This window comes from Paenarthrobacter sp. PH39-S1 (genome assembly GCF_030063245.1).
Lineage (GTDB): Bacteria > Actinomycetota > Actinomycetes > Actinomycetales > Micrococcaceae > Arthrobacter_M.
The window spans coordinates 1-57671 of sequence record NZ_JASISR010000013.1; the positions used below are offsets into that span (position 1 = coordinate 1).

46 protein-coding genes, 1 other RNA gene and 1 pseudogene (1 of these 48 running past the window's edge) are annotated in these 57671 nt (G+C 63.1%); 17 read left to right on the plus strand and 31 right to left on the minus strand.

Going from position 1 to position 57671, the window contains the following annotated elements; translation table 11 throughout:
* Positions 1 to 342: 342 nt before the first annotated feature.
* A pseudogene (locus QMG52_RS09885) lies at positions 343 to 593 on the plus strand (LLM class flavin-dependent oxidoreductase); the annotation flags it as partial.
* Positions 594 to 632: 39 nt separating this feature from the next.
* Here the strand turns inward: QMG52_RS09885 and QMG52_RS09890 are convergent.
* Complete coding sequence (locus tag QMG52_RS09890) at positions 633 to 758, minus strand: hypothetical protein (RefSeq protein WP_283560242.1); 126 nt, start codon at positions 756 to 758, stop codon at positions 633 to 635.
* Between the two features lie 265 nt (positions 759 to 1023).
* Here QMG52_RS09890 and QMG52_RS09895 point away from each other — a divergent pair, with 265 nt between their 5' ends.
* Complete coding sequence (locus QMG52_RS09895; protein WP_283560243.1) at positions 1024 to 1728, plus strand: hypothetical protein; 705 nt, start codon at positions 1024 to 1026, stop codon at positions 1726 to 1728.
* A gap of 18 nt (positions 1729 to 1746) precedes the next feature.
* Here the strand turns inward: QMG52_RS09895 and QMG52_RS09900 are convergent, their stop codons facing one another.
* Together QMG52_RS09900 and QMG52_RS09905 are read right to left on the minus strand one after the other, a co-directional pair.
* Positions 1747 to 2280 carry a hypothetical protein gene (locus QMG52_RS09900; RefSeq protein ID WP_283560244.1) on the minus strand — a complete coding sequence of 178 codons (534 nt, stop codon included), beginning with the start codon at positions 2278 to 2280 and terminating at the stop codon, positions 1747 to 1749.
* Between the two features lie 30 nt (positions 2281 to 2310).
* The gene (locus QMG52_RS09905) at positions 2311 to 2979 is read right to left on the minus strand and encodes a Mu transposase domain-containing protein (RefSeq protein WP_283560245.1); all 669 of its coding nucleotides are present in this window, start codon (positions 2977 to 2979) and stop codon (positions 2311 to 2313) included.
* Between the two features lie 9 nt (positions 2980 to 2988).
* On the opposite strand from QMG52_RS09905, the gene QMG52_RS09910 reads away from it, so the two are divergent.
* Positions 2989 to 3939 (plus strand): ROK family protein, encoded by a 951-nt coding sequence (locus tag QMG52_RS09910; RefSeq protein ID WP_283560246.1) that lies wholly within the window; start codon positions 2989 to 2991, stop codon positions 3937 to 3939.
* Between the two features lie 760 nt (positions 3940 to 4699).
* Here QMG52_RS09910 and ssrA read toward each other — a convergent pair.
* From ssrA to ftsE, 7 genes are all read right to left on the minus strand, one after another.
* Positions 4700 to 5066: a transfer-messenger RNA gene (gene ssrA / locus QMG52_RS09915) on the minus strand.
* A gap of 192 nt (positions 5067 to 5258) precedes the next feature.
* Positions 5259 to 6590: a glycoside hydrolase family 3 N-terminal domain-containing protein gene (locus QMG52_RS09920; protein ID WP_283560247.1), complete on the minus strand. Its 1332-nt coding sequence runs from the start codon at positions 6588 to 6590 to the stop codon at positions 5259 to 5261.
* A 189-nt stretch (positions 6591 to 6779) separates the two neighbouring features.
* Positions 6780 to 7661, minus strand: coding sequence for a cytochrome c oxidase assembly protein (locus QMG52_RS09925; RefSeq protein ID WP_283560248.1), 882 nt, complete (start codon positions 7659 to 7661; stop codon positions 6780 to 6782).
* Entirely contained in the window at positions 7662 to 8132 is a 471-nt protein-coding gene (gene smpB / locus QMG52_RS09930; protein WP_283560249.1) for an SsrA-binding protein SmpB, read from the minus strand. It lies immediately after the preceding gene.
* Positions 8133 to 8232: 100 nt separating this feature from the next.
* Positions 8233 to 9603 (minus strand): M23 family metallopeptidase, encoded by a 1371-nt coding sequence (locus QMG52_RS09935; protein WP_502920494.1) that lies wholly within the window; start codon positions 9601 to 9603, stop codon positions 8233 to 8235.
* A gap of 28 nt (positions 9604 to 9631) precedes the next feature.
* Positions 9632 to 10546: a permease-like cell division protein FtsX gene (ftsX, locus tag QMG52_RS09940; RefSeq protein ID WP_283560250.1), complete on the minus strand. Its 915-nt coding sequence runs from the start codon at positions 10544 to 10546 to the stop codon at positions 9632 to 9634.
* Entirely contained in the window at positions 10543 to 11286 is a 744-nt protein-coding gene (gene ftsE / locus QMG52_RS09945) for a cell division ATP-binding protein FtsE (protein WP_283560251.1), read from the minus strand. The genes ftsX and ftsE overlap by 4 nt, the downstream gene beginning before the upstream one ends.
* Positions 11287 to 11546: 260 nt before the next feature.
* Here ftsE and QMG52_RS09950 point away from each other — a divergent pair, with 260 nt between their 5' ends.
* The gene (locus QMG52_RS09950; protein ID WP_283560252.1) at positions 11547 to 12638 is read left to right on the plus strand and encodes a carboxylate-amine ligase; all 1092 of its coding nucleotides are present in this window, start codon (positions 11547 to 11549) and stop codon (positions 12636 to 12638) included.
* 133 nt (positions 12639 to 12771) lie between these two features.
* On the opposite strand, the gene prfB is transcribed toward QMG52_RS09950, so the two are convergent.
* From prfB to QMG52_RS09995, 9 genes are all read right to left on the minus strand, one after another.
* Entirely contained in the window at positions 12772 to 13890 is a 1119-nt protein-coding gene (gene prfB / locus QMG52_RS09955) for a peptide chain release factor 2 (protein WP_283560254.1), read from the minus strand.
* Positions 13891 to 13965: 75 nt separating this feature from the next.
* Positions 13966 to 14376: a pilus assembly protein TadG-related protein gene (locus QMG52_RS09960; RefSeq protein ID WP_283560255.1), complete on the minus strand. Its 411-nt coding sequence runs from the start codon at positions 14374 to 14376 to the stop codon at positions 13966 to 13968.
* 104 nt (positions 14377 to 14480) lie between these two features.
* A complete protein-coding gene (locus QMG52_RS09965) occupies positions 14481 to 14873 on the minus strand; it encodes a hypothetical protein (RefSeq protein WP_283560256.1) in 393 nt (130 codons plus the stop codon).
* Positions 14874 to 15009: 136 nt separating this feature from the next.
* The gene (locus QMG52_RS09970; RefSeq protein WP_283560339.1) at positions 15010 to 15411 is read right to left on the minus strand and encodes a TadE family protein; all 402 of its coding nucleotides are present in this window, start codon (positions 15409 to 15411) and stop codon (positions 15010 to 15012) included.
* 115 nt (positions 15412 to 15526) lie between these two features.
* Positions 15527 to 15724: a hypothetical protein gene (locus QMG52_RS09975; RefSeq protein WP_502920495.1), complete on the minus strand. Its 198-nt coding sequence runs from the start codon at positions 15722 to 15724 to the stop codon at positions 15527 to 15529.
* A gap of 140 nt (positions 15725 to 15864) precedes the next feature.
* Entirely contained in the window at positions 15865 to 16806 is a 942-nt protein-coding gene (locus tag QMG52_RS09980) for a type II secretion system F family protein (RefSeq protein ID WP_283560259.1), read from the minus strand.
* Positions 16803 to 17657 carry a type II secretion system F family protein gene (locus QMG52_RS09985; protein ID WP_283560260.1) on the minus strand — a complete coding sequence of 285 codons (855 nt, stop codon included), beginning with the start codon at positions 17655 to 17657 and terminating at the stop codon, positions 16803 to 16805. Before QMG52_RS09985 ends, QMG52_RS09980 begins: the two co-directional genes overlap by 4 nt.
* On the minus strand, positions 17657 to 18880 hold the full coding sequence (locus QMG52_RS09990; RefSeq protein ID WP_283560261.1) for a TadA family conjugal transfer-associated ATPase: 1224 nt from the start codon (positions 18878 to 18880) through the stop codon (positions 17657 to 17659). Before QMG52_RS09990 ends, QMG52_RS09985 begins: the two co-directional genes overlap by 1 nt.
* Positions 18881 to 19046: 166 nt before the next feature.
* The gene (locus tag QMG52_RS09995; RefSeq protein WP_349361689.1) at positions 19047 to 22085 is read right to left on the minus strand and encodes a M12 family metallo-peptidase; all 3039 of its coding nucleotides are present in this window, start codon (positions 22083 to 22085) and stop codon (positions 19047 to 19049) included.
* 356 nt (positions 22086 to 22441) lie between these two features.
* Between QMG52_RS09995 and QMG52_RS10000 the strand changes: the two genes are divergently transcribed.
* Positions 22442 to 23455, plus strand: a complete 1014-nt coding sequence (locus QMG52_RS10000) for a substrate-binding domain-containing protein (RefSeq protein WP_283560340.1) — start codon at positions 22442 to 22444, stop codon at positions 23453 to 23455.
* A gap of 63 nt (positions 23456 to 23518) precedes the next feature.
* A complete protein-coding gene (locus QMG52_RS10005; protein WP_283560263.1) occupies positions 23519 to 25156 on the plus strand; it encodes a DUF2142 domain-containing protein in 1638 nt (545 codons plus the stop codon).
* A gap of 32 nt (positions 25157 to 25188) precedes the next feature.
* Here QMG52_RS10005 and QMG52_RS10010 read toward each other — a convergent pair whose 3' ends face one another.
* Entirely contained in the window at positions 25189 to 26598 is a 1410-nt protein-coding gene (locus QMG52_RS10010) for a sugar nucleotide-binding protein (protein WP_283560264.1), read from the minus strand.
* 2 nt (positions 26599 to 26600) lie between these two features.
* Complete coding sequence (gene rfbB / locus QMG52_RS10015; RefSeq protein WP_283560265.1) at positions 26601 to 27599, minus strand: dTDP-glucose 4,6-dehydratase; 999 nt, start codon at positions 27597 to 27599, stop codon at positions 26601 to 26603.
* Positions 27600 to 28157: 558 nt separating this feature from the next.
* On the opposite strand from rfbB, the gene QMG52_RS10020 reads away from it, so the two are divergent.
* The gene (locus QMG52_RS10020; RefSeq protein ID WP_283560266.1) at positions 28158 to 29648 is read left to right on the plus strand and encodes a GH25 family lysozyme; all 1491 of its coding nucleotides are present in this window, start codon (positions 28158 to 28160) and stop codon (positions 29646 to 29648) included.
* Between the two features lie 22 nt (positions 29649 to 29670).
* Here QMG52_RS10020 and QMG52_RS10025 read toward each other — a convergent pair whose 3' ends face one another.
* Positions 29671 to 30447, minus strand: coding sequence for a glycosyltransferase (locus QMG52_RS10025; protein ID WP_283560267.1), 777 nt, complete (start codon positions 30445 to 30447; stop codon positions 29671 to 29673).
* A 162-nt stretch (positions 30448 to 30609) separates the two neighbouring features.
* Between QMG52_RS10025 and QMG52_RS10030 the strand changes: the two genes are divergently transcribed.
* From QMG52_RS10030 to QMG52_RS10060, 7 genes are all read left to right on the plus strand, one after another.
* On the plus strand, positions 30610 to 31842 hold the full coding sequence (locus tag QMG52_RS10030; RefSeq protein WP_283560268.1) for a polysaccharide biosynthesis protein: 1233 nt from the start codon (positions 30610 to 30612) through the stop codon (positions 31840 to 31842).
* Positions 31832 to 32770 (plus strand): glycosyltransferase, encoded by a 939-nt coding sequence (locus tag QMG52_RS10035; protein ID WP_283560269.1) that lies wholly within the window; start codon positions 31832 to 31834, stop codon positions 32768 to 32770. Before QMG52_RS10030 ends, QMG52_RS10035 begins: the two co-directional genes overlap by 11 nt.
* Before the next feature lie 78 nt (positions 32771 to 32848).
* Entirely contained in the window at positions 32849 to 33598 is a 750-nt protein-coding gene (locus QMG52_RS10040) for a glycosyltransferase family 2 protein (protein WP_283560341.1), read from the plus strand.
* 3 nt (positions 33599 to 33601) lie between these two features.
* Positions 33602 to 34009, plus strand: a complete 408-nt coding sequence (locus tag QMG52_RS10045; protein WP_283560270.1) for a DUF2304 domain-containing protein — start codon at positions 33602 to 33604, stop codon at positions 34007 to 34009.
* On the plus strand, positions 34010 to 34897 hold the full coding sequence (locus tag QMG52_RS10050) for a glycosyltransferase family 2 protein (protein WP_283560271.1): 888 nt from the start codon (positions 34010 to 34012) through the stop codon (positions 34895 to 34897).
* A gap of 22 nt (positions 34898 to 34919) precedes the next feature.
* The gene (locus QMG52_RS10055) at positions 34920 to 36014 is read left to right on the plus strand and encodes an NAD-dependent epimerase/dehydratase family protein (protein WP_283560272.1); all 1095 of its coding nucleotides are present in this window, start codon (positions 34920 to 34922) and stop codon (positions 36012 to 36014) included.
* Between the two features lie 21 nt (positions 36015 to 36035).
* The gene (locus QMG52_RS10060) at positions 36036 to 36938 is read left to right on the plus strand and encodes a glycosyltransferase (RefSeq protein ID WP_283560273.1); all 903 of its coding nucleotides are present in this window, start codon (positions 36036 to 36038) and stop codon (positions 36936 to 36938) included.
* Positions 36939 to 37855: 917 nt separating this feature from the next.
* Here the strand turns inward: QMG52_RS10060 and QMG52_RS10065 are convergent.
* Positions 37856 to 38938, minus strand: coding sequence for an acyltransferase family protein (locus tag QMG52_RS10065; RefSeq protein ID WP_283560274.1), 1083 nt, complete (start codon positions 38936 to 38938; stop codon positions 37856 to 37858).
* A 110-nt stretch (positions 38939 to 39048) separates the two neighbouring features.
* On the opposite strand from QMG52_RS10065, the gene rfbA reads away from it, so the two are divergent.
* Positions 39049 to 39912: a glucose-1-phosphate thymidylyltransferase RfbA gene (rfbA, locus tag QMG52_RS10070; protein WP_283560275.1), complete on the plus strand. Its 864-nt coding sequence runs from the start codon at positions 39049 to 39051 to the stop codon at positions 39910 to 39912.
* Between the two features lie 80 nt (positions 39913 to 39992).
* On the opposite strand, the gene QMG52_RS10075 is transcribed toward rfbA, so the two are convergent.
* From QMG52_RS10075 to glf, 5 genes are read right to left on the minus strand one after another with little or no spacing between them, the layout of a single operon-like run.
* The gene (locus tag QMG52_RS10075; protein ID WP_349361690.1) at positions 39993 to 41972 is read right to left on the minus strand and encodes a DUF6541 family protein; all 1980 of its coding nucleotides are present in this window, start codon (positions 41970 to 41972) and stop codon (positions 39993 to 39995) included.
* 54 nt (positions 41973 to 42026) lie between these two features.
* Complete coding sequence (locus QMG52_RS10080) at positions 42027 to 42767, minus strand: ABC transporter ATP-binding protein (protein WP_283560342.1); 741 nt, start codon at positions 42765 to 42767, stop codon at positions 42027 to 42029.
* 20 nt (positions 42768 to 42787) lie between these two features.
* Positions 42788 to 43663, minus strand: a complete 876-nt coding sequence (locus tag QMG52_RS10085) for an ABC transporter permease (protein ID WP_283560277.1) — start codon at positions 43661 to 43663, stop codon at positions 42788 to 42790.
* Positions 43660 to 45699 (minus strand): glycosyltransferase, encoded by a 2040-nt coding sequence (locus tag QMG52_RS10090; protein ID WP_283560278.1) that lies wholly within the window; start codon positions 45697 to 45699, stop codon positions 43660 to 43662. The genes QMG52_RS10085 and QMG52_RS10090 overlap by 4 nt, the downstream gene beginning before the upstream one ends.
* Positions 45696 to 46880 carry a UDP-galactopyranose mutase gene (gene glf, locus QMG52_RS10095; RefSeq protein ID WP_283560279.1) on the minus strand — a complete coding sequence of 395 codons (1185 nt, stop codon included), beginning with the start codon at positions 46878 to 46880 and terminating at the stop codon, positions 45696 to 45698. The genes QMG52_RS10090 and glf overlap by 4 nt, the downstream gene beginning before the upstream one ends.
* 275 nt (positions 46881 to 47155) lie before the next feature.
* Here glf and QMG52_RS10100 point away from each other — a divergent pair, with 275 nt between their 5' ends.
* Positions 47156 to 51655 (plus strand): FtsK/SpoIIIE domain-containing protein, encoded by a 4500-nt coding sequence (locus QMG52_RS10100; RefSeq protein WP_283560280.1) that lies wholly within the window; start codon positions 47156 to 47158, stop codon positions 51653 to 51655.
* Positions 51656 to 51747: 92 nt separating this feature from the next.
* Here the strand turns inward: QMG52_RS10100 and QMG52_RS10105 are convergent, their stop codons facing one another.
* The gene (locus QMG52_RS10105) at positions 51748 to 52218 is read right to left on the minus strand and encodes a hypothetical protein (protein WP_283560281.1); all 471 of its coding nucleotides are present in this window, start codon (positions 52216 to 52218) and stop codon (positions 51748 to 51750) included.
* A 266-nt stretch (positions 52219 to 52484) separates the two neighbouring features.
* On the opposite strand from QMG52_RS10105, the gene QMG52_RS10110 reads away from it, so the two are divergent.
* Positions 52485 to 52733, plus strand: coding sequence for a WhiB family transcriptional regulator (locus tag QMG52_RS10110; RefSeq protein ID WP_214427045.1), 249 nt, complete (start codon positions 52485 to 52487; stop codon positions 52731 to 52733).
* Positions 52734 to 52807: 74 nt separating this feature from the next.
* Here QMG52_RS10110 and QMG52_RS10115 read toward each other — a convergent pair whose 3' ends face one another.
* Positions 52808 to 54286 carry a sensor histidine kinase gene (locus tag QMG52_RS10115; RefSeq protein ID WP_283560282.1) on the minus strand — a complete coding sequence of 493 codons (1479 nt, stop codon included), beginning with the start codon at positions 54284 to 54286 and terminating at the stop codon, positions 52808 to 52810.
* A gap of 45 nt (positions 54287 to 54331) precedes the next feature.
* Positions 54332 to 57671, minus strand: the 3' portion of a protein-coding gene (locus QMG52_RS10120) for an NAD-glutamate dehydrogenase (protein WP_283560283.1). The gene runs 1526 nt beyond the window's last position; 3340 of the gene's 4866 nt are visible here — the last part of the coding sequence; its start codon lies beyond the right edge, outside the window — the gene reads right to left on this strand; it ends in the stop codon at positions 54332 to 54334.

Below are 57671 nucleotides of genomic sequence, written 5' to 3' on the forward strand. Positions count from 1 at the left end.
CGAAATCTTCAACCTCACCAAGCTGGCCCCGAAGAAAAGTTAGGTCATACACTTCCAAGCCCCAAAAAGAGCCTCTGACCTGCACAAACACAAGTTTCGAACCAATTAGCTAGGAAACTCCCGCTAGCTTCGCTGGTCCTGATGCTGGTCAAGACCAGCACCCGGCTGCCGCGGCGCCAGCTCGTCTAAGAGAGTGCCGCGGTCGGGAGTGTGAAACCCGCCAGGGAGGCGACGGACAGGCCGGATCTCCAACCGTGGCGAACGCGGTTCGTGCCGCGACAGGGGGTGCCAGGCCCAAGCTCGCGGGGAATAGGAGCCCTCGCCATCATGCTGGCTTCTGGTGTGAAGAACATCGGATTCCTGTCCTTCGGCCGTTGGACCGACCACCCGGAGTCCGGCACCCGCAACGCGTCGGACGCGCTTTTGCAGGCGATCGACCTAGCTGTCGCAGCCGAGGAGCTGGGGGGCGGACGGCGCCTACTTCCGCCGTCCACCACTTCGCGCAGCAACATGCCTCACCGTTCCCTTTGCTCGCGGCGATCGGGGCGCGGACCAGCCGTATCGAGATCGGTACCGGCGTGATCGACATGCGGTAAAAGAATACCGGGTTGTAACGCTTGCCGTCGGAAGACTTAATTCCCATAGCTCATTGACGCAGCGTACAACCTCTTACGCGAGACGCTGAAGGCAATATCGAGCATCGCCCGGATCTGGACCACCGAGCCGTCGAGTTCTTGGGCCACCTGATCAACGGTCAAGAACCGCTACGTCTCCCTTCATCGGCCACGCTTTCATCGTAGAGGAGACGGCCGTCCAAAAGTACGCCCACGTATACGACGCCCGTGGCGGGACCCCACCTATGCGTGCATTAGATTCTCCATATGACCTCATTTACCGATGCCGAGGCAGTGACGGACGAAAAAGAGAACCTTGCTGCCCAGCGCATCATGCAGGCCTTCGGCACCTTGAGCCTCGTGGGAAGAGACCCTGAGCAAATACGCAACAGTGCACGCAGGGTCACCAATGGCGAAAGACAATGCCAAGGCTCCAAACTACCCCGTGTCACAGTTCGCCTATTCCCAGCTCGTCGTTGCCTTCGGATGCCTCCGAAGCCTGCGGCAGATGCTGGTAGTAGATGAGGATGACAACAGCGCCAACATTACGTCGGGGCCTTATGGGCCGTACGCCTTGGTTCGCAACGCCTTGGATTCAACCGCGTGCGCGCTATGGCTGCTCAATCCGGCGAACTCCAAACTTCGGGTCAATCGCCGCGTCATCGCCCAAATGGGAGAGAACCACAACGCATACCAGTTCCGGATGGAAATGGCATTCCCCGCCCATCAGTGGATCAGGAACTACACGAAGATGATGCAAGAAGTCGCTGACTTGGCAGGTATTGGCTCCGTAGACGTCAAAAAGCTCAAAATACCGCAGACAACAGCGATGCTGAAGGACCTGGAGCGTCTCCACGAGGATCCCGACATCTCCTGGCTTGGCGCGTGGCAGCTATCCAGCGGTCACGCCCACGGGAAGCAATGGGCGACCTTGATGAGTAATGAACTTACCGAAGTTGCGAGAACAGCTACCGACCTGGGGGCAGCCTACGGAGTCACTGTCAGCTACGGAAGCCTGGCCTTAGTCTTGGCGGCAACGGTCGAAATGATGAAGGTCGCCTGCGAACGCTATACCCACCTGGCCACAGCTCAGGGGGATGTGAAAGGAGCCTAGACGTGCCGTAGGGGTCAGTTATTGTGACACACCATTGATCAGAACTTCCGTCCCGCGGTTAGCCGAATCTTTGTGCTCCCGAAGTGAGCCAGATTCAAGAACACGGCGCCAGGCCGTAATGGCGTACTGGACTGCGTCCTTCCAGTAGTCGTAGGCCAGAGCATAGGGGAAATCCTCGTCCCGTCCATGGACCAACTTGCTTCGCTTGTTGTACATCGTCTTTGCCCTCTTGAAAAGCTTGATCACCGTATAGCTGATCGGGCGCTGCACCTCCTGTGTGCAGAGGGCGCGGCAGGCCTGTTCCAGCAGGCTGCGGTTGTTGCCCTTGCCCAGGCCCAGGATGTTCATGCACGCCCGGTACCCCTGGGCCTCGATCTTCAACCGGTCCAGCAGCCGGGTCGATGCTTCAACCGTGTAAGGTCCGACCTTCGCCGCCTGCCTCAGAAAATAGGCTCGGGTCCACAACAATGACGTGTCCTCGTATCCGGCGGGTGCATGGGCCGGATCGGTGACAAAGCTGTTGCGCCGCGTGCCGCGTCGGTGGGTTGCCACGATGACCCCGTCGGCAAGGATCGTGACCTGCTAACCGACGATCCGCACGTCCAGGACCTGCCCGGCGTGCTGGTGGGGCACGGAATACTTGGCCGTGTCGACCTGCACGTGCCAATCCCGGGAGACCTTCGCCTTCCGCCACTCCACCTGCTGCCACCTATGCTCCGGCAGGTCCATCAACTCCGCACGTTCTGCCTCCCGGAACCAGGCCCGGCGGGACCGGGCCTCGCCACGGAATGGCGTCCGGTCATTGATCATCTCCACCTGTTCCGCGACAGCCTCGTTCAACTCATCCAGGCTCGCGAAGCGCCGGTCGGCAAGGTAATGGATGACCCAATTCGTCACGACCTTCACCCCCGCCTCCACGTTCCCCTTCTCTTGAGGGCTGGCCGCTCTGGTCGGGGCGGCCGCGCACTGGTAATGCTCCAGGAACGCGGCATAGGACTGGTTGACGTCCCGGGTTTTCTCGTACCGGCTGATCTGGTTCGATGCCGTCGAAGCGTTATCGGGCACGATCACCTGGCACACGCCATTAAAGTACTCAAACGCGGTTCGCGGCGCAGTAACACTCAAGGCGGGTGGCGGCACCTCGCTGGCGTCGCTGTCCACCGGCGCGGTCGCCGCACAGCTGGTCGCCGTCCAACTGGCCCGGGTAAACCAGGTGGTCCCGGGCGCATTCGCCTTCGGGAGCAAGGTCACAACAGCACTGTGAACACCGCATACCCAGGCGCCGCATCGGCCGTGGCGGTGGGCGTCGATCTGGGCGGAACGGGCAGCCGGTTCGTGGTCCTGGACGATTCCCGCCGCGTCCTCGCGCACGTTACGGTGCCCACGCCCATCCGGACCAGTCCCGCGGACGCCGTCAGCTTCATCGAAGACCATGTCAACAGTGTCGCCGACGGCGCCACTGTCCGCTCAATTGGCATCGGCGCCAGCGGCCCGGTAGATGCCACGGGAGTCATCCGGAATCAGGACACCCTCCCGGCGTTCATGGGTCTCGATCTGGTGGCCGGTTTGACCAAGGCCTACTCAATCCCGGTGTCGATCGACAACGACGCCGTAACAGCGGCCATCTGCGAGGCCAGCATCGGCGCAGCCCGCGACTACCCCAGCCTGCTCATGATCACGCTGGGGACCGGAGTAGGAGTCAGCGCCCTCGTTCACGGCGAACCGGTGCGGGGCGCCGACGGTGTCCACCCGGAGGCCGGCCACCTGAGCGTGGCCGGCGGAAGCACGCCGTGCTACTGCGGCCGGGCGTCATGTTGGGAACAGGTCGCCTCACGTACGGCGCTCCAAAAGGCAGCGGGCCGACTCCTCTCGCAACCCTCCGGCGGCCCGGCTGACATCCAGATAGCATCCGACCGGTCCGTTGCTGGCGACGAACCGGCAAGAGAACTCTTCAACGCCTACGGCCGCCGCATCGCCGACGGGTTGGCAGACCTGCTTACTGTCTACCGATCGGCCGCCGTCGTACTCGGTGGAAGCGGTGCGTCCTACTACCGCGCCTACGGCCATTCATTGGAGGCCCGGCTGGGCGAGCTGAAGACATATGCCTCAGTTCCACCCATATTTATCTCACAGGCCGGAGACCTCGGCGGGGCCATAGGCGCCGCGCTTCTTGGCCTCCGCCGCGCCAGTCCAATTGCGTACCAAGAGTAGGCCTCAAGTGTCCGGTAGCAGAGTACGGGTGTTGCTCGCCACGAGCATGAGACCGTGGTAGCAACTTGTTTGCCACCCATATGGGACGACCTCAGTAGTCAGTCAGTGGACCAGCCAGCGCGCTTTGCCGGGAACTCCCACTTCAGCCTGTTGGAACATCTCCTCGCCGTTCGTCGACGCGGAGGTCAAGGGGATGCGATTCAGGGAGGCCCCGGTGCTTGAATGCACTCCGGGCCTGGTGGTGGGAAGGCACCGGACTTCGCACCCGCGGGCGAACGGACCGGGCTGGGCCAAGTCCGTCTGTCGGTACTTCCAGGCCACCGGGGCTGCCGGGGCAGACCGGGCCGCCGAAGTAGAGCGGTCACCGATGTACGAGTCGAGCGGGATGTCCCGCGGTCCGCCCCCGTGCAAGGGGCGATCGCGACGCAGACGCAAACGTTTTGGAGATGTTCGGCATGCCCGACGCTGCGGCTTCCGCCTCAAGGTCACCGGCGTCGCCGGCAAGCGAACCAGAGCCCTGACCGGCCCAGGCCGGAGTACCGGCCGACAGTCATGTGGCGGCCGCCCGACACAACCATGTAAGTGGCGTAAGGAAAACCGAGCAAAGGCAACTGCAGCAGGGGAGGGACACCTACCGCAACCAGCAACCGGGCCCACAGCGACCCTACAGCGAGGGAGAGTTCCTGGTAGCAACAACCCAAAAGTGATGACAAAGTCAACAGGCCAGAGACCCAAAAGGGCCTCTGACCTGCGATAATACCTGTGGAGATGGGGGGAATTGAACCCCCGTCCGATGTTGTGTTGTCAGGTCTTCTCCGGGCGCAGTTTGCGTCGGTTTTTCTCAGCCCCAGCTATCCTGCAAACGAGTAGCTGCCAGGCTCAGTTACATAAGTGTCCCCTATGCCCCTGTAACAAAGGCGTAGAGCAGTGGCCCTCTAAATGACGCCAGGATCCGGGGCGAGAGCAGACCCGGTCTGACGGACTGTCTTACTGCTTAGGCAGCAAGAGCGAAGTCAGTGCGCGATGTTTTGGCACTTATTGGTTTACAGAGAGCGTTTACGAGATAACCCTGTATCCTCGGCCCGCTTCACCTGTCGCGACGAACACCGTCGAAACCAGTCATCCCCATGTTGTGTTATCAAACCCCGATGGTGCTTGCGGCACCAGCGGATTACTCAGTATAACGCACATGGCGCGGCCATGTATTCCCGGCCCGGCCGGCTCTGGCCCCGGGCTCGTTCCCCGGCCCGGGCCCCGGGCCGCCATTGATTCTGCCCCTCGATCCGGCCATACCAGCCGTGCCCGGTGCGCCCGGCAGGTCAGCGCGGGAGAAGGCCGCTCTCCGCTTTGACCTCCAGGACCTTAAGCGCGGCGGCGTCCACCATTGCAGCGAAGGCCGGATCCGCGGTCTGCCGGTCCAGCATGCCGTGGTAGAGCTGCGGCAGGATCGTCTGGTTCGTGCACAGTGCCATAGTGCCGCCGGCTGCGATGAAACCGGCGCCCCGGTCTCTGGGCGCCACCGGGGAGAGCTGCACGGCGTCGCAGATGTCGTCGGAGACGATGATGCCGCTGAAGCCGAGGTCGCCACGGACCATGCCGTCCATGATGACGGAGGAGAACGGGGCCATCCGCGCCGGGTCGATGGCCGGGTAGTCGGCGTTGGAGATCATCATCCAGCGCACGCCGGCCCGCACGGCGTCCCGGAACGGCGCGATGAACGGATCGTTCCGGACGGTGGTGCCGTCCACGACGCCGCTGCTGGTGTCCGTATTCGCTGTCACCCGGCCCAGGCCCGGGAAATGTTTGGCGACGGCGGCCACCCCGCCGTCGGCCATGCCGTTGGCGAAGGCGGTTCCGTGGGCTGAAACCGCTTCGGGGGTGAAACCGTATTGGCGTCCGAAGTGCCCGATCGGTGCATTGGCGGGGGCAAAGCCGGCGCTGGGGACGGTGTCGAGCACGGGGGCAAAATTAACGTTGATACCGGCGCCGGCCAGCTGACTGCCCCAGAGCCGGGCATCCGCGCGCAGCTGTACGGGATCAAGGGCGCCCTGGTCAATCGCGGCCGGCATCGCGGAGAAGCCCGGGCCGTTCATGATCTGCACCATGCCGCCCTCCTGGTCGGTGGCGATGAACTGACTGACCCCAGCGGTGCTCTGGGCCGAAACCTGGGCCTTCAGCGACGCCACCACGCCGGCGACGGCGGCGGTTCCGTCGTAGCCGCGGCCCTTCAGGAAGACGTTGCCCACATGGTAACTGGTCAGAGCGGTCAGCGCGGCCGCGTCCGGGCCGGTCACGGGCGAGCTCACCATGAGCACCTGCCCGACCTTCTGCTCGGGCGTCATGGTTGCCAGTCGCTGCTGTGCGGCGGCGAGCTGGGCTGAAACGGGGGCCGACGACGGCGGCTGGCCGGGCGCCGTCGTGCCCGCTACCGGAGCGGTGCCTGCGGCCGGGACAGAAGCGGGCGGCACCGCCGTCCGGCTCCCGGAAACCGTGGCCGACGGCGAAGCGGACGGTGCGCCTGAGCCGCCGGCCCCCGGCCGCCCCGGTCCAGAGGCACCCAGCGACATGACGCTGATGGACAACACGACGGCCAAGAGGACCACGACACCGGTCGCCAGGGCGGCCCACCTGCGGCGACTAATGCGTTTCACGGCGGTGCAGTCTTATTCTGTGTGGTTTCAAATCCGTGCAGTCTCATTCCGTGCAGTCTCATTCCGTGCAGTCTCATTCCGTGCAGTTTCATTCCGTGCAGTTTCATGGCGTGAAGTTTCATTGCGTGTGGTTTTCAGTCCGTGCGCCCCTCATGCCTCCCGCCCAGCCTACGGCCGACCGCTGCGGAGCTAGCCGCGCTGGCGCAGGTGCGCCTCGTTGAGCGCGTCCATTTCGTCGTCGCTCATCTCATCGAGTTCCTTGCGTTCCCCTTTGTCCGTCCGGGAGAAGCGGACAAAGAGCAGGATGATGATCGGCAGGTCCGCGGCCTCGCAGATGAACCAGAGCCAGTCCCCGGCCAGCTGCTGGTCCCGCAGTGGGTTGGGGAACCACGCCGGCCGGGCGCCGGTCACATCGGCGGCCCCATCCAGCACTGCACTGTTCAACCGGAGCAGAATGCCGGGGATGGCGTCCGCCAGCAGCTCGATGAAGGCAAACACAAACTGCAGCATCAGCAGCGACGTGCTGGTCCGGGTGCCGGCCTCGGTGATCGGGAGCACCAGCAGCAGCCCCAACAGCGGTATGCCCACGCTCAGCATCCCCTCCGCCAGCGGGCTGAGTCTGGCAACTCCGGCCAGCGGCGTGAGCATCGCGGAGAACAGCAGCAGACCCACCAGTGGGGCAATGACTGCGTTACCGAAGAACTTCATCGGCCACCGGCCCAGCACGCTCAGCCGTCGGCGGAGGCTGGGATTGGCGATGGCCGCCTGAGTCAGTCCGAGCGGCAGACCCAGCGAGAGCAGGATCGGAACGACGAAAAGCAACAGTGCCAGCCGGACCGAGAAGGCCCAGCGCAAGTCGGACGAGTAGGTGCCCAGGAATCCGAAGGAAATCCAGGCGAAGCTGCCCAGACCCAGCAGATAAAAGCTGAGCACCCGCCATAACGGCCATCGGATGCCGGCGGCCCGGGCACGTACCAGGCCGGTGCCATACAACAGTGCGGCCGCCAGTACGAGCGCCAGCGCCCAGGGATCCAGCGCCCAGGTTCCGAAAAACTGCTCCAGTGCCGGCATCTAGCTGCGGTTCTTCTCCCGCATGGCGCGCAGGGCTTCGCGGTTGTCCTGCTTTTCGCGCAGCGTCTGGCGCTTGTCGTAGTCTTTCTTACCCTTGGCGATCGCGATTTCCACCTTAGCCCGGCCGTCCAGGAAGTACAGCTGCAGCGGGACGATGGTGAAACCGGATTCACGTGTCTTGTGCGTGATTTTCTCCAGCTCCTCACGGTGCAGCAGCAGCTTCCGGCGGCGGCGGGCCGAGTGGTTGGTCCAGCTGCCGTTGAGGTATTCCGGGATGTACACGGATTCCAACCAGAGCTCGTCGTTGTAGAGGGTGGCAAAGCCGTCCACCAGGGAGGCACGGCCCTCGCGCAGGGACTTGACCTCGGTGCCCATCAGCACCAGTCCGGCCTCGTAGGTATCCATCACGTGGTAGTCGTGCTGGGCCTTGCGGTTGGTGGCCACCACCTTGCGGCCACTTTCTTTAGGCACGGCATTACTCCTCGGGTGTCCTGATTGATTTTACGGTCGGGCGCTGGACCGGCAAGGTCCAGTGGTGAACCAGTCTACGCCAGCGGACCGCGGCGTTCCTCTAGCGGCCCAGAATGGTCATCGGGTCCACCGGCGAGCCATTGAGCCAGGTTTCGAAGTGCGCGTGGCAGCCGGTGGAGTTGCCGGTGCTGCCGGAGTACGCGACCAGCTGGCCGGCCTCCACGTGCTGTCCCACCGAGACCAGCACGGAGCTGTTGTGGTAGTAGACCGTCATCAGCGCGTTGCCTTGCACCACGCCGTGGCTGATCCACAGCACGTTCCCGCCGCCGGTGACCACATTTGTCTGTCCCGCCAGGACAACGTTACCGGCGGCGGGCGCGTAGATCGGGGTTCCGCACGGTGCACCGAAGTCGATGCCGCTGTGCAGATAGGAGCCGGTGCCGTTAAAGTCCATGGTGCCGGCTGGAACGGCACGCCAGCCGTACCCGGAGGTAATGGGAATGTTGGCGGCAAAGGGATGTGCCAGTCCGAAGGCCGAGGGATTCCCCGGCGGCGGGGCCACGTACCCGGTATTGCCCTGCGCCCTTGCCGCCGCTGCAGCTGCCGCCGCGGCGGCTTCGCGTTCCTTGCGCTGACGCTCGGAGATCTGGGCCGCCACGTCATCCTGCTGCGCTTTGACGGCGGCCATCTGGGCCTGGATCTGAGGCTTCTTGGCGGTCAGCTCGGCATCCAGCGCAGCGGCATCGGTGATCAGTTTATCCACCGCCGCCTTTTTGGCCGCGGCGTCGGCCATGGCGGTCTTTTCGGCTGCCAGCGCCGCATCCGCCTTACCCTTGAGATCCTTGATTTCCGCTTCCACGGCCACCAGCCGTGCCTGCGAATTCACGTTCGTGGCGTTCTGCTGGGAGAGCTTGTCCAACACCGAATTCTGGCTCCGCATTGCCTGGTCCGCCAGGTCCATGCCGTCCGCCAGGTTTCCGTTGGCGCTGGAGCCGAAGAAAAGGCTCAGGTTCGGGGGAACTCCCCCGGATTTGTAGGACTGGGCCGCGATCTGCCCGATCAGCTTCTTAGTGTCAATCAATTTCTGCTTATCTGACTGGATCTGCGAACTGATCTTATCCTTGTTCTGCTGCGCAAGATCCACGCGGGCCGCCAGCGCCTCCACCTCTGAAGTGGCAATGCTGACCCGGGCCTGGGCATCCGAAAGCGCGGCCTGCGCACCGGGCAACTGGCCGCGGTACAACGTGAGGTTGGCAGCGGCAGTGGCGATGCCGGCGTCGAGAAACTCCAAGGATGATTCCACCTCGTTCGCCTGATTCTGCAGCGCCTGGGCCTGGTCATCGAGGTTATCTGCCTGGGCTGGTACGGCTCCGAGCAGTCCGGCAGCCAGCACTGCCGCCACCGCGGCCCCGACGGCACGGCGGCGCAGCATGCCGTGGCCGGAGCGCTCCTGCCGGGACAACTGGCGCATGGAAATTTTCTCCTCGATGATCAACAGGCTAAACCTTCAGATACTTACGCAGGGTCAATAGCGAGGATACCCCGGCCAGCAGGATCCCCAGCACTATCAGCCCCGGCGTCAGGATCAGCACCTGGTTGGCGGAGATAAATGCCGTGTCCTTGTACTGGTCCGCCAGATAGTCCTGAATAAAGAACTTGGCCACCGCCCAGACTGTCCCGGATGCCAGCACGGCACCGATCACGGCCGCGACCACTCCTTCCATCACAAAGGGCAGCTGGATCACTGCCTTCGAGGCCCCGACCAGCCGCATGATCCCGGTTTCCCGGCGTCGGCTGAAGGCGGACAGCTTAATGGTGGTGGCGATCAGCAGGATGGCACAGACAATCATCAGCCCGGCGATGCCCACCGCCACCAGGGAGGCTATGTTCATCACGGAGAAGAGCCGCTCCAACAGCTGCCGCTGGTCAATCACCGTCTCCACCCCGGGCGTCGCCGAGAAGGTCTCATTGATGATCTCGTACTTCTCCGGATTGACCATGTTGATCCGGAACGATGCCGGCAGCTGATCCGCGGTGACCGAATCAACGATCGGCGAATTCGCGAACTGCTCCTTGAAGTGGTTCAGCGCGTCCGGCTGTGACTCGTAGGCCCAGCTGGTCACGTACGGTTTCACGGCGGCGGAATCCAGCAGGGTTTCGATGTTCTTTTTCTGCTCGTCCGTGGCCGGTCCGGAGGCGCAAGTCGGGGAGGTCGAGGTGTCAACGCAGAGAAAGACGGCAACCTGGACCTTGTCGTACCAGTAGCCCTTCATCTGGTTGATCTGCATCTGCAGCATGCCGGCCGTACCGACAAACGTCAGTGACACAAAGGTCACCAGAATGACGGAAACGACCATGGAAACATTCCGGCGAAGACCTCCGCCGATTTCGCTGAGGATGAAAGCAAGTCTCACTCCGGGGCCTCCGCGGACGGTTCACGGTCGGACCCTGCGGCTTGGACCACGGGAATCATCGACGTGTACAAGGCCTTGGCCTCGTCGCGGAGAACCACGCCGTTGCGCAGTTCGATGACCCGCTTGCGCATCGAGTTGACGATGTCGTCGTCGTGCGTTGCCATCACTACGGTGGTGCCGTTCTGATTGATTTTGTCCAGCACCTTCATGATGCCCAGCGAGGTGGTGGGGTCCAGGTTTCCGGTGGGTTCGTCAGCCAGCAGGATGGCGGGCTTATTGACGACGGCGCGCGCGATTGCCACGCGCTGCTGCTCGCCTCCAGAGAGCTCGTGCGGGAGCCTGTTCTCTTTGCCCTCAAGCCCGACGGTCTTGAGCACCTCGGGCACGGTCTCGCGGATGATGTCACGGCTTTTGCCGATCACCTGCATGGCAAAGGCCACATTGGCGAAGACCGTCTTATTGGGCAGCAACCGGAAGTCCTGGAACACGACGCCGATGCCGCGGCGCAGCTTGGGCACGCGCCAGCTGGAAATATTTGCCACGTTCTGCCCAGCGACATACACGGCGCCGCGGGTGGCATGGTCTTCCTTCAGCACCAGGCGCAGGAACGTGGATTTGCCGGAGCCAGAGGCACCGACAAGGAAGGCGAACTCCCCGCGGTCAATTTCCAGGGAGACCGAGTCCAAGGCCGGACGGGTCTTCTGGTCATAAATCTTGGTGACGTTATCGAAACGAATCATGGCTCTTCTGGACCCAGTCAGCGCGAATTCTGACAGGCCGGTGCTGGGGTATTGGCTTGGGGAAGAAACCACCGGCTTATCGACTATAGACACTCGCCCGCGCCGATCCCGTGCAGCCCGAGGGGCGTGTCGTCCTGGACGAGACCTGTGTGTAACATTTCGGTGCCTCCGATAGGCTCGTGACGTTGTCACGGCCCTACCGCCCGAACGGCCGTTGCCAGGGCCGCCATTGTCCGGCCCTGCACTGGAGAGGAGCAGCCATGGTCACCTTCGGGATCGAGGAAGAGTACCTGCTGGTGGATTCCACCACGGGTCTGCCGAAGTTCAGCAGCGCGACGGTCAGTGGTTTCCTGCAGGCGTCGCGGCAAGTGGACGACGACGATATTCAGCCGGAACTGCTGACCTGCCAGCTGGAAACATCCACTCCCCCGTGCACCACGGCCGACGAAGCACTCCAGTCACTGCTGGCATTCCGCGGCCAGCTGGCCAAGGCGGCGTACAAATCCCTGGCCCGCGCCGCGGGCACGGGAACCGCACCCCGCATGGCGGAGGCCCCGCCAGAGGTCACGGATAAGCGTCGCTACCACCAGATGCGGGACAGCGCCCGTGCCATCGTTGCGGATCAGTACATCAACGGACTGCATGTCCACATCCAGATCCCTGACAAGGACGCCGGTGTGATGGCCCTGAACCGGATCCGGCCCTGGCTGCCCGCCATTGTGGCGCTCAGCGCTAACTCGCCGTTCTGGCGGGACCGGGACAGCGGCTTCGAAAGCTGGCGCACCGTGAGCTACAGGCGCTGGCCGGTTCAGGGGCTGCCTCCGGTCTTCAAGAACGGCGCCGATTACGAAGCGCGGGTCCAGCACCTGGTGGACACGGGAGTCATCCTAGACAGGGGTGTGATCACGTGGGTGGCCCGGTTGTCGGAGAACTATCCCACCCTGGAGGTGCGCGCCTGCGATGCCCAGCTTGAGGCACACGATTCCGTGCTCTTGGCGGTATTGCTCCGGGCATTGGTGACAGCCGCGCTGAGTGACTCGTGGCAGAACGCCGAGGAATTCACCCCGGAAATCCTCGACGCTTCGCTGTGGCAGGCGGCCCGGCATGGCCTCCGCGGGCAGCTTGTCCACCCGGAAACCGGGCACTTGGCACCCGCGCCCGAGGTGCTCACCACCTTGGTCAAGACGGTGGAGGCGGCCCTGCACGCAACGGACGATTCCGGCTTCGTCGCCGACGGGCTGGCGCGTATCGCGGAGCACGGCACGGGCTCCGCGCGTCAGCGCCGGGCCCGTGAGCACGGCGGCCTTCCGGCCCTGCTGGATCTGTACGCCGGCTCGCTCACCGCACGCTGAGGCGCCACCGCTCACCACGCGCTGCAGTGTGCTCACCTCAGGAATCGGTGACGCTACGGACGGGGAGCCGTGGCATTCGGTCGGAAGCGGTGACACTTCGGGCGGGAGCCGTGGCGTTCGGCCAACGGCGCCGCTACTGCGCCTCGGCATTGCGGTTATCCGCACGCCAGCGGATGCCGGCGTCAATAAAGTCGTCAATCTCGCCGTCAAGCACAGCCGAGGTATTGCCCACCTCGTACTCGGTTCGCAGATCCTTGACCATCTGATACGGATTGAGCACGTAGGAACGCATTTGATCGCCCCAAGATGCCTTCACGTCGCCGGCCAGCAGCTTTTTTTCGGCGTCCTCCTCGGCCTTCTTGAGCAGCAGCAAGCGCGACTGCAGCACCCGCAGCGCCGCCGCCCGGTTCTGCAGCTGCGATTTCTCGTTCTGCATGGAAACCACAGTGCCCGTCGGGATATGGGTCAGGCGCACTGCGGAATCCGTGGTGTTCACGGACTGCCCGCCGGGGCCCGAGGAGCGGAACACATCCACCCGGATTTCATTATCTGGTATATCGATGCTGTCCGTCTGTTCGATCAGCGGAATGACTTCCACGGCCGCGAATGACGTCTGCCGGCGGCCCTGGTTATCAAAGGGACTGATGCGCACCAGCCGGTGCGTGCCCGCCTCCACGCTCAGCGTGCCGAAAGCGTACGGGGCCTTCACTTCAAACGTGGCGGATTTCAGTCCAGCTTCCTCCGCATAGGAGGTGTCCATCACCGTTGTCGGATAACCGTGGCGCTCGGCCCAGCGCAGGTACATCCGCAGCAGCATTTCGGCAAAATCCGCCGCGTCCACGCCGCCCGCGCCGGAACGGATTGTCACCACGGCTTCGCGCTCGTCGTATTCGCCAGCCAGCAGCGTGACTACCTCCAGCTCCTGCAGCGCCTTCCGCAGCACGGGCAAGTCCTTCGCCGCCTCGGCCAGCGTGTCGGCGTCGTTCTCTTCCTGCGCGAGCTGGACCAGGACCTCCAGATCATCGATCCGGGCCTGCAACGACTCAAGCTTTTCCAGCTTGGACTGCGCGTGCGAGAGCCGTGAGGTGATCTTCTGCGCCGCCGCGGGGTCATCCCACAGGTTCGGCGTCCCGGCCTGGTCGCTCAGATCTTCGATGGATTCCTTGAGCGCGTCCACTTCGGACACCTGCTCTATGGAGAGGTAGGTGGCGCGGAGCGCACGGATTTCTGCAGCAAAATCGATTTCAGCCATGATCCTCAAGCCTACGGCATCACCGGAAATGACTTGCCGGACCAGCGTGCAGGACAGGGATGCCGGGACCGGGCATCAACGGGTCAACTGCGAGCGCGCCGTGCTCGTGGCGGTAACGGCGATTCCGTCCGGAATCAGGAAATTGATAAAAAGCGGATGGACGACGGCGGCCAACGTCACGCGGGCGGTCCGCCCGTCCGCGGTCCCGGTTCCGCCGCCGAGGGTCAGCCCGGAAATGTGCCTGTAGCTGCTGTTCCGGTTCAGGTAGGCGGAAGCCGCCGCCCGCACACCGTCGCCGGACAAAATGGTGACCGGGGCCCCGGAGTTTCCAGCCACCCCGGAGAGGGTGAAGCTGTCCGCCGCGGCCACGGCTGCTCCGTCTGCTGCGGACAGGAGCTTCTTATGTCCGAGGTACACGCTCGAAACAGCCGCCACCACGGTGACCAGCAGCAGGGCCAGGACTACGTAACCGATGATCATCACCATCAGCTCGCCGCTCTCGGCATCGCCGTTGGGACGGCGCGGGTGCGGCTGGCTGCAGATACTTCGAACCCGCGCGCGAACGCCGATACTCCCATGCTGGCCCTCCGTCACCGGAATCGGCCGACAATCTGACTCGCGGCCGCATCCACCGTCGCTGCCGTCAAGGCTCCGCCTGGCAGCGACGGGACAAGCGGCAGCGGGACGGCAAGCGTGACCGTCGCCGTGACAAGCGCTCCCGGGCTGAGGCAGCCCGCGGGCTCACAACTGATGTCCAACCGCGCTCTGCCGTCACTGAAGCCATGGTCCGCCATAGCCAGCAGGACCGCTTCCTCCGCAGCCGCCCGCGCGGATGCCGGATCGGGTGCGGAAACATACACCTTGGCGGCCTGATCCGCAGCACCGGTGACGGCATAAGCGCCACCTTGCATCTGTCCCACGGTAATCACCAGATACACCACGGGAATCATCAGAAGTACAGCTAGGAAAACAAACTCCACCACAGCGTTCCCCTGCTCTGAGACTCCGGGAGTCCGGTCGTCGATCCGTTCATCTTCGGCGCCCCGGACTCCGGTCTTTTGGTTTCCTGCCCCTCGGCATCCTGCCAACCGCTGTCGCAGGAACGTCCTCCCCATCGTATTACGGCTGGAGCGCGGCATGCCCGGACACCTCCAGTGCCGATCCCGGTCCGATCAGCCCAAGCACGGGCAGCGGGCTCCGCACGGTCACTTTGAGTGTGCGGATGCCGAGATACATCTCTTCCGTAACCGTAACCTCCTTGGCATAGTCCGGGCTCAGAGCTGCCGAGATCAGCTGCTCCGTGCGTGTCTTCGCGTCCGCCGCTCCCCGATCGGCGAGCGTTCCGTATCTCGCTCCAGAGGCGGCCGCATCCACCGCAGTATTGCGGACGTGCAGCACCAGGGCCAACTGGACAACGGCCAGAAAGAGCACCGTCAGAAGTGCCCCGACCAAAACAAAATCCACCACGGCGGATCCCGATTCGGCGTCCGAGCCTGGTCGGGGCGTGCCGCCGCAGCACATCCCGGCTGTGCCTTCCGGCACGGACATTCTACTTCTCGCTTCGGACCCGGACACGGTTCCCGCTTCCGGCACGGACACGGTTCTCCATCGCCGTGTCATCGCCTTCATTTCGGTATCATCCGCCCTTGTTGACCTGGCTGATGGCCTGGTTGAAGAGCCCTTCCAGAGCGGGACCGGCAATGGCCAACAATCCGGCCACCAGCACCGCGGACATCAATGTGATCATGACCCAGCCGGGTACATCGCCGCGGTCACCGGGGTCGTGGCCGCCGTCGTCGTCCACGGTGCCGGACGACGACGGCGCGCCAGAGATGCGGGCCGAACCGCGCCGCGTCAAAAGCGTCGCGAGTGTACAGAACGCGACGAGCCATACCAACGGCGCCGGTTTCAGGTGTTTCATCGGATTACCCCCTTGCGAGTTGTCAGTCATTTTCGTACCTGTCTGTCCCTGCATTAGAAACCGAGCCGGAGCAGCGCAAGCCCCGGGAAAACCGCGAAAATAATGGTCAATGGAAGCACTCCGAAGACAAGCGGCACCATCATGGCGATCTCTTTCCGACCCGCGGACTCCATCAGTTCCCGCTTCGCCGTATCACGGACGTCCTGGGCCTGGGCACGGAGCACGTCAGCCAGCGGGGTACCGCGTTCGATGGCCACGATGACGCCGTCCACAAAGCGCACCAGGGGCACCAGCCGGCTGCGCTGGGACAGTCCCGTTAGGGCCTGTCCCAGCGGGATCCCGCTGCGCGTCTGTGCCAGTACCTGGCCGAACTCGCCGGCCAGCTCACCTCGGGAGGACCGGCAGACCCTTTCAAGTGCGCCGGTGGCACTTTCTCCGGCGCTGACAGCGAGCGCCATCAGCTCGGCCAGACTCGGGAATTCGGCGATGATGCGTCGTTCGCGGCGCTTGATCCGGACTGACAGCAGGTAGTCCTTGATAACAAACGCGGCGGCCGGCAGAGCTACGGCGCTAAGGAGGGCCAACGGCAGATTAAGCCGTCCCCCCGCCGCGGACAGCAGCGCAGCCACTACGGCCAGGATGAATCCTGCCGCCGCCCAGATGAGCTGGCCTGCACGAAAATCGAGTGCGGTGTGGCGTTGACCGGCTTGCTGCAACCGTGCCGTCAGGGCCGCCGTGCCGATATTGAAACGGCCCAGCCAACGCACGGCATCGACCGTCATCGCGCGAAGAATGCGCTCGAGTGGACCGAAAAGCACCTCCGGCCCGTCGGCGTCGTGCAGCAGCCGGGATTGCCGCACTACGGAACGCAGCTGTGGTTCGATGCGCTGCGCAAAGCTGGGCTGGCGCATGAAAGGCAGCCTGACCAGGACCAGCCAGAGGCCGGCCCCAAGGACCAGTCCGGAAACCACCGCAAGGGAAATGGCAGTTGTCATCGGAGGACCCGCTCGTCCGCGGGCAGGGTGCCGATTCCAAGCATTACGCGATAGCAGATGACTGAGACGAAAAGGCCGCCCGTCAGGACCAGCCAACCGGCGGCGGAGTTATAGGCCGAGACCGCCTCGGGACGGGTTGCCAGAAGCATCAGAACCAGCCACGGCGCCGCAACAGCGAGCCGTGCCGCATTCACCGTCCACGATTGCCGGGCCTCCAGCTCGCTTCGGGTCCGGGCGTTGTCCCGCAGGAATTCGGCGAGCGTGCCCAACAATCGGCCGAGGTCCGTGCCCCCTACCTCGCGGGTGAGGCGCAGGGCTTCAACGATCCGGTCCGCAACGGGATCCGCCAGCCTGTCCTTGAGTATCGTCAGCGAATGGTCGAACCGGCCGCCGGCCCGGTAGTCGGAGCCGAAATCGATGAAGAAATGACGCAGCTCCTCCGGCCCCTTGTCCCCCAGCTGAATCAGTGCCTCGGGCAGGGACAGACCGGCTCGGATGGCTGAACGCAAATGGTCCACCACATCGGGCCACAGCTGCCGGAGCACGGCCGTCCGCCGTCGTGCTCTCCAACGTACGGCCGCGAGCGGGAGATAACCGCCAAAGAGGCCGAAGCACAGCGCAATTGGCAATGAGCGCGTCAGCAGGTAAAACACCAGCACCGCCAGAAGTCCCAGACAAACGCAGCTGAAAAGCAGCCCGGTGGAACTGACCCTTTCGACACCCGCGCGCAGCAGCAGTTCATGGATGCGGTCCACCCGCTCCCGACGCCCGGTACGCCGGGGCACCTGCCAGCAGGACCACCAGATCAGGAACAAGCCCAGTCCGGCGAGCAGACCAACGGCCGCGGACATCAGCCGGCCTCCAGCAGCGCCGCGACATCGTACCCGGCGGCGGCGAACTTTTCCGGCGAAGGCATGGAGGCGGCCACGGCCTGGAGCCCGGCGCTGGTCGTGGCGAAGACGGTGCCTGATTCGATGACGCCGTTTTCCACCCGCCGGCCCAGGAAGAGGATTTCCGAGACCTGCCGGCGGCCGTTGGGCAGCCGGACGCAGTGGACCACCAGGTCGATGCAGGAAGCCACCGTCGGCACCACGAAGGAGGCACTAATGTTGGCTCCCGCCAACAACGGGAGGGTACAAAGCTTCGTCACCGCGTCATGCGCGGAATTCGCATGGATGCTGCACATCCCGGGCAGGCCGCTGTTCAGAGCAATCAGCATGTCCAGGCTCTCCGCTTCGCGAACTTCACCCACGATGAGCCGGTCGGGCCGCATCCGCAGCGCCTCCTTGACGAGGCGCCGCAGCGGAATCTCACCGAGCCCTTCCAGATTTGGTTGTCGGCATTGCAGACCCACCACATCGCGAAGCGGAAGCTGAAGTTCAAAGATTTCCTCCACCGTCACGACTCGTTCGCGCGATCCGATGCTGGCACCCAGGCAATTGAGCATGGTGGTCTTACCGGCCTGGGTTGCACCGGACACCAGAATGTTCAACCCGCTGCTCACCGCAGCACCCAGAAACCGGGCCGCCTGCGGACTCAGCGAACCGAGCCGCACCAAATGGTCGAGCCTGCTGGCCTTGACGATGAACTTACGGATATTCACCGCCCAATGCACCCTCGTCACATCAGGGATCACCACGTGTAGCCTGGAGCCGTCCGGCAATGCGGCATCGACGAACGGTGAGCTCAGATCCAGACGCCGACCGGAGCTTTTGAGCATCCGTTCCACCAGGTCCCGGATCTGCTGGTCAGTGAGGGTCAGCGAGGTTAACTCGGACTCGCCGTTCCGGGCCACGTAGATTTCCGTCGGCGCGTTGATCCAGATTTCCTCGATCGAGTCATCGTCCAGAAAGGGCTGCAAGGCGCCGAATCCTGCTACTGCATCAAAAACTATCTGCCGTGCGGAGTCCGTCTTCCCCAGCGGAGGGACAGCACCCAGCAGGGAACGCTCGTCATAGTCATTGACTGCCGCATCCACGAGACGACGGACCTCGGCCACCTGCCGCAGCGGGTCCAGCCCGCGGCGACGGATCAGTTCCCTCACCTCGTCCTCGACCACGCTGACAGCATCCATGATTTACCCGGCGTTCCCTCCAACGAACCGGGCCCCTGTTCGGGGCTCTGGCTGTGAGCCTAGGGCAGATCAGGGGCCCGGTCTAGGCGTTCCGCCGTCCTTGTGGATAAACGCCCGGTTACCCCGGTTCCGGAGTTTGCGGGGCGCCCCTAAGGCAAAGAAGAGCCTACGTCCGTTTATACGTGACGGATTTACACCCCAGTTCGGGGTTTCCCAAGCTGAATGGTGAAATGCCGATCCCGTAGGTACACACTTTGTATGTACCTTCCTTGGTCACGTTCACGCTGGTGCTGTAACCGTGGTTCCCTGGCATTCCCATGATCTGGTTCACATCCGGTCTGCTTCCGTTGGCGACAAATGGGTAACCGATCCGGGTTCCATCCGGATAGCTGAGGTAGGTGTGGACCGCAATACTCGCGGCAGGCATGTCTCGATCCGCGGTCCATCCGTTTGCGCTAATCGTCGCCCCCTTAGCCGTTTGGCTAACTGACACCGAATCGAGGTATCCGACCGTCAGGGCGGCAACTCCGGAGTTCACGGTTTTACAGTCCAGCAGGCTATTACCCGTCGACAGCGGTGCAACAGCGAGGCCATACACACATACGCGATTGTCGCCGGCCGCGGAGACCGGGACTACGGCCTTGAAACCGTGCTTACCGGCAACACCAAACACCTGATTAACGCCCGGATACGCCTGATTCGCGGTAAAGGGGTAACTTTTTGTCGCACCGTCGGGGGACGTGACGTAAACATGCACCGGGATCGACGACGACGGCGCCCCGCCGTCATAGGACCAACCACTAACCGCAATCGACGCCGCGCCGACCGATTTCGTTACGATGGCCGAGTCCACATAACCAACAGGTGCGGGCGTGCCAGCGGCGAGCACATTCCGACAATCAAGCAGACTGTTACCGTAGGAAAACGCTGAGACCGCCAGACCATAGGTGCAAACACGATAGGATCCGGCCGCCGAGATCGGCACCACGGCTTTAAAACCATGGCTGCCGGCAACACCGAACACTTTATTCACCCCCGGGTACGCTTGGTTAGCCGTAAACGGGTAGCTTTTTGTCGCACCGTCAGGGGATGTCACGTAAATATGGACCGGGATCGACGCCGACGGTGTCCCGCCGTCGTAGGACCACCCACTAACCGCAAGCGATGCGCCGCTGCCCGTGTTCGTCACAACGGCGGAATCCACATAACCTGCGGGTGCGGGCGCCCCCTCGGCGAGCACATTCCGGCAATCAAGCAGACTGTTACCGTAGGAAAACGCTGAGACCGCCAGACCGTAGGTGCAAACACGATAGGATCCGGCCGCCGAGATCGGAACCACGGCTTTAAAACCGTGGTTGCCGGCAACACCGAACACTTTATTCACCCCCGGATACGCTTGGTTAGCTGTGAATGGGTAGCTTTTTGTCGCACCGTCAGGGGAAGTTACGTAAACATGGACCGGGATCGAGGCCGACGGTGTCCCGCCGTCGTAGGACCACCCACTGACCGCAATCGAAGCTCCGCTGCCCGTTCGGGCGACGACAGCTGAGTCAACATACCCAACCGGCGATGGCGAACCATCAGCGAGCAATGTCTTACACCCCAATTGAGGATTGGCATTCTTGCCGATCGCGTAAACGCAGACCTCGTACTGGCCCGGCTGGGAAATCACCGTCGTTGCTTCGTAGCCGTGATTGGCACCGAACCCCATGACCTGAGCCACATCCGGGCGGGCAACGCCAGCGACGGTGGCGAAGCTCGTTTTTGTGCCATCGGGCGCCGTAACGTACACGTGGGCAGGTATGGCGGCCTTCGTGTCAGCCATGTCAATTGCCCAGCCGCGAACCTTCAACGAAACCTTGCTACCCGTTTTGGCCACAGTGACGCTGTCAATTACACCTTGTGGCATGGGCGGGCTGGCAATTATCCTTACCTGCGCCGACGTGCTGGAAATTGAATCCACGGACACCTTCGTTCCAGCATGGGTGGTGAAGGTGCTGCCGGCCTGCCAGGTGAGGTTCGGGTTGTAATACCCCGCGAACGGGCGCGTATTCGGCGGGAGAATCAGCGAGCTGGCCACGGTGGCGCCGCCGCGCTGTACTACTTTGACGCCCCGGTTGCCGTTGACCGCGAGCTTTGTGTCGTAACCGACAGGGAGGCGAAGTTCCAGGTAATAGACCTCACCGCTCTTCGGATCGGTGAATTTGACCGCCCGGTTTGCATCCGTGCCGGCCCAGGCTTTCAGAGTGTAACTCTTGGTCCCGGCTGCCACACCGGCATCAAGAATCTCGTCCCCCCGGCCAAAGCTGCCATAGTCCCAGAGGCTGGAGCTGATGGTGGGAAGATCCGGCTGGGCAAATCCCATCAGATCCATCGCGTCAGCGTATTCGCGGATGCTGCAGCTCGTATCGGCAAACCCGCCGGAGCCGTTCGATGCGACGTCGGAAGCGCCGCTGCCGCACTGCAGACTGTCCGCGTGCATGAGCCCGAGGACATGCCCGAACTCGTGAGCCATGACGTTATTGGAATACTGACCTGGCATCGGCATCAGAATCCGGCCTGTCAGGTTGCTCGCGCTCCCGCTCCAACCGGCGCCCAGTGCACCTCCCGAAAGATTCGCCGTCGGGATGAAGACCACTAAGGCGGTATTGGACTGCGTAACCCAATTGAGCTCCCGCGTCACAGTGTCCATGATCTGCCCGTACGACTGGCCCGATGTAGCAGCTGAAGAGAAGCCGGTCACTGTGTTCGCAACGGACATGGACAGCCTATTGTTGGACATCGTTTTCCAGTATGCGCTGGCGGCGTTGACGGCGTCGGTTGCTGCGTTAACCGGGATCGAAGCTGCCTGCGTCGATGTTTGGTCCGCGAGCTTGACTGTAACGAGCTTGACCTTGATGTCACCGGTTCGGGAGAGTTGGGATTCGCCCTGAACAGCATCGAGCGGAAGGGCATCAGGGCCCTCGGACCCCGGAATGCCCTTGGCGACCTTGGAAGGCGGGGTTTCGAAGGTGTGCTCTGATCTGGGGGTTCCCTCCACCTTTTCCACGGGAACGGTCCCCGGAGTGGGGGGTGTCGCCGCATCGGCAGAGGCGGCTGAGGGAGCCAGAAGGAGGGTCGCCGAGACGGTCAGGGCAATAAGGAGCCCACCGGCTTGTCGGATCGCATGCATTTGTCGTTCTTTCTGAAGGGCAGGGCAGGGCATTGAGACATGTCGGACCTCCCCCGTGATGCTGGGATGGGTGCACGGGTTCCTGAAACCTGAAACCGGTAGAGTCTGGATCGAATAGTACAGTCAAATTGGTCAAAGTGCTGTCACGAAGCAATGCTCTGCAGGAGCAGAATGTACTTGTCATTGACAGGAGACCTGCGCCATAAGAATTCGCGCCGGAATCATCACCCTCCGGCCCGGCATGTGCGGTCAATGGCCGCACGCCGGATAGTGTGTTTGTAGTGGCCCGTCCTCGTGGGGTTCACGATGGGGAGAAATGAAGGGATCCTACTTTGAATCGTCGCACGACAGGACGATGGCACGCGCTGCTTGTTGCCTGCAGCATCGCTATGCTCACGGCCTGCTCGGCGACGGCGGAGCCCGGGTCAGTGCGAGGCGCCCTCACAGCTGTCGGCGCTGGAACCGGACAACGGGCGATGGATGGATGGCGGGACGGTTGGGTCAAGGAAAACAAACGAGTGTCCCTTGCGTTTTCCCCCGACGGCGCTGACGTTGGGAAGAAGGCGCTATTCTCCGGCACTGCATATTTTGCCGTCACGGATGCGCCCCTGACCACCGGGGACATCTCGGACTCTAAGGCGTTTTGCGGACCGCAGGGAGCCTTTGCCGTCCCGACGGCGATCATCCCCATCGCGGTCGCCTACAATCTCGGGAACGTGAAGGACTTGCACCTGGACGCGGAGTCCCTGGCCGGGATTTTCAGCGGAGACATTACGAATTGGCGGGATGCCCGGATTGTGGCGCAGAATCCGCACATCTCAATTCCGGACCGCAAAATCGTTCCCATTCATGCCGACGAGCCGTCCGCACTGACAGCGGCCTTTACTGCTTATCTGAACAAGAACGATGCGGGCGACTTGTCCCGCTCTCCCGGTGACACCCTCCCCGATGATACTGCCGGCCGTCGGGTAGACAAGCTTTCTGACCTGCCGCAGGCCCTCGACGACACGGCCGGATCCATTGGCTTCACAGACAGAGCATCCATCGGCACCCGTTTCAGTACGGCGCAACTGAAGTTTGGCTCGTCATACGGAAAGATGACAGACGACGCTCTCGATGCGTCGGTAGCAGCCGGCCAGCTGAGCGCGACCGCTGGCGGCGTGTCGATCTCCTTGGGTGACACCGATCAGGCGTACGCGCTCGGTGCCATAAATTATCAGGTCTTCTGCCACCAATATCAGCCCGAGGCCCTGGCAACGCTCGTGCAATCATGGGCGAAGTACGTGTTGAGTGATTCAGGACAGCGGGCGGCGGCAAATTCGGCAGCCGCAACTTCCCCCGGTCCGGCGGCGGTTGCATCATCCCTGCGCCTCGTCGATGCGATCACCGTCGGGGGCCGCTAGCCGGTGAACACAGCCTCATCCGCCCGACACGGCCTTTACATCGAACACCAGCATCGGAGATCCATGTCGACCGCCATCGGAAAGCAGGCCGGGACTGCGAATAAAACTCGCAGGTCACCCGCGGCAGTCTTCCTTGGGTTGTTCATATTTTTTTCGCTCGCGTTCAGCCTGTGGGCCGTGGCAACGCCGCTGATGGGCTACCCGGACGAACCAGCCCACACGATCAAGGCTGCGGCGGTTGTCAGGGGTGAGGTGACGGTTCCGCCGGGCCAGTCGTTCGGTCACGGTGTCCACGTCATCGTTCCGGCATACATCGCGAACCTGCCGGCTCAGACGTGCTTCGCTTTTCAGCGCGCAGTGCCGGCCGATTGCGCACCGCCGGTACCGGGCAACGACACCTATGACGCCATCGCGGTAACATCGGCCGGAACCTACAACCCCATGTATTACTGGATCGTGGGCCTGCCAAGCCTGGTGATGACCGGCGCCCCGGCTATCTATGCCATGCGCATTGTCAGTGCCCTGCTGTCGGCCGTCTTCTTCGCCGCCGGGTTTACGGCACTTCTGCAGCTCCGACGACCAGGGTGGCCCGTGATCGCCGCCGCCGTCGCCATAACCCCTATGACGCTGTTCCTGGGCTCCGGGATCAATCCAAATTCCATTGAAATAGGGACCACGGTCGCCCTCTTTTGCGGGCTACTGGTTGTGCTCGATAATTCCCGGGGGCTCGCCCGGGTCAGCCCTGCGATTCTGACCGTTGGAGCGTCCATAGCTGTCCTGGCGAACACGCGGTCGGTTTCCCTGGCATGGCTCCTCTGTGCCGTTGTCGTCGCGTTCCTCTTTTACCGCTGGCGCGATGTGGCGTCCCTGTTCCGCAATAGGTTAACACTCGTGACCATCGGTATCGCCGCCGTTGGAGTTGTTCTGGGGCTGGCATGGATGGTCCTGACCCTATCCACGCCGGCATCCAGCGGTGTGGCTCCGGAAGGCATCGCCAACGCCACTCACAACGTCGCCTCTTATCAGGCTTTTGTCACGATGCTGGACAGGACGTTTGACTTCATCACGCAATACATCGGCGTCATGGGCTGGCTGGATACGCCCGTGCCCCAGATGGTCCTCTCGTTCTGGAGCATGCTATTTGTTCTTGCGATCCTGCTCCCGCTGATCACCCGGCCGAGACGCCTGGCTTATGTTTTCGTAACGACCCTGCTAATGCTGGCTGTGGTCCCGGCTGTGATACAGGCCGTACTCGTCGGCAGTGTCGGATTCATCTGGCAAGGACGCTATACGATGCCGCTGGTGATCATCACGCTGATCTCTGCCGGGATGGCTTTGCGCTGCCATCGGTTTTCCACATCTGCCCGGGCGCCAGTGCTGGGCAGGCTGTTCTTAATTTCGGCCCTGGTCGCTCATGTGGCTTCGTTCGCCTACGTGCTGCGTCGGTATGTCGCGGGCATTCAGGATCTGAGCACTTGGCAGACAATGATCAGTCATCCCTCATGGCAGCCCCCGCTCGGTTGGCCGGTGCTCACCATCCTCTATGCAGCCCTCCTCACAGTGGCGGCCCGTTCGTTGTACAGCTATCTATTCCCAGGGTTCAAGTTGTTTGTCCGGCCGCGGCACCGCGCCAAGGCAGCCGCCCCGGACGTCCGGCCAGGAGTGAACCCTGCCGCCGACGCCCGGAGCGGGCCCGCCTGATCGCGCTCCCGTTCCTCAGGTGGGTCCGGGGCCTACCGGCCCAGGTACTCCCGCAACCGCAGGCCGGCATCCGCCGGGGCGAATCCCGAAGCTTTGATTTTCCCAAGATCCAGCGCGCTGTTGAGCGGCCGCGGTGCGGCTTCCTTCCCGGCAAAGTACGTGCCGGTGTCAACGCCAGTGACCGCGTCCCTGTCGGCTCCGGAGATCTCATAGACGTCGGCGGCGATGTCCGCCCACGACTGGGGGGCGCCGTCGTTGCTGAGGTTGTAAGTGCCGTATGTGGCCCCTGAATCCACCAGATGCCGGATTCCCGCGGCGATGTCTTCTGTGAAGCTCAGCCGGCCGATCTGGTCGTTGACCACTGAAGGCCTGACGCCGCGTCCGGCCAGGTTTGCCATCGTCCGGACGAAGTTATTGCCCTCCCCGATGACCCAGCTGGTGCGCACGAGGTAATGCCGCGGAACTACACCGACGACGGCGTCGCCGGCGGCCTTGGTCTGTCCGTAGACCCCCAGTGGTGTAAACGGTTCGGTCTCGGAATGCAGCGCCTGAGTGCCATCGAATACGTAATCACTGGAAACATGGACCAGCGTCACCCTGTAGTCGGTCGCGACTCTCGCCAGCCGGGTCACAGCGGTGACGTTGAGTGCCCACGCCGCCGCTCTGCCCTCCTGCGTTTCGGCGGTGTCGACGGCGGTGTAAGCTGCCGCGTTGATGATGCTGGTGTAATTTTTCCAGTTCCGGCCCGTGTAGGACGCGTCAACGGTGAGATCAAAGTCCGCACGGCCGGCGAACTCCACCGAGGCGTCCCCGGCATAGGCCTTCCGCAGAGCCTTGCCCAGCTGTCCGTCCGCTCCCAGCACCAGGGTCTTTTTCCCGGGCATGGGCGTTACATCTGGCAGACGGGGGTGTGACTTGTCCTTATCCGAAAGCTCGGCGTTTCCCAGAGGTATCGGCCAGGCAATATTAGCCGTCTCGTCAGCCAGGTTCAGGAAAGTGTATTGCCCCTGCGCGTCCGCGCTCCAATGGTCGTTGACCAGATAGGTATAGGCGGTGTTGTCCTCCAGCGTCTGGAAAGCGTTCCCCACCCCACGCGGAATGAATATGGCCTGACTGGCGTCCAGTTCCGTGCTGAAGACCGCGCCAAAGGAAGGGCCCTCGCGGAGGTCCACCCAGGCGCCGAAGATCCTACCCGTCGCCACGGCGACATATTTGTCCCACGGCTCCGCATGGATACCGCGTGTGGTGCCGGCCTTTTCGTTGAAGGAAATGTTGTTCTGGACCGGGGTGAAGTCCGGTAGGCCAAGTGCCAACATTTTCTCCCGTTGCCAGTTTTCCTTGAACCAGCCCCGGTTGTCGCCGTGCACGGGCAGGTCGTACACCACGACGCCGGGAATCGCCGTTTCGGTGGCTCTGAGCTTTTTGGAAAATTCAATGGTCATGGCTACTGACCCTGCACCTGGTACCTGGCTTCGGTCGCAGCCTTTTGCGGGCGCCACCATTCCTCATGCTTCCGGTACCAGGCAATCGTGTCTTCGATGCCGGCGTCGAAGTTGGCGAATTTCGGGACCCAGCCCAGTTCGCTGCGGAGCTTGGACGAGTCGATGGCGTAGCGCAGATCGTGCCCGGGCCGGTCTGTCACATGGTCGTAGGCGTCCCCGGGTAGTCCCATGTGGGTGAGGATCTGCTCCACCACGTCCTTATTGTTTTTCTCGCCGTCCGCTCCGATCAGGTATGTCTCGCCGGTCACTCCCTTGTCCAGAATGGTCAGGACCGCGGCGGAGTGGTCGTTGGCATGGATCCAATCCCTGACGTTCTCACCGGCTCCATAGAGCTTGGGGCGGATTCCGTCGATGACGTTGGTGATCTGCCGCGGGATGAATTTCTCCACATGCTGATACGGGCCGTAGTTGTTGGAACAGTTACTGATCGTGGCCTGCAGCCCGAAGGAGCGCACCCACGCGCGGACCAGCAGATCCGAACCGGCTTTCGTGGACGAGTACGGACTGGACGGGTTGTACGGCGTGCTTTCCGTGAAACGCTCCGGATCCTCAAGCTCCAGGTCGCCGTAGACCTCGTCCGTGGAGATGTGGTGGAACCGTTTGTTGTGCTTGCGGGCCGCTTCGATCAGCGTGTACGTGCCGATGATATTTGTATCCAGAAACGGCCGGGGGTCATGCAGGGAATTGTCATTGTGGGATTCGGCTGCGTAGTGCACGACGACGTCGGCAGCGGCCGTGAGCCTGTCCGTCAGCGAGCCGTCGCAGATGTCCCCCTGGACAAAACTGAAGCGTTCAGCGGGCAGTCCGGCCAGGGATGCCAGGTTTCCTGCATATGTCAGTTTGTCCAGCACGGTGACATGATGGTCCGTATTGTCGAGGACATAGTGAACGAAATTGGATCCGATGAAGCCGGCGCCGCCGGTGACAAGAATTTTCTGCATGCCTATCAAGGTACCCGTTCGCACGTGCCGGTGCGCAGCCGGGGCACTGACGCGGTAGCCCCGGAAGCCCGGCAAATTCCCGCAGGTGAACCTCCGGCCGGTGTCGGACGCGGCAGCAGCCCGCACTCGCCTGTGGCCTTGCTGCTGCCCATTAGCAACTTCAGCCACCTCCGGTTTATGGTACATATGAACATCGGAGCGTGGTCTCGCGGTCGGTGACTTCCATGAAATCCGAGGTTATTCGTGCAAACATTCAAGGCTGCCCCCTGCCTGATTGCGGCCAGTGTGGCACTCACGCTGTTCGTCGGAGGGCAAACGGCGTCCGCCGCGCCGACCCCGCCGCCTCCGCCACGTCCGGGCACCGCTGCGACGTCCGCCCCACCGGCCGGGACACCGTCGCCTTCCCCGGCGCCGCCGTCGGCTTCGCCGTCGAAACCTGCGCCGTCGACTCCTGCGCCGAAGGCAGCGACTCCGGCGGCCGGCCCGTCCGCACCAGCGGCTTCCCCGGGTGCTGCGTCGGCCGATCCACACCAGCGACCCATAGGAGGCGGCGCCGTCATGGGAGGGGCCGATGCCGGCGGGGTCCCGGAGGCGGGCAGCGCGGCCAGGCTTGCCGCGCCGCAGGGGATCCCCGCTTCAGGCATCGAGCCCTCCGTCGCCGAGCAGCCGAACGGGACCCAAAAAAATCCGTTGGGGCTGGATGTCAGCGGCTGGCAGCAGAATGTCGATTGGAATTCGGTCCGGAACCGCGGAGCGCGTTTCGCCTACATAAAGTCGTCGGAAGGTCCGTGGGCGCTCAATGATTACTTTGGCCAGCAATACAAGGGCGCTGCCAACGCCGGGCTGATCCGCGGAAGTTATCACTTTGCCCGGCCGAATCTGTCCAGCGGCGCATCCCAGGCACAGGTCATGCTGTCCAGCGGCGGCGGCTGGAGCGCTGACGGCAAAACGATGCCGCCTGCGCTGGATATCGAGGACAATCCCTATGACGACGGCACCGGGAAGTGCTATGGCCTCAGCCCGGCACAAATGGCCTCTTGGGTCAACGACTTTGTCACGACCATTTCCCGGAACACGAACAAGGCCGCCGTTATCTACACGGGCTACTATTTTTGGCAGGACTGCCTGGGCGGGACCACCCGGTTCGCGCAAACGAACCCGCTGTGGATCGCCGCCTATTATGCGTCCAGCCCCTGGATGCCGGGGGGCTGGCCGCAGCACACCATCTGGCAGTACGCCGACGGGTATGCCGACGCCGGTCAAACACGGACAGCAACGTTCCCTGGGGATCAGAATGTCTTCAATGGCACCATGGATCAGCTGCGGAAACTCGCCGGAGCTCCGAACAACACCTCAGTCGGCCCTGTCGGGGCTGTCGGGTTGATCCCGGGCGCCACCCTGATCTCCGGAAAGTGGGCCGGTGACGGCAAGTCCTATATCGGCTGGTACAAGGATTCCTTCTGGTGCCTGCAGATGCCGGCTGCGGAGCGCAAGTGCTTCTACTTCGGCAGTCCCGGTGACAAACCCGTGGTTGGCGACTGGGACGGTGACGGCACGGATTCCATCGGTATAGTGCGCAACGGTTCGTGGCAGCTGACCAACAGCGTCAACAGTCTGACCGTGGACATTGTCCAGAACTATGGTGTGGGGTCGGACAGTCCGATTGTCGGAGACTGGAACGGCGACGGTAAGACAACTATCGGCATCTTCCGCAGCGGCAGCTGGCAGCTGACCAATTCACAGAGCGGGGGACCGGGCGTCGACGTTGTATCCAACTACGGCATCCCCTCCGACACCCCCCTCATTGGTGATTGGAATGGAGATGGCAAGGATACTTTCGGGGTCTGGCGGTCCGGCATATTTTGGCTATCCGACAACGCGCAAAGTCCTGTGGTGAAATACGTCTTTCCCTATGGAGTTCCGACGGACCGGCCCACGGTCGGCGACTGGGACGGTAACGGTAAGTCGACTGTGGGGATCGTCCGCGGCAATGGCTGGCAGATGACGAATAACCTCGGGACCCTCACGGTGGATTCGGTCCGGCAGTAGCCCGGTCCGCGCAGCAGGGGGATCAGGCCGCCTGCTGCGCGGACCGCTTCGATGCCTTGGTTCTGCGTGCCGCTTCCAAGAGGGCGCGAAAAATCATCAGACGCGCCTGGAGGATCCGGCGGAGCGAACGCCATCCGGTCGGCGTCACGTTGTTGCCGTGCAGACGGCGCAAAAGCGTCGGTTCGTCGAGATGGGCCATGGAGCCTGCCACATTGCCGCAGAGCGCGAGCCACAGGTCATGGGACTCCTTCAGATAGGACGGAACTGGCGTGAAGACCCGGGCCTGGGCACGCGTCATCGCCATGCCGCAGCCATAGTATGGCCTGTACCCGACCAAAATACCGGCGATATTCCGGGCGTGGTGCCCTGAATCGGCGGCCCGGAGCAGCGGAACTTTACCTCTGTCGCCGTCGTCCAGAACAGCAAAGTTGCTGGCGACGACATCCGCCCCCTGCAGCGCCCGCAGCATGACCGCCAGCCGCCCCGGAAGCCAGACGTCGTCCTGGTCCGCCAGAAAGACGTACTCACCCTTGCTGGCGAGCACCGCCTGTTCGAAGGACCGCACGTAGCCTTGGTTTTGTACCGCCTGCAGCACCGTGATGCGGTCATCGCTAAAGGTCCGGACTACCTCAACCGTCGTATCGGGGGACGCATCGTCGACGATCACCAGTTCATCGTTCGGTCCGAGCTGGCGCATTATCGACTCAATCTGTTCCGCCACATATTCCGCGCCGTTGTATGTCGCCATGCAGACGCTGGCCCGAATGCCCAGGGACGTATCCTCATGCTGCGCGTTCATGGTTCCACTTCTCCGTCGGACGATGATGCGGCGCTGACGCCGCGGCAGAGGGGTACCTGCCGTTGACCACTCTAGGCGATCGACTTTAGGCGATCGGCGATGCCGCTCCGCTTTCCCGTAAGATCATTTGAGACCTCCACCAGTCAAGGACCAAAGCACCGAATGAAGACCGTATTACTGCGCCTATCGGGTTTCACAGTGCTGCCATTGCTGTCTTTGATCACTCCGCTGCTCCTGCTGCCCGTCATAGCGGGATTCGTGGGTCCGGGCGGAATTTCCAGCGTCATATCCGGTCAGGCGATCGGAACCTTCGGAGCCACGGTACTCATGTGGGGCTGGAACGTGGACGGACCGGTCGCCATCGCGCGCGCCCACGACGCTCGGAGCCGCGGTGCCGTCTATCTGAAAAGCATCCGCACCCGACTGGTCCTGTTGGTTCTGGTTCTTCCCGTCTCCGCGGCCATTGCCGCCGCCGTGGCGGTGCCCGGGTTCCGTGTTGAAGCAGTGAGCATGGCGTGGGCTTCCGTGCTGGCCGGCATGTCGCCCGCATGGTTCTGCATCGGATTGGGACAGCCCCGACTGCTGGCACTTTACGACACGATCCCCAGATTTATCGCAACGGCGCTCGCCGCGCCGCTGCTGTTGCTCACGCATCAATTGTGGAACTACACCGCAATTCTCGCCGTAGCCACCGTGGCGACCCTGATCATGTTCCACCGCAGATTCTCGCGGGACGGTCAGTGGCTCCCGACTTCGCTGGCAACGACCTTGCGGGAACTGAAAAGCCAAGGCCACACGGCAGGCATAAATCTCGCCGGAAACGCCTACGCATCGACACCGACGCCGATTGCCACCGTCACCTCACCGCCGGTGGCCTCGGGCAGCCTCGCGACGGCTGATACCTTGTACCGGTTCGGGCTGTTCACCGTGGTGGCGCTGGGCAACGCCTTTCAGAGCTGGACGATTGAGCGGGGCATCAGCAACGGCCGTCAGCGGCACATCGCCGCGATCTGGGCCCATGCCGGGCTCGGCCTGGCAGGTGCCGTCATTCTGACGGCGCTGGGGCCCTTCGTCAGCAATGTCCTGTTTGCCGGTCAGATCCAGGCCACCATCCAGGTCTGTTTTTTCTACGGCATTGCTTTTCTGTTCCTCTCGGCCAGCACCCCCTTTATCCGCAATTTGCTGATTCCGGCGGGCCAGAAGGCCCTGATCCTTCGGTGGACCCTGGTTTCAGCGGTACTGGGTGTGGCAGCGATGCTGGCCGCGGGTCTCACCGGAAATACCCCCGGGATAGCGCTTGGCATGGCGCTGAGCGAAGTCGTCCTTTTTGCCTCGCTGCTGGCTCCATCACTGCGCGTACTCAATGATGAGAGGAACCATCACCATGAACCATGAAGACCAGTCCGATGTCGTCGTGGCCATCATCGCGGCCTACCGTCCCAAGGACAATCTGGCTGACACTGTCCGTGCACTCGCGGAGCAAGTGACCCACGTTGTCGTCGTCGACGACGGATCCCCGCATGGCTCCGAAGATGTCCTCACCGCCATTGAAGCGGCGGGAGCCACCGTGCTCCGCCAGGAGCACAACGCTGGTATCGCGGCAACCCTCAATGCCGGGGTGCACTACGCCGAGAAAACTTGGGATCCGAAGTATTTTCTCACTTTGGACCAGGATTCAACGGTTACCGGCCGGTACGTGGAGTTGGCCCTGACATGCCTTACCGAGGCGGGATCCGCCGATCTGGAGATCGGATTTGTCTGCGCCACGGCCTACAGCGGGCATCCGACGCCGCAGCTTTCGCCGAAGCTAAGGATCGGGGGCGGCCCGGCTGAAGCCTTTGACCCGATGCAGTCCGGATTCTTCATTCCGCGCTCGACGTGGCAACGCGTCGGTTATTTTGCGGAATCGTTTTTTATCGACGGGGTTGACTCCGACTTCACGATGCGGTGCCGTGACGCCGGCCTGAGAGTTGTCATCGGCCCCGGCTGCACGCTGGAACACGATCTGGGGGAACGCGGCCACGCCACGTTGTTCGGGCGGAGAGTCAGCGTTTTCGGGCGTGACATTTCCTACAACTATCATTCACCCAGCCGGGTCTATTACATCTGCCGCAACGGGACAGTCCTCAGCAGAAGGTACGCGTTGAAGGCGCCTGGCTGGGTTGCCCGCAGACTGCTGGAAGAATCCAAGGCACACATCCTGCGGCTGCTCTTTAGCCCGGGCAGGCGCGCCCTGGCGATGGCTGCAGCCGCTGGGTTCCGTGACGCTGTCAACGGACGCACGGGACGGATGCCTGCTTCGCTCGAGGACCGCCTGCATTAATGACACGCGCGGCGGGGGCAGGTGGGCACGGTACTGCTTCCCGGCCGGGGCACCGGCACTTGATATAGTTTGGACATCATGGAATCTCCCCCCACCGCGCGCGCTCTAGTTATCATGCCCGCATGGAATGAAGCCGAATCTGTTGGTTCGACAGTTGCGGAAGTTTTGGCCGTGAGTACTCACTATGACGTCCTGGTGGTCAATGACGGATCCTCCGACGACACCGCAGCCATCGCTGCCCGCGCAGGAGCCACGGTCCTCAATCTTCCCTTCAATCTGGGGGTCGGGGGGGCCATGCGCGCGGGCTTCAAATATGCCCGGCGTCTGGGTTATCATCAGGTGATTCAGGTCGATTCCGATGGCCAGCACGATCCGACGAACATCGCCGAAGTTCTCGCCGGGCTGGACCGCGCTGATATTTCCATCGGGGCCCGCTTCGCCGAACGTGGCGATTATGCGGTGAAGGGGCCCCGGAAATGGGCCATGCAATTCCTGGCGAGCGTTATTTCATCCCTGGCCAAGACCCGGCTGACCGATGTCACCAGCGGCTTCCGTGCGGCGAACGACCGCGCCATCAGCCAGTATCTGGACCACTACCCCGCCGAGTATTTGGGCGACACGATTGATTCCCTGGTCGTGGCTGTCCGATCCGGTTGCACCGTGACCCAGGTACCAGTCGAAATGAGACCACGGCAAGGCGGAAAACCGAGCCACAATCCGGTAAAAGCCGCCATGTACCTGGGTCGTTCGGTTTTCGCCCTGCTGTTTGCGCTGACCCGTAGGCGATCTTCGGTTGTCGCGCCGCGTGAAGAAAGTGCGGAAGCCTAGACAATGGGAAACATCGCAGCCTTTCTGTTGGCGCTTGCCATCGTGGCCATCGTCGTCGATATGTTGCGCCGCAAGAAGCTACGCGAAAAATACGCCGTTCTCTGGCTGGTGGTCGGGGTTGCGACCGTCGTGCTGGCGGCATTTCCCCGCCTGCTGAACATTGTGGCGGAAATCGTCGGCGTACAGATACCATCCAACTTGTTGTTTGCCATGAGTATTTTGATGCTGCTCGGTGTGTGCCTGCATCTGTCGTGGGAGATTTCTGTCGTCGAGGATGAGACTCGCACTTTGGCCGAAGAAGTCGCCATCCTACGGACACAGGTTGAACACTTGGCAGCCGATCATTCTCCAAATGTTCCTGAGCAGCTGATTCTCAGGACCGATACTGCTAACGAAAGCACCGACAACTAAATGCCTTTGGATATTTTTATTCCCTACTGGGGCGACCCCGCCTTCATGAAAGAAACCGTTGCCAGCGTTCTGGCGCAGAAAAACGGCGACTGGCTCCTGACCGTGGTGGATGATGCCTACCCCAGTCAGGAAATCCCCGACTTCATGGCGGGCATCAGCGACCCCCGGGTGAAATATATCCGTAAAGACCGAAACGAAGGCATTACCGCCAACTACCGGACCTGCGTGTCGTTGGTTGATCAGGAAATCATGGTCATTCTGGGCTGCGATGACGTCCTACTGCCAAATTACGTCGACGTCATCCTCGACGCGCACCGCCGTTTTCCGGACGCGGCGATAATCCAGCCCGGCGTGCAGGTAATCGATGAACACGGTGTGGTGGTTTCGACCCTTACGGACACCATTAAGCAGCGCCTTGTCCGTCCGAGGGGAAACGGCCGGCAGGTAATCTCAGGAGAAGTGCTGGCCACCAACCTGATGCATGGGGACTGGCTTTACTGGCCGGCTCTGGCCTTTCGGACGGAAAAGATCCGCGAGGTGGATTTCCGGGAGGGTTTTCCGATCATCCAGGATCTGGCACTGATCATGGACATGGTCTACCGAGGCGACCAACTACTGATTGACCCCACATTGTGTTTTTCATACCGCCGCCATTCCAACAGTGCCTCATCGACAAAGCTCATCGATGGGTCGCGCTTCGCCGGTGAACGCGAGTATTTCTCCGTCGCCGCGGCGCAGGCAGACGAGCTGGGCTGGAACCGCGCAGCATTGGCCGCCAGGCTGCGCATCACGTCCCGGGCACATGCCCTGTCCCTGCTTCCAAAGGCCGTTGGCAGCAGGCACACCACAGCCATCCGGGCCCTCGTCCGCCACACATTCGGCAGCTGACTGCCGCAACGAAAGGTCCAATGTGACTACTCCTTCATCCTCAGCCCGACCTGGCGGAACCGTCCTTATCACGGGCGGAGCCGGTTTCATCGGCTGTGCCATCTCCGCCGCTCTTGTGGAATCCTTTGACCGCGTGGTCGTCGTGGACAGTCTGCATCCGCAAATCCATGCCAGCGGCCGCAGACCTCCCGAGCTGGCGGCAGCGGCAGAACTGATTGTCCGCGACGTGACCGAAGCGGCCACATGGGATGACGTCCTGGCAACTGTCACGCCCGACGTCGTTATCCATCTCGCCGCCGAAACGGGTACGGCGCAATCCCTCAATGAGTCGACGAGGCATACGCACGTCAATGTGGTGGGAACATCCCAGCTCCTGGACGGTCTTAATCGCCACCACAAGCTCCCGCGGCGGATCGTTCTGTCATCCAGTCGTGCCGTGTATGGGGAAGGGGCCTGGCGCCGTGCCGACGGCCAGCTGTTCTACCCCGGCCAGCGCACCAGCGTGACCCTCGAAAAGGGCGAATGGGACTTCCCGGGCGCGGAACCGGTTGCCATGAATGCGGCACAAACGTTCCCGGCGCCGGTCAGTGTTTACGGCGCCACTAAACTGGCGCAGGAAAACATTCTGCAGGCCTGGGCAAAGTCCTATGATGTGGAGACGGTCATTCTCCGGCTCCAGAATGTCTACGGCCCGGGGCAATCCCTGATTAATCCGTATACCGGCATTATGAGCCTCTTCTGCCGGATGGCTATGGGCGGGAAATCAATTCCACTCTATGAGGACGGGGATGTCCGCCGGGACTTCGTCCTCATTGACGATGTATCCGCCGCCATCGTCGCAGGGGCGATCAGCACGCGTGTGCAGGGCGCGCCAATGGACATCGGTTCCGGCGAGTTCCAAACGATCGGTACCGCAGCCGGCCTGATTGCACGGCATTACAACGCGCCGCAGCCACACGTCACCGGCCAATACCGGCAGGGAGACGTCCGGCATGCCTGGGCCGATGTATCTGCCGCGGCGGACGTCCTCGGCTGGAAGCCGCAATACAGTCTTACCCAGGGAATTGACCTCCTGGCCGACTGGATCGACGCCCAGCCGGGCGTTCAGCCAGCGTAACCCCCGGCTGGACCAAAGGATATGACACACCGGAGAACAGCGGCCGTTGTCTCGCTCTACAACCCGGACGCCAGTGTTCTGGACAATGTGGGCGCGCTACTCCGGCAGGTCGACGTCGTCATTGCCGTCGATGACGGCAGTTCCGACGATCCGACGTGGGTGCTGGCGCAGCTGGCCACACTCGGCTGCCGGATTGTGCGGCTGGCCACCAATTCCGGCATCGCCGCGGCGCTGAATGCGGGCATTGCCGCGGCGTGCGCGGACCGCGCCGCAGTCCCGGCGTTCATCCTCACAATGGACCAGGACTCCCGGGTTGAAGCCGGGTACGTGGACAAGCTGGTGACGGCATTCGACCAGGCAACTGCGGCCGATGTCGCGGTAGGAATGGTGGCGCCCGGGCGCATTCGGGGACTGGGTACCCGGCGTTCGGGTCATGTCGGCCCGGTCGTGCTGGGCGGCGAACCGATTCAGTCCGGACTGCTGATACCGGTGACAGTCTTGGACCGTTTGGGCCCACTGATGAGCGAACTGTTTATCGATGGCGTGGACACTGAGTTTTATCTGCGGTGCCGTACAGCAGGCTACCAGGTGGTGATCGCCGAAACAGCTGGCCTGGACCACTCGCTGGGGAGCATGCGTCCGGCGGAGTTTTTGGGTTGGCAACCGGCCCTTGGCGGAAAACCGGTCTTGGTCAGGACCGCCGCAGCCTACCGGTATTACTATATTTTCCGCAACCGCCAACTTCTGGTCAACAGGTACTGGCTGCGGCAGCCCGGATGGGCCGTCAAGGGAATGCTGGCCGACTGTCGGCATCTCATGATTGTTAGTCTGCTCGTGCCCGGACGCTTGGAGCGCCTCAAAAACGCCGTCGCGGGAGCACGCGACGGACGCCACCGGGTGACCGGTCCACGTGTGGCTCGATAACGGCTCGGCGGTGTCAATACAACCTCACCTTGGGCCCACAGACGCCGTGTACAGCCGGTGGGCACCTTCAACAGCCAGCTCTCTAGCCAAAGGACATCTTCCCGTGGATAGTGTATCCGTAGTTAGTTCGGTCTCGGGTCGGGGAATCCGTCCCTGATCCTCATACGCCGAAAAGAGCAGCCGCGTCCCCGCGTTCGCGGCGGATCTTCGGCGCGGCACTGCTTTTTGTTGCCGTTTTTACTGCCGTGGTACTGGCGCGCGAAAGCGGTCCCGCGACCGGATATTGGCTGCTGGGTCTCGCCGGAGTTCTGGTCCTGCTGATTCCCTCCTCCCCCATCCTGTCGCAGCGGATCCTCATCAACGGCCAACGTTGCCTCTCCCGGATCTAACAGGACAGCAGCCCGGATCGCCGCCAAGCCGGTATGGCGGGTCTGGGGCTCCTACTCCCTGTTGGGGTCTGTATTGTGCTTGCCTACGGCCAGATTCAGCATTCCGGAACCATCTCGTATTACTTCTAAAAGGATCTGAATGCGGTCGAACTCTTCGCCTGGGTTCTCATGGAAGACGCCCGCCCGCGTGCGGTATCTCTTGGACAGCGGCCAGCTGGTGCAGGAGCACGAATCGATCTATCTCCCGGCGGATAACGGCCTTGACCCGATTCCTGCCTCCCGCTGGGAACTCGGGCTGAGCGGAGCTGCCACGTCAATGAACATTGAGCTGACCGGGCTCCTCGCGGAGTTATCGAAGGACTATGCCAAGGCCCCGGAAGTGGCTGCCGGCATCCTGCGCACTAATCCTGGGCTGTCGGTCATCGTTTATCCGGAAAATATACGGAGCAGTACAAAGCCACCTGGCGGGGACTCCCCTGGCCGTCCGCGTCATCAGCGCCGGCAGATCCTGAACGCTCAGAACCGTCCTCAGGTCCGGCGTTTTGCAATCGCCATGATGGGCTTCTCAACCAACAGCCAGCTGGCAGTGGCAAAGGGAATGGTGGCTGCCGCGGCGGCAACTGTGAACCACCACACCCCCCAGTGGTAGGCGCCGAAAACTGCCAGCAGCTGCTGGACCGGAAAAGCGTAGATGTATGCACCATAGGAAATATCGTGACGCAGAACGAGCCTCGGGCTCGGAAGCCACGTCGACACCCAGAGCAGAAGGTAAGCGATGAACGGTGCAGCGAGCTGATTGCCGAAGCCGTCCAATCCGAAAACACACCCTGCAGCCAACACTAAGGCCGCCACGCCGCCCTGCCAGTTGAGGCCAATGCGGCGGGCAAACACCTTGACCACGGCACCGCCCAAAAAGTACGGTACAAGTCTGGCAAGCATATTGAAATCGAAATTGTTCTGCAGATAGGGATCAAGCCGGGCTATATTGGCCCAGACAAGCACACTGAGAAGAAACGCGGCAAGAATGGGCCACGGCGATTTCCGCACGAGTGCTAATGAACCGAGCAGCGCGATCAGCAGGTAACACAGGAACTCGAAGTACAAGGTCCACAGTGATCCGTTCCACGCTCCCGGGTAGGGGACGCCGGCAGGAGTGCCCGCTATGTCGTAGCTGCTGATTTTGAGGAACATGTTTGCGAAGACCGAGTTGGCCGGCGTCGTGGGGGTCTGAAAAAACCCGTGCAGGGAAGAGTGCTGGGCCACGTAGGCAATGGGCGCAAATGCTCCAGCCATGACGAGCAGGCAGACGAGAAACGCCGGAAAAATTCTGGCGGCTCTGTGGACCAGATACGGCCCAATGTTGTTGTTGAACCTGCTGCCCGTAATCAAGTAGCCGCTGATGCCGAAGAATCCGGCAACCGCCCAGCCGCCAAGGTTCTCGCCCTTAAAGCCCGGCCCGGTCCCCGCGCCCACGACGAAGAAACTGTGGGCAAAGAGCACCATGAAAGCCAAAATCAGCCGGATAAGGTTCAGGCTGTTATTCCGAGGGTCCAGGGGTTTACCGAACAGCATCTTCGGCAGTTCCCTCGGCTTCACACCAAGCGCAGTCAATTTCTTCCCGTCTTTTGCTGGTTCTGGCCCTCACATCCTATCGCGGCGCACCGGTTGACCTTGCTCAAGCCCGTTTTTGCTGTGTCTGGCATCTACGGGATGATGGAAACATGCGCGGAATCATACTAGCCGGCGGTACCGGCTCCCGGCTTCACCCCATCACCCTCGGCATCAGCAAGCAGCTGGTGCCGGTCTATGACAAGCCGATGATCTATTATCCTTTGTCCACCCTGATCCTGGCAGGCATCACAGACATTCTGATCATCACCACTCCGCACGACGCAGAGCAGTTTGAACGCCTCCTGGGCGACGGAAGCATGTTCGGCGTTTCGTTAACTTATATGCAGCAGCCGTCTCCCGACGGCTTGGCTCAGGCCTTCATCCTGGGAGCGGAGCACATCGGTCAGGAACCCGTGGCCCTGGTCCTAGGGGACAATATCTTTTACGGCCATGGCATGGGCACCCAACTGCGGCGTTTCCAAAACATCGACGGCGGGGCCGTTTTCGGCTACTGGGTAGCCGACCCGACAGCGTACGGGGTCGTCGAATTCGACAGCACCGGCAAGGTGATTTCCCTGGAGGAGAAGCCGGCGAAGCCTAAGAGCCATTACGCCGTGCCGGGCCTTTACTTCTATGACAACGACGTCGTCGAGATAGCCAAAAACCTTCAGCCCTCCCCGCGCGGCGAGCTGGAAATCACCGACGTCAACCGGACCTACCTCGAACGCGGGAAACTGCAGGTGGAAATTCTCCCCAGAGGCACGGCTTGGCTGGATACCGGCACCTTCGACTCCCTTAACGACGCCTCCAACTTTGTCCGGACCGTTGAACACCGGCAGGGTCTAAAGATCGGCGCACCAGAGGAAATCGCCTGGCGCCAGGGTTTCCTCACGAGCGATGAATTGCGGGAGCGCGCGGAGCCACTGGTCAAGGGCGGGTACGGCGCGTACCTGCTGGGGCTGCTGGAGCAGTAGTCAGCTGCAGTCGGTACCGCAAAAAGCGTGGCCGTCCCTGCGGCGGGTCCTCGCGGCTGAGTGCCGTCACTCATGCCCGACTAACGGCAGGCGGTGAGCCTGTAGAGTGCCGCATCGCCCCGCTGTTCAACGAGGGTCACAACACCGGCGGCTTCGAGATTCATCAAACCGGGCGTGGGGTGGGAGCCGTCATTGACCTCCTCGGTGCCAAAGTCCAGCACATACCGGACGTTGAGGTTCCGCACGGCCGGGCACACCGCTGGATTAGTATTGGCGTCCCTGAGGCCGCTGTAGATGATCGCATCGTCAGCGCTTATTGGACTCAGAACATGCAACTGCAGGGTCTTGCGGTCCGCGAGCGCGTAGGCAAGGGCGCTACCGTTCCAGGGGTTGGCGGCGATGATCGAATCCGGCGGGACAATGCGGTCCAGATCGCCCAGAATGGCCCTCTCGTCCGCCGTGAGCAGCTGCGAATCCGCCCGAAGCTGATAATTGATCCGTGCCCTGCCGGCGGAATAATCCATGCTGCCGGACTGGGCAAGAAGCGCGATGACGGTCAGCGCGATGACGGAAAACCCGGCAGCGGACGCTGCTGTGCGCCTGCGGGCGGCCGGTGTGCCGGCGTCGATCAGCTTGGCTCTGAGCGGGCGCCAGAGACATCGTCTACACCATTCCCACAGCCAGATAGCGCCCGCTGCTGCCGGAAGCAGCGTGGCGGCAGGCAGTAACGCCGCCAACCGGAAACTGTCGTTGTACCAGGTACCCGTGGCGAAGTTCCGGAGATCCCCGGGGTGGTAACCGGACACGAGGATAAAAAGGATGGAGGCGACGGCGAATAAGCCCAGGATCCACCAGGTCTTCCTCCGTCGGGCCAGCACCACCAGGCCGACAACAAGAAACACGGTCTGAAGGACAGCAGGGGGACGGGCCATGGGCGAGCTGGTCAGGATCTCGAAGATGGCGCGCCGGTAGGAGTGGATGGGCGGCCAGAAAGCTGCGTCGGCCGGGGGCCGCAGGACGTCCCACAGGACAGTGAATACTGTTGCCCCGGCAAGCAGCAGCAGTGTCCACAGCAGGAACGGGCGGCGGCTGGCCGGCCAGCTGGCTCTCCATCGCCGGGCCGCCCGAATATAGAGGTAGCAGAGTGCAGGCAGCAAAAATACCAGGAATGCCATTGTCGTGCTTGGATGTGCAATGGAAATCCCGGGAACGGCCAGGATCAGCGCCATTCCCGTCACGGGCCGGCTGAAGTCCGGAACCTTTGATAACCCAAGGGTCTGCACGCCGAGCGCCAGCACTCCCGGCAGCAGGGCGATGGACAGCAGGTTAGGGTAGAGCACCCCGAAATCGACCATCAGAATGGGAAAGGCGCCGAAACCCGCCGACAGTACGCCGGTGAGCAGGGCCGCGTGCATCTTCTGCCCGAAGACCTGCTGACAGAAGTAGACGCATCCCAGCGGCCAGACCAGCGCCCCGATGGCAAGGTTCGCCGCATTTACGGCGACCGGAATGGATGCGCCCGAAAGCTGTCCCACCAGGGCAGCGAAGGCATGCCAGGCGGCAGGGTAGAACGGGATCCCGGTCATGCCGCCGATTGTCAGCGATGATGCCTGTCCGGTCTGGTAAATGTACTGGATGGCGTTCAGATGGAATATATTGTCAAATGTCTGCGAAATACTGTCCGGGGAACCAAAGACAAAGAGCAGCCGCGCGCCGATAATCAGGGCCCCCAGCGCCACGCCGGCGACGGCGGAGTAAAAGCGCCTGTCAAACCGGCGCCGGCCTGTTTCGTCCGGCCAGCGGCGCGCCAGCACCTTCCTGGCCGCCCATGCCATGGCAGTTGCAAGGCCAGCCAGGACCGCCACCGGAACGATGGACCAGGAATAGCCAAGGACGGGACCCGCCGCCGCAGCCACGGCAATCAGCGAAACTGACATCACTGGAGCCAACGCAAATAGCGCAAACCCCCGCGCCCGGAGACCCCACGCCAGGAGCGCACCCGGCAGGAGAAGAACAAGCACAGCAATGGTTATCGCCGGTACTGCTGACAACCATGTCATGGCTGGCTGACTCCTTAGGGGTAGAACGGATCCACTGCACGGGCTCCTGGATCGTCAGCTTTCCGCGGACCGCCGGCGTAGTTCGGTAACAACGTCGTGCACCTCGCCGTCCATGATGACCTGGCCGTGCTCCAGCAAGACCGCGCGCTCACATACCGTGGCGACCAGATCCAGGTCATGGCTGACGACAAAGAGCGTCTTGCCGGCCGCGCCGAGCTCCTTGATTTTGGCGATGCACTTTCGCTGGAACGGCTCGTCCCCCACGGCAAGGATTTCGTCGATCAGGAAGACCTCGGGATCCGTGTGGACGGCAATGGAGAATGCCAGCCGAACATACATGCCCGAGGAATAGAACTTCACCTCCGTGTCAATGAATTCGCCGATTTCCGAGAACTCCACGATCGAGTCAAACATCGTATCGATTTGAGACTCCGTCATGCCGAGAATGGCGCCGTTGAGGTAGACGTTGTCGCGCCCGCTCAGGTCGTGGTGGAACCCGGCGCCCACCTCTATCAGGCCGGCCACCCGCCCGCGGGTCCGTACGGAGCCACTGTCGGGTTGCAGGACGCCGGAAATGAGTTTGAGCAGCGTCGACTTTCCGGAGCCGTTAAGGCCCAGCAGCGCCACCGTTTCGCCCTGCCCCACGTGCAGGGAGACGTTCTTGAGCGCATCGAATTTCTTCGACAGATCGCCGCGGCGTCCGCGGAGCAGCCACACCAGGGCTTCCTTCAACGACCGGGTGTGCCGGAGGACAAACTCCTTGCGCACGTTTTCCACCGTGATGGCCGTGCTGATGGACACTTCCTGCACGCTCATCACAGCTCCTGCGCGAATTTGGTGGAGAGCCTGCTGAAGGTGATTTGTCCGATGACCAGCACCAGCAGCGAAATCACGGCGCCCACGGGCAGCCAGAACGGGACCAGCCCGGGAACCAAGGCTGCCGCCGGCGCCGCCGCCTGGGTCTGGTTCAGGGTGGGTGTCCAGAACGACCAGTGGAAGATCTGCACGGCGATGGTCATCGGGTTCAGCTGGTAGACCCAGAAGAAGCGTCCCAGGACGTGCTCGACCTGGCTCCACAAATACAGCACCGGCGAGGCCCAGGTGACCATCATGACCAGCAGGTCGACGAGGTTTTCGGAGTCGCGGAAGTAGACGTTGACGGCACCAAAAAAAAGACCGAGGCCGACGGCGAGCACGGAGACCATGGCGAAGGCCGCCACCACAGCCAGCAGCTGCCAAATGGACGGGCTCCAGCCATTGAAGAAGCACACGATCAGCAGAATGACCACCTGCGGCAGGAAGTGCACCGCGGAAACCCAGACGCTGGCCACCGGAAAGAGTTCCCGTGGAAGGTAGATCTTCCGGATCAGGTCCCTGTTGCTGATGATGGAGCGGGTGGAGTTGCCCAGCGCCTCGGTGAAGAAATTAACCAGCACGATGCCGGCAAAGAGGTAGATCGGGTAGTTCGGTGTGGATCCCTGGACATTAAGGAACAACCCGAGCGCCACATAGAACACGGCGAACTGCAGGCCGGGTTTCAGGTAGGACCATAAGAGCCCCAACGCGGACCCGCGGTACCTGACCTTGATTTCCTTCATCACCAGCAGCTTGAGCAGGAAACGGTTCCGGTAAACGTCCCGCAGTCCGGCGCCGCGGCCGGGGTAGGTCAGTCCGGCTTCTGCAGCGCTCACTTGCGCTCCGCGGGCCCTGACGGCGCGCGGTCGTCGGTGCGGGAATGGCTGTCTGTCTGGGTGTGGATCTCGAAGGTCTTTTTCCACGCCTCGAAGGATGTGATCCGCGGCAGAGCCGCGCGGTATTGCTTGGCCAGCTCGTCCCATTCGCGGAACAGCCGCGCGTGCAGTCGGGCACTCTTGGCCAACATGTCCTTCATGACTTTGGGATCCCGCTGGTACCAGGAGGCACCGGTCCCTTCGGCATTGGAGACGACCACGGAGTCGTAGCCTGCCAGCCGCCACCACCTGTTGTCCCGGTGCGCAAGGTAGCCCTGCGGACGCTCGGCGGAGGAGGCCGCAGGGGCCTTCAGCAGCTGCCGGGCCATGGTTTTGGCTGCCCACGGAATCAGCTGCTTCTTCGACGGCGAGCCTTCCGCACCGCCGCCCTGCGGACCGCGGCCCAGCCGCGGGGCGGGGAAGTCATCCACGTCGTCCTTGATTTGGGCATCCGGGTAGGCGGCCTTGAGCGCGTTGAGCTGCGGCAGTTTGGTCGCCAGCTGGGAATGCAGGGCGTCTGGCCCGTTGAGAATGTCCTCCAGCGCAATCAGTCTGCCGTGCTGGGTGAAGTACTGCATGGAGATCAGATGTTTGACGTCGTTCTGCACGGATTCGCGCATCACGCGCCCCCCCTTGCCGAAGGGGCTGTGCAGCAGCGCGGTGATCGTTCTGTTGCGCTCGTGGAAGTAGGACTGCCATCCCACCAGATCGTCCTTGTCACCCCAGGACATGTGCCAGACGGCTGAACCCGGGAAGGAAACGGTGGCGAAACCGGCCTCGCGGGCGCGCAGACCGTACTCGGCGTCGTCCCATTTAATGAAAACCGGCAGGGAGAGTCCGATGTCGCGGATCACAGCCGTGGGAATCAGGCACATCCACCAGCCGTTGTAATCGACGTCCACCCGCCGGTGCATCCACGGCGTCTGCCGCAGGTTGGCGAGGGCAAAGTCGTGGCGCAGTTCCATGTCCGTGTGCGGCAGCGCGGGCTGGATGCGGTACGGGTCCACCACCTCACCAAAGGTGTGCATGGTGGTGCGGTTGTACAGATCGAACATGTGGCCACCGACTATTGTCGGTTTGCGGCAGTAGTCGGCAAAGGTCAGCATCCGGGCGATGCTTTCGGGCTCGATCACCACGTCATCATCGAGCAGGAGCGCATAGTCGCTGCCGTTCTCCACCGCCTCGAACATCCCGCGGGCAAAGCCGCCCGAGCCGCCGAGGTTGGACTGATTGATGATGCGCAGTTTGCCCTTGAGCTGCTCGGCCACTTCCGCAAAGCCCGGTTCCGCTTCCACCTTGCGGGTCCCCTGGTCGACAATGAGGATTTCGCTGACGTTGGTCAGGATTTCCGGATTTGCGGCCAGAATCCTGGCATTGTTCAGGCAGTAATCGGGCTTGTTCATTGTCGTGATTTCGAGCGTGACGTTACCCGGGAAGCCGTCGCCCGCCACGGTGTCGGTGAGCCATGCGGCCTCCTCCAGCACCAGGTCATCGGCCCCGGCTGCCAGATCGAACCAGTACCAGCCGCCGTCGCCGAAGGGCTTGAGCGTCAGCTCAAAGCTGTTGCTCTGCTCCCCGTCCACCCGCCGGCTCTCCACCCGCTGCACAACGCCCCGGGCGTTGGATTTGTAGACAATGACCGCCCCGCGGCCGGACGTGCGCACCTGCAGCCGCACCGAGCCCACCGTGGTCCAGCGGCGCCAGTAGCTCGCCGGGAAGGCATTAAAGTAGGTGCCGAAGGAAAGCCGCGCTCCGCTGCGGACCGTCATGGACCTGCGGGAAATAAAATCCTCGAAATGCGCTTCCGCCGGGGTGGAGCTGATGAGGTTCAGCTTGTCTTCGCGCTTCTTTGGCAGCCGGTACATGCCGTCGTCCTCGATCAGCCGGACGCCGTTGACCGATCCGGCGTCCACGTACAGCGCCACCGTGTCGACGTGCCCGTCGGCGGGAAGGATAACCCGCTGCAGCACGGACGGGGTCCTGGTTGAGGTGCTCATGCGTCCACACCTCCGCTTTCGAGTTTCGCTCCGCCGGTAAAGTGCGGCTTGATCTTGTTGTCGAACATGCTCAGGGCCGAGCCGATGGCCATATGCATATCGAGGTATTTGTACGTTCCCAGCCGGCCGCCGAAGAGCACCGATTCCTCACCCCTTGCCAGGTCGCGGTAGGCGAGCAGTTTGGCGCGATCGTCGGCGGTATTGACCGGGTAATACGGCTCATCACCGTGCTGGGCGAAACGGGAGAACTCGCGCATGATGACGGTGGCGTCCTTGGTGTATTCCCGCTCCGGGTGGAAGTGCCGGAACTCGTGGATGCGGGTGTATGGCACGCCGTCATCCGGGTAGTTCATCACCGAGCAGCCCTGGAAATCCTCCACCGGGAGCACCTCCTCTTCCAGATCGATGGTGCGCCAGGACAGGTTCCCTTCGGCATAATCGAAGTAGCGGTCCACCGGTCCGGTGTAGATGACCGGTACCTGACCGGCGACGGCGGCACGGCCGTATGCGCCGTCGTCGAAGAAATCGGTGTTCAATATCACCTCGATGTTCGGGTGGTCCGCCATCCGCTCGATCCAGGCGGTGTACCCGTCCACCGGCAGACCCTCGTGAGCGTCATTGAAGTAGCGGTTGTCATAGGTGTAGCGCACCGGCAACCGGGAAATGATTTCCGCGGGCAGGTCCCTGGGGTCCGTCTGCCACTGTTTGCCCGTGTAATGCTTGATGAAGGCCTCATACAGCGGGCGCCCGATCAGCTGGATTCCCTTGTCGTTGAGGTTCTGCGGATCCGTCCCGGCCAGCTCGCCGGCCTGCTCCTGAATCATTGCCCGGGCTTCGGCCGGCCCCATCGAGGCGCGGAAGAACTGGTTGATGGTGCCGAGGTTGATCGGCATCTGGTAGACCTCGCCGTTGTGGCTCGTGTGCACCTTGTGCTGGTAGTCCGTGAATTGCGTGAACCGGTTCACGTACTCCCAGACGCGTTCGTTGGAGGTATGGAAGAGGTGCGCGCCGTAGCGGTGCACCTCGATTCCGGTCTGCGCTTCTCTTTCGCTGTAGGCATTGCCGCCGATGTGATGGCGCCGGTCCAGCACGGCCACCTTCAAACCCAGCTCGGTGGCGGCGCGTTCGGCAATGGTGAGGCCAAAAAAACCCGAACCGACGACGACGAGATCAGCGTTCACAAACTCTCCTGTGCATATGCGTGCGGGCACAGCAGTGCCCGCGTCTACGGATCAACGTTACCTGACCTTCTGGCGCGTCACCCATTGGCCCGCCGTGATGGGAGCCAGGACGGGGCTAGGCCGGGACCGGGAGCACCGGGTACGCCATCCGTCCTCCACACCTGTCCGGGAACCCGGACGCGGCCACAATTCGCGGCCGCAGGACATCCCTGGCAATGGGGTTCTTCTAGCGTGGATGAAAACGGGACGCATGGGCTGGAGGCGCAAACGGAGCCATGAGACTTGAACTGACCGTCGTCTCGGCACCGGGCGCCGCGCCGGGCGACCCGGTGGAGCTCAGCGCCGATGTCCCCTTTGGTGCAGGCGGCTCCGTCCTTGCGCTGGATTTCGCCGGACGGTGGCCGAACATTGTCTTCAGCCTATCCGGTCAGCCGTTGTCGGCCCTAGTGGCGGGGACTCCCCCACTGGTCAATGGTGCCGTCCTGGTGGCCCGACCCGCCGGAGCGCCCGGTTCGCCAAAAGAGTCCATCCGGCGGAAGGGCCCGGCGCTGGTGCTGGCCGTACTGACAGGTCCCGACGCCGGAGCTGTCTTTGCCCTGCGACGCGGCAGGTACCGGATTGGACGGGGGCGGGTGGAAATAAGCGTTCAGGATCCGGGACTTTCCCGCGTACATGCCGAACTCGAGGTGGGCGAACGCGTCATTACTTTGCGGCCGGCGGTCCAGACCGGCCACTATCTGGTGGACGGTGCTGCGCCCCGGGGGCCGGCAATCACGGTGGGCCGGGTCATCAGTTTTGGGTCGACCAGTCTGATGTTGACCTTCCTTCCGATTCCGAACGTCCCGGCAACGGGCACCGAGTGCGGCCCGCTGGTGATTTGCCACCCGCACGGTGGGCTGCGCGGTAAGGGGACGCTTTTGGCCACGTCTGCCCTTCCGCTCATGTTGGGCACAGGGCTGGCGTTGCTGACCGGGCAGTGGATGTTTATGGCCTTTGCAGCGATGTCGGCTGTCACCGCCCTTGTGCCGCTGTTCGGCGTCCGGAGCCGCCGGAGGTTACGTCAGGAGCTGGCGTCCGCCCTTCGGCTGGACAGCCGGCGCAGGAAGGCAGGGGCGCCGTCGGCCGCGAGCCTCGTGCTGCGCGGGCTCACCCCGCCCGGTCCTCTCTTCCCGGATGATGCTTCGCTCCCCCGGTCCCGCGGCTTTCCGGCCAACGGCCGCGGTAACGGCTCCCCCAGCTCCTGCGGCAGCGACGGGAGTCAGATGGGCGCTGCCGCGGGGGCTGGCCCGGTCCCTGAAATCAGAAGCGGCACCGGTGGGGGCGGCTCCCGAATTGGCGACTCCCGAATAGAGGGCGACGTCGAAACCTTCGCAGCGCTGGCAGTGCACCTGCGGGTGGGGACGGCGGACCAGCCGGCTAACATCGTCGCTGACCCTCCGGATGCACACTTCACCCCGCCCCTCTTGCCGGCCATGCCTGTGGTCGTGGCACTTGGGGTGGCCCCCGGCGGCCAGTCCGGCGGCCTTTCCTGCAGGATCCCCAGCGGCTCAGGCGCGAGCGTGCTCAGGGAACTGAACATTTCCGGCCCACGGGAGGCTATTGCCGGGCTGGTCAGATTTCTGCTGATGCAGCTCGATTCCGCCGGAATCCGCACCGTAGTCGCGGGTCCGGTCGATACCCTGCCGCTGGCCGCACGGTTTCTGCCGCATGTTTCAATCACGGCCGACGCCGGCACTCTCGGTGCACAGCTCGACCGGCCCGACCCGGTCGTCGTGATTCAAACCGATGCTCTGCCCGGCTTGGCTGGCAGCCGTATCCTCCCGGCCCGGAAATACAATTCGCCGCGCGGGGTCTACGTCATCCGCTGCCACCCTGCGGCAACGGTAACCCAGGCAGCATCAGGAGCAGAAGAGACGGATGGAGCGGAACCGGCAACAGGACATGGGGAGGAGACAGGTGCGACAGGAACGGCCGGTGTCGGCTGGATCCGGCTCGGCACAGCGGGTGACGGTCCGCACGGGCTCCTGGGCTCGACAGCATTCGAGCCTGATCTGGTCAGCGCCGGGACTTTCGACCGCTACGCGCGACGGCGCGCCGCGGTGACCGGGGCATGCGCAGCTGACCTGCTCCCGGAGACAACCGACAACGAAGTGCCCACGGAGTGCCCGTTGATCGGGCTGGTCGGAATGAGCGCCGAATCGGTACTACATAACTGGTCGCGGCACGGTCCCGCGGCGCTAGCGGAAGTTGCGATTGGGGTGGCTGCCGACGGTCCGCTGCTGCTGGACCTGGAGCGGGACGGGCCGCATCTGCTGGTGGCAGGTACCACCGGCTCCGGAAAGTCGGAGCTGCTGCGTACTTTGGTGGCCAGCCTGGCGCTTTCGCACCCGCCGACGGCGTTGTCGCTGCTGTTTCTCGATTTCAAGGGCGGATCGGGGCTGGGCCCGCTTGCAGACCTTCCGCATTGCACCGGCCTGGTGACGGATATCTCTGGGCACGGGCTGAACCGGGTGTTGACCTCACTGCGCGCGGAAACCCGTCGGCGGGAGGGCCTCTTTGGCCGGGCGGCAGCCGACGACATCCGCAGCTACGCGTCCAGCACAGCCGAGGGGCTCCCGCCCGTTCCCCATCTTGTGATTGTGATCGACGAATTCAGAATGCTGGTGGAACAGGCGCCGGATGCCATGTCGGAACTGATGCGTATTGCCGTCACCGGCCGTTCGCTGGGGATCCATCTGGTGATGGCAACCCAGCGGCCGCAGGGCGCCATCTCGGCCGATATCCGCGCCAACGTCACCACAAGCGTTTGTCTGCGAGTGCAGTCGGGCTACGAATCACTGGATGTCATCAATTCCCCGCTCGCCGGGGCCATCCCCCTCACGCTGCCCGGCAGGGCTTATATCAGCCGTGGCGGATCTCCGCCCATTGAATTTCAGACTGCTGCGCTGGGAACTCGGCAGCCGCCGACCGTGGGTCCGCGGATCCGGCCTGCGCGGCTTGCGGCGCAGGAGCCTCCTGCCGTCCGGGGTTCGGCCGGGCCAGCCGCTATGGCAGCGGCACTGGAATTGACCAGGCTGCTCGCGGCGGCCCAGGCACTGACGGGACAGACGCTGCCGGCCGCCCCGCTGGCACCGGAACTGCCGGCGCTGCTTTCGCTGGAACAGCTCCCCAGATCCGCGCCGGGCCAGATTCCGCTGGGCCTATTAGACCTGCCCGAACAGCAGTACGTCGCCCCGCTGACATGGGATCCGGTGCAGCAGTCCCATCTGGCGCTGATCGGTCCCGCGGCCGGTGCGCGGACCGCCATCTGCAGTCTGGCTATAGGACAACTGGTGCGATGCCGGCATCTGGATCCATGGCTGTATTGTCTCGACGGAGACGGATCCTTGGCCGCGCTGGCCCCCTGCGCTGCCGTCGGATCCCCGACCGCCCTGGTTGGCAATACCGCCGTGGGCTCCTATCTGGAACCCGTGGACCTACGCTCCGCGGCCCGGCTGCTGCAGTTGTTGGCCGGCGCAGCTGATGCACCCCGTTCGGCCACGACGGCGGCGGAAAACGTTCCGGCGCCGCTCATTCTGGCGGTCACCGGGTGGGGACGCTGGCTGTCCGCCATCCGGTCCGGGCCCTGGCCCTGGTGCGAAGACCTGCTGGCGGATATCGTCCGTGATGGACCGGGTTCCGGCGTTACCGTCATCATCAGCGGAGAGCGTGAGCTTGTTACCGCCCGGTTCATGGCAGGCATCCCAAACCGGGTCTTCTTACCCATGGGCGCCAGCGCGGAGTCGATGCTGGCGTGGCCCAGACTGCCCGCGGTGCCTGCCTGCCCGGGACGGGCACTGGTGATGGGGAAAATCGCCGACGATGTAGCCGGACCTGGGTCCGCTACCGGCAGCCATGCGGCCCAACTCGCTCTTCCCGGGGTGACAGCCGACGGCGACGCCCCGTTCGGTGTTCGGCCGGAGCTTCCCAAGGTTCCCCAGCCGCACGACAACCCCGTGCGGGACGATTCACTACGGGTCGATTCACTGCGGGTCGATTCACTGCGGGACGATTCAATAGGGGCCGGTTCAAAACTGGCCAGTCCCCCGCGGGGCAACGCCCCGTTCCGTGTCCAAGCGCTGCCGAAGGAGGTCCGCGTCGACGATGTCCGTGCCGCGGTGCACCTGGCTAAAGCCGGAGAACCGGATTCGGGAAGCCTGCTTCTGGGATTGGGTGGAGATAACCTCGACCCTGTTTTCGTCCGGCTGGAACCGGGATCCGTGCTGTTGGCCATCGGACCACCACGCAGCGGCAAGACCACGCTGCTGGATGCGCTCCCCGCGCTGAATCCGGGCGGCTTCGACTGGGTCTGCCCGCCGCGTGAATTCCGCACCGCAGGGGTGTCGGAAAGGGACTACCTCCCCGCTGCAGCGGAGAGCAGGCGAAACGGGCGGGTCCTGGCGCTGCTGCTCGATGACGTGGAGACCCTGTCGGAGGCCAGTCAGGCGGCTATTTACCAGCTGCTGGGGGTCGGAGCCGTAGTCATCGCCACGACAGACTCTGGTCAGTCCGCGCAGGGCCGGTTTCCGCTGGCCGTACAAGCACGCTGCCATGGGCAGGGGCTGGTGTTGTCCCCGCGCCGGCCGTCGGACGGAGACTTCTTCAACTGCCGGATAGATGCCCACGGTCAGACACCCCCGGGCCGCGCGGTGCTGCTGGACCGCGGCAGCATGAATTGGCTGCAACTCCCCGGGTTACACGATCCCCGCTTCAAGAACAGCGGTGACAGGACTTGAGGAGCCAGGTTAGGTTTACCGGACAGGCAATACCAGGCCCGGGCATTTACAGGGCTGTGTATACAGGGCTGTGCATATACAGTACCGGGCGTTTACAGTACCGGTGGGGCGCCGCCGGAACGCAGCGTGAACGCGACAACCTTGGGCGTGAAAAGCAGCACCAGGACCATCAGCGGCGGGACCAGCAGAAGCAGGCCGGGCAAAAGGAGCCCACCGACGAGTGTGGGGCCGGCGATTGTCAGCATCAGCAGCTGCCAGACAAAAGCCGCGGCACGGGTCCACCGGAAGCCGCGGTAGAGATTGACCGCCACGGCGCCGAGACCGACCCCGAGACCCAGCAAAAGAACCACCATGAAGATCGAGCCGCCTAGGGACTGGGGTACGGACGTGAGCAGGCCAACGATGTACCAGATGCCGACGCCCAGCAGGGCAAGACCCTCCAAACCCACCACCCCGGCGGCGAGCACCACGCCCCCCGGGCGCACCGGCCGGTGGCCGGCCGGCGGCGTTTTCGCCGGGACGTCGCCGGGCAGCTGAGGATCATTTACTGGAGGTGTTGGCACAAGGGCACACTACCTGAGATTGCCTTGTGATAGCTTCGACGCAACTGCTGGACCCGGCCTGCGGGGCTTGCTCCGGTGCGCGGTGTGATGGATCGTACACCTGCGAACGCGACTTTCCCGGTACCAACCCCTTGTTTACGTCTCGTTAACATGACACGCTTGTTTAAGTGACCAAGGGGGCCCCAGAGGCCCTTTTCTTATGCGGCCGCACGTGAATGTTTTCACAAGGCCTGCCGCCCCGTTCCAGAAGGAGAAATGTGATCAGCATGGACTGGCGTAACCGCGCGGCCTGCCTCGACAAGGACCCGGAGCTGTTTTTCCCTGTCGGGAATACCGGCCCCGCCCTGCTTCAAATCGAGGAAGCCAAAAGCGTGTGCAGGCGCTGCCAGGTTGTTGACACCTGTCTCCAGTGGGCTCTCGAGTCCGGCCAGGATGCCGGAGTCTGGGGCGGCATGAGCGAAGACGAACGCCGCGCCCTCAAGCGCCGCGCCGCGCGCGCCCGCCGCGCCAGCTGACGACGGGCAAACAACCGCGGGACCGGATACCCGGATCCGCGGTTTTTTTGCACGTAGTGTCGGAGCAGAGAGGGTCAGCCGCCGCGGCTGATCAGGGCCATCTCCAGTTCGACCGTCGTCCCCCCGCCGTCCCGCGGTGACCAACGGATGGATCCTCCGAGCTCGCTGGTGACCAGAGTGCGGACTATCTGCAGGCCCAGGCCCTCGCTGTACGGTCCCTCGGGGAGCCCCACACCATCGTCGGACACCCAGATGTTGAGAATTTCCTCTCCTGCGTCGTTCACACTCCTGTTGGCCTTGAGCCATACCGTGCCTTCCCTCCCCTGCAGGCCGTGATCCACCGCGTTGGTGACCAGTTCGTTGATCACCAACGCCAAGGGCGTCGCAAAATCACTCGGCAGTTCACCGAAAACGCCCTCGCGCTCGGTGCGGACCCGCTGTGCAGGCGAGGCCACCTCGGCGGAAAGCCGGAACTGCCGGCCGATCAACTCGTCAAAATCGACACTTTGCGCCAGCCCCTGGGACAGCGTTTCGTGCACCAGGGCTATCGTCCCCACCCGCCGCATAGCCTGCTCCAGACCCTGTTTTCCCTCTTCGCTTTGCATCCGGCGCGACTGCATGCGCAGCAGCGCCGCCACGGTCTGCAGATTGTTTTTCACCCGGTGGTGGATCTCCCGGATCGTCGCATCCTTCGTCACCAGCTCCTGTTCGCGGCGGCGCAGTTCCGAGACGTCGCGGCAGAGCACCACCGCTCCGAATCGTTCGTGGCTGTCGCGAAGCGGTATCGCCCGCAGCGACAGGCTGACGCCGCGGGACTCGATTTCCGTCCGCCAAGGCATCCGCCCGGTCACCACCAGCGGCAGCGTTTCGTCCACCATTCGGCGGTCCTTGAGCAGCCCCGTCGTCACCTCCGCCAGCGACCTGCCCTCTAAGGATTCCGCGTCGCCCAGCCGGCGGTACGCGGAGACGCCGTTGGGGCTGGCGTACTGCACGATCCCTTCGGCATCGAGCCGGATCAGCCCGTCACCCACCCGCGGGGCCCCTCGGCGCGAACCAGTCGGAGAGGCAAAGTCAGGCCACAGTCCCAGCGTGCCCATTCGGAGCAGATCGTAGGCGCACTGCCGGTAGGTCAGCTCCAGTCTGGACGGCATCCGCGAACTTGACAGGTCCATATGCGTCGTCACTACCGCAAGCGTCCGCCCGTTGCGGACCATTGGAACGGCCTCCACCCGCATGGCCATATCCGTGTTCCAACCACTCGTATCGCCGGACCGCTCAATAACCTGGCTGTCCCAGGCCTTGCCCACCAGGGGCAACAGGTCACTGCGGATCGGATCCCCTACGAAGTCCGAGTGGAACACCGTGTGCGTGGTGGAGGGCCGGACATGGGCCAACGAAACATAGCCGATGTCCGGCTGCGGGAACCACAGCGCCAGGTCCGCAAAGGCCAGGTCCGCCACCAGTTGCCAGTCCCCGACCAGCAGATGCAGCCATTCCGCATCCCCCGGGCCGAGGTTGGCATGCTCCCTGATCGGGTCGGTGAAAATTGCCATTAAGTGACTCCTAGGAGCGCTGATCAGGGAAGAGCATGCCGGACGTCAGTGCCGCACGATCGACCGCAGGAGCCTCAATGCTACCGACAGGGACGCCATATCATCTTGTTCAAGCTGATTGACTTCGTCGAACATCTTCCTGGCCCGTCCCAGCTGCTCTGCGTTTTGGGCCTCCCAGGCCGCTATCCGTTCCGCGGCAGGCAGACCCCGCTCGGTCCCGTGCATCACGGCGACGGTCATGTCGGCCGTCGTTGCATACAAGTCGTCGCGCAGTGCGGCCCGGGCCAGGGACTGCCACCGGTCCTCACGCGGCAGTGCCGTGATCCGCTCCAGCATGCCGTCCACGCCGAAGTGGTTATACAGCGCAAAGTAGACGCGGGCCACGTCTCCGACGGGCTCTTCGATGCGGCCTGATACTTTGGCTACGTCGAGAAGCGCATAGCTCTCGAACAGCTGCGCCCAGCGCTGGCCCAGCTCCCCCGGCACGTCCCACTCGTCGGACCGCTGCTGCCAGGCCTCGACTCTTGACTTGTCGGCACCCTTCAGGAAGCCGGGAAGCTCGGCACGCAGGCCGGTGACCACGGGGGCGAACTGCCCGACGACCTCCTCGATCCGGCGTCCGTCGGTACCCTGATTCGCCAGCCAGCGGACCCCACGGTCCAGCAGTCGACGAATGTCAAGTTGGATGGTGCACCAGTGCGCGGTGGGGAACGACGGCGGCAGCGCGTTCAGTGCCTCGAGCATGCCGTCCAGCTGGTAGATCTCACGCATGGCCACAAAGGCGCGGGCGATGACCGCCTCGCCGACCGAGGTCTCCTCCATGGCGCGGAAGGCAAAGGTAATGCCGCCGATGTTGATCATGTCGTTGGCCACGACCGTGGCTATGATTTCCCGACGCAGCGGGTGAGTGTCCAGCTCGGCATCGAAGCGTTCCGCCAACTGCTTGGGGAAGTAGTTGCGCAGGGTTGTCCGGAACCATGGATCGTCGGCCAGGTCGCTGGCCCCGAGGGCCCCCGCCAGCTCGATTTTCGCGTAGGCGACCAGCACCGCAAGTTCGGGCGAGGTCAGACCCTGTCCGCTCTCCAGCCTGGTCTGCAGGGTTCCCGTGGTCGGCAGCGCTTCGATGTCGCGCTTGAGGTCCGCCGAGGATTCCAGCCAGTCCATCAGCCGTTCGTAGCTCGGGGTCGCTTCGACCACCCGGGCCCTGTCGGCGAGCAGCAGAATGTTCTGCTCCACGTTGTCGGCGAGCACCAGCCGGCTGACCTCGTCCGTCATGGCGGCGAGGAAGTCCGCGCGCTCGGCCGGATCCAGCTTTCCGGCCGCAACCATCCGATCCACAAAAATCTTGATGTTTACCTCATGGTCGGAGCAATCCACCCCCGCGGAGTTGTCGATGGCATCGGTATTAAGGATTACCCCGGCCAGCGCGGCCTCGATGCGTCCGCGCTGGGTCATCCCGAGGTTTCCGCCCTCCCCGACCACCTTGACGCGAAGGTCCCGCCCGTCCACGCGGATGCCGTCGTTGGCCTTGTCGCCGACCATGGCATTGGTCTCGGTGCTGGCCTTAATGTAGGTGCCGATGCCGCCGTTATAGAGCAAGTCCGCGGGCGCCAGCAGGATGGCCCGCAGCAGTTCGGGCGCGCTGAGGTGCTTCGCGTCGTCAGGCAGGCCAAGCGCGGTGCGCACCTGATCGGAAATCGGGATGGCCTTGAGCTGACGTGGGTAGATTCCGCCGCCTGCACTGATCAGCGCGGAATCGTAGTCCGCCCAGGACGAACGGGGCAGTTCGAAGAGTCTGCGGCGCTCGGCGAAGGAGCTCGCCGCGTCGGGATTCGGATCCAGGAAAATGTGCCGGTGGTCAAAGGCCGCCAGCAGCTGTACATGTTCAGAGAGCAGCATGCCGTTACCAAAGACGTCCCCGGACATGTCCCCAACCCCGACGACGGTGAAGTCCTCGGTCTGCGTGTCCACGTCCAGCTCGCTGAAGTGCCGCTTGACTGATTCCCATGCTCCGCGGGCGGTGATGCCCATGGCCTTGTGGTCGTAGCCGACCGATCCGCCGGACGCGAAGGCGTCCCCGAGCCAGAATCCGTATTCGGCGGACAACGAGTTGGCGATGTCGGAGAAGGACGCGGTGCCCTTGTCGGCCGCGACGACAAGGTAAGAATCGTCGTCGTCGTGCCTGACCACCCGGTCCGGCGGCACCAGCCGCTCGCCATCGGCACTGGTGACCAGATTGTCAGTAATATCCAGCAGGCCGCGGATGAATGTCTTGTAGCTCTCAACGCCCTCGGCGAGCCAGGCGGCGCGGTCGACGGCCGGGTCGGGCAGCGCCTTGGCAAAGAATCCGCCCTTGGCGCCGGTAGGGACGATGACGGCGTTCTTGACCGTCTGGGCTTTCACCAGCCCCAGCACCTCGGTCCGGAAGTCCTCGCGCCGGTCGGACCAACGCAACCCGCCGCGGGCCACCTTGCCGAAGCGCAGGTGCACGCCCTCCACCCGGGGCGAGTAGACCCAGATTTCGAACTTCGGACGAGGGAAGGGCAGTCCCTCGATCATGGTGGGGCTGAGCTTGATGCTCAGGTACGGCTTGTCCTGGAAGTAGTTGGTCCGCAGCGACGCCTCGATCAGATTGGCGAGTGTCCGCAGCACCCGGTCCGCATCCAGGGTGGGGACCTGTTCCAGCCCCGCAGCCAGTGCCGCGCGCACCTCTTCAAGCCGCGTGGCCCGGGTGTCGTCGCTGAGATCCGGGTCAAAACTTGCGTCGAAGAGCTCCACTAGGGAGCGGGTCACGGCGGCGTTGGCCAGCAGCGTGTCCGAGACGAAACCGTAGGAATTGGTGTTGCCCATCTGCCGCAGATATTTGGCATAGCTGCGCAGAATCACAATCTGCCGCCAGCCCATGCCCTCGCGCAGGACGAGCCTGTCGAAGGCGTCCGATTCGCTGGCCCCGGTGATCGCGGCCCCGAACGCCTCCGTGAGCAGGCCGGCGGTGGCCAGCGGATCGATTCCCTTGGGATACCGCAGCCCCAGATCGTACAGGAAGAAATCCCGCCGGTCCGCCGTCCTGATTTCGAAGGGACGCTCGTCAAGGACCTCGAGGCCCAGGTTGTGGAAATACGGCAGGATCTGACTCAGGCTCTTCGGATCCGCCATGTAGAGCTTGATCCGGGCGTCCTCCTCCGGCTCGGCTTCCGCTCCTTGCGGAATGTAGATGTGGGTGCCGGGCAGACAATGCGCGACGTCTCCGCCGGCGGTCTGGAGCGCATTGTAGGCGGTGTCGAATTCCTCGAACCGGCGGATATCCTCCAGCGCCTCTTCGACCTCAAAAATCACCCGATAGCCGGCCGGGAATGCGTCGGACCATTTCGCGGCCAGGTGCTTG

Excerpts from the sequence above, each read along its gene's own strand:
- QMG52_RS09895 (WP_283560243.1), top strand. The coding sequence starts at position 1,024 with ATGGCGAAAGACAATGCCAAGGCTCCAAACTACCCCGTGTCACAGTTC.
- QMG52_RS09925 (WP_283560248.1), bottom strand. The coding sequence starts at position 7,661 with ATGCCGGCACTGGAGCAGTTTTTCGGAACCTGGGCGCTGGATCCCTGG.
- QMG52_RS09935 (WP_502920494.1), bottom strand. The coding sequence starts at position 9,603 with ATGCGCCAGTTGTCCCGGCAGGAGCGCTCCGGCCACGGCATGCTGCGC.
- ftsE (WP_283560251.1), bottom strand. The coding sequence starts at position 11,286 with ATGATTCGTTTCGATAACGTCACCAAGATTTATGACCAGAAGACCCGT.
- QMG52_RS09950 (WP_283560252.1), top strand. The coding sequence starts at position 11,547 with ATGGTCACCTTCGGGATCGAGGAAGAGTACCTGCTGGTGGATTCCACC.
- prfB (WP_283560254.1), bottom strand. The coding sequence starts at position 13,890 with ATGGCTGAAATCGATTTTGCTGCAGAAATCCGTGCGCTCCGCGCCACC.
- QMG52_RS09960 (WP_283560255.1), bottom strand. The coding sequence starts at position 14,376 with ATGGTGATGATCATCGGTTACGTAGTCCTGGCCCTGCTGCTGGTCACC.
- QMG52_RS09970 (WP_283560339.1), bottom strand. The coding sequence starts at position 15,411 with ATGTGCTGCGGCGGCACGCCCCGACCAGGCTCGGACGCCGAATCGGGA.
- QMG52_RS09980 (WP_283560259.1), bottom strand. The coding sequence starts at position 16,806 with ATGACAACTGCCATTTCCCTTGCGGTGGTTTCCGGACTGGTCCTTGGG.
- QMG52_RS09985 (WP_283560260.1), bottom strand. The coding sequence starts at position 17,657 with ATGTCCGCGGCCGTTGGTCTGCTCGCCGGACTGGGCTTGTTCCTGATC.
- QMG52_RS09990 (WP_283560261.1), bottom strand. The coding sequence starts at position 18,880 with ATGGATGCTGTCAGCGTGGTCGAGGACGAGGTGAGGGAACTGATCCGT.
- QMG52_RS09995 (WP_349361689.1), bottom strand. The coding sequence starts at position 22,085 with ATGCCCTGCCCTGCCCTTCAGAAAGAACGACAAATGCATGCGATCCGA.
- QMG52_RS10000 (WP_283560340.1), top strand. The coding sequence starts at position 22,442 with ATGCTCACGGCCTGCTCGGCGACGGCGGAGCCCGGGTCAGTGCGAGGC.
- QMG52_RS10005 (WP_283560263.1), top strand. The coding sequence starts at position 23,519 with ATGTCGACCGCCATCGGAAAGCAGGCCGGGACTGCGAATAAAACTCGC.
- QMG52_RS10010 (WP_283560264.1), bottom strand. The coding sequence starts at position 26,598 with ATGACCATTGAATTTTCCAAAAAGCTCAGAGCCACCGAAACGGCGATT.
- rfbB (WP_283560265.1), bottom strand. The coding sequence starts at position 27,599 with ATGCAGAAAATTCTTGTCACCGGCGGCGCCGGCTTCATCGGATCCAAT.
- QMG52_RS10020 (WP_283560266.1), top strand. The coding sequence starts at position 28,158 with ATGGGAGGGGCCGATGCCGGCGGGGTCCCGGAGGCGGGCAGCGCGGCC.
- QMG52_RS10025 (WP_283560267.1), bottom strand. The coding sequence starts at position 30,447 with ATGAACGCGCAGCATGAGGATACGTCCCTGGGCATTCGGGCCAGCGTC.
- QMG52_RS10030 (WP_283560268.1), top strand. The coding sequence starts at position 30,610 with ATGAAGACCGTATTACTGCGCCTATCGGGTTTCACAGTGCTGCCATTG.
- QMG52_RS10035 (WP_283560269.1), top strand. The coding sequence starts at position 31,832 with ATGAACCATGAAGACCAGTCCGATGTCGTCGTGGCCATCATCGCGGCC.
- QMG52_RS10040 (WP_283560341.1), top strand. The coding sequence starts at position 32,849 with ATGGAATCTCCCCCCACCGCGCGCGCTCTAGTTATCATGCCCGCATGG.
- QMG52_RS10045 (WP_283560270.1), top strand. The coding sequence starts at position 33,602 with ATGGGAAACATCGCAGCCTTTCTGTTGGCGCTTGCCATCGTGGCCATC.
- QMG52_RS10050 (WP_283560271.1), top strand. The coding sequence starts at position 34,010 with ATGCCTTTGGATATTTTTATTCCCTACTGGGGCGACCCCGCCTTCATG.
- QMG52_RS10060 (WP_283560273.1), top strand. The coding sequence starts at position 36,036 with ATGACACACCGGAGAACAGCGGCCGTTGTCTCGCTCTACAACCCGGAC.
- rfbA (WP_283560275.1), top strand. The coding sequence starts at position 39,049 with ATGCGCGGAATCATACTAGCCGGCGGTACCGGCTCCCGGCTTCACCCC.
- QMG52_RS10075 (WP_349361690.1), bottom strand. The coding sequence starts at position 41,972 with ATGACATGGTTGTCAGCAGTACCGGCGATAACCATTGCTGTGCTTGTT.
- QMG52_RS10090 (WP_283560278.1), bottom strand. The coding sequence starts at position 45,699 with ATGAGCACCTCAACCAGGACCCCGTCCGTGCTGCAGCGGGTTATCCTT.
- QMG52_RS10100 (WP_283560280.1), top strand. The coding sequence starts at position 47,156 with ATGAGACTTGAACTGACCGTCGTCTCGGCACCGGGCGCCGCGCCGGGC.
- QMG52_RS10110 (WP_214427045.1), top strand. The coding sequence starts at position 52,485 with ATGGACTGGCGTAACCGCGCGGCCTGCCTCGACAAGGACCCGGAGCTG.
- QMG52_RS10115 (WP_283560282.1), bottom strand. The coding sequence starts at position 54,286 with ATGGCAATTTTCACCGACCCGATCAGGGAGCATGCCAACCTCGGCCCG.